This is a genomic window from Martelella sp. K41-7 (assembly GCF_055808365.1).
Genome location: NZ_CM147867.1, coordinates 3,827,501 through 3,885,171, shown reverse-complemented (window position 1 = coordinate 3,885,171; position 57,671 = coordinate 3,827,501). Strand labels below are relative to the sequence as shown.

The 57,671-nt window shown below is 59.1% G+C and carries 47 protein-coding genes, 2 tRNA genes, 2 rRNA genes and 4 pseudogenes (1 of these 55 cut by a window edge); 28 read left to right on the top strand and 27 right to left on the bottom strand.

Annotation, left to right across the window (positions count from 1 at the left end):
* Window positions 1-165 precede the first annotated feature (165 nt).
* Window positions 166-702: a translation initiation factor IF-3 gene (gene infC, locus AC0L7L_RS18435; protein ID WP_473514010.1), complete on the bottom strand. Its 537-nt coding sequence runs from the start codon at window positions 700-702 to the stop codon at window positions 166-168.
* Between the two features lie 188 nt (window positions 703-890).
* Here infC and AC0L7L_RS18430 point away from each other — a divergent pair, with 188 nt between their 5' ends.
* The 4 genes from AC0L7L_RS18430 (at window position 891) to mbfA (ending at window position 4,362) form a co-directional block, all read left to right on the top strand.
* On the top strand, window positions 891-1,691 hold the full coding sequence (locus AC0L7L_RS18430) for an alpha/beta hydrolase (protein WP_473510568.1): 801 nt from the start codon (window positions 891-893) through the stop codon (window positions 1,689-1,691).
* Between the two features lie 146 nt (window positions 1,692-1,837).
* Complete coding sequence (locus AC0L7L_RS18425; RefSeq protein ID WP_473514008.1) at window positions 1,838-2,419, top strand: transglutaminase-like cysteine peptidase; 582 nt, start codon at window positions 1,838-1,840, stop codon at window positions 2,417-2,419.
* 57 nt (window positions 2,420-2,476) lie between these two features.
* A complete protein-coding gene (locus AC0L7L_RS18420) occupies window positions 2,477-3,184 on the top strand; it encodes an NAD-dependent deacylase (protein ID WP_272213531.1) in 708 nt (235 codons plus the stop codon).
* A 194-nt stretch (window positions 3,185-3,378) separates the two neighbouring features.
* Window positions 3,379-4,362, top strand: coding sequence for an iron exporter MbfA (gene mbfA, locus AC0L7L_RS18415; protein WP_272213530.1), 984 nt, complete (start codon window positions 3,379-3,381; stop codon window positions 4,360-4,362).
* On the opposite strand, the gene rocF is transcribed toward mbfA, so the two are convergent.
* The gene (rocF, locus tag AC0L7L_RS18410) at window positions 4,363-5,286 is read right to left on the bottom strand and encodes an arginase (protein ID WP_272213529.1); all 924 of its coding nucleotides are present in this window, start codon (window positions 5,284-5,286) and stop codon (window positions 4,363-4,365) included. It abuts the gene before it with no gap.
* 344 nt (window positions 5,287-5,630) lie between these two features.
* On the opposite strand from rocF, the gene AC0L7L_RS18405 reads away from it, so the two are divergent.
* The 7 genes and pseudogenes from AC0L7L_RS18405 to AC0L7L_RS18375 all read left to right on the top strand — a co-directional run bounded on the left by AC0L7L_RS18405 (window position 5,631) and on the right by AC0L7L_RS18375 (window position 16,632).
* Window positions 5,631-8,528: a transporter substrate-binding domain-containing protein gene (locus tag AC0L7L_RS18405; RefSeq protein ID WP_473510565.1), complete on the top strand. Its 2,898-nt coding sequence runs from the start codon at window positions 5,631-5,633 to the stop codon at window positions 8,526-8,528.
* A 233-nt stretch (window positions 8,529-8,761) separates the two neighbouring features.
* Window positions 8,762-10,302, top strand: a pseudogene (locus tag AC0L7L_RS18400) (sugar ABC transporter ATP-binding protein).
* Window positions 10,299-11,300, top strand: coding sequence for an ABC transporter permease (locus AC0L7L_RS18395; RefSeq protein ID WP_473510563.1), 1,002 nt, complete (start codon window positions 10,299-10,301; stop codon window positions 11,298-11,300). The pseudogene AC0L7L_RS18400 and the gene AC0L7L_RS18395 overlap by 4 nt, the downstream one beginning before the upstream one ends.
* 94 nt (window positions 11,301-11,394) lie before the next feature.
* Window positions 11,395-12,324, top strand: coding sequence for a substrate-binding domain-containing protein (locus AC0L7L_RS18390; protein ID WP_473514006.1), 930 nt, complete (start codon window positions 11,395-11,397; stop codon window positions 12,322-12,324).
* A gap of 276 nt (window positions 12,325-12,600) precedes the next feature.
* Window positions 12,601-13,653: a sugar phosphate isomerase/epimerase family protein gene (locus AC0L7L_RS18385; RefSeq protein ID WP_272213522.1), complete on the top strand. Its 1,053-nt coding sequence runs from the start codon at window positions 12,601-12,603 to the stop codon at window positions 13,651-13,653.
* Window positions 13,654-13,699: 46 nt separating this feature from the next.
* Window positions 13,700-14,884, top strand: coding sequence for a Gfo/Idh/MocA family protein (locus tag AC0L7L_RS18380; protein WP_473510560.1), 1,185 nt, complete (start codon window positions 13,700-13,702; stop codon window positions 14,882-14,884).
* A 377-nt stretch (window positions 14,885-15,261) separates the two neighbouring features.
* Window positions 15,262-16,632, top strand: a complete 1,371-nt coding sequence (locus AC0L7L_RS18375; protein ID WP_272213521.1) for a GH1 family beta-glucosidase — start codon at window positions 15,262-15,264, stop codon at window positions 16,630-16,632.
* Between the two features lie 77 nt (window positions 16,633-16,709).
* Here the strand turns inward: AC0L7L_RS18375 and AC0L7L_RS18370 are convergent, their stop codons facing one another.
* Complete coding sequence (locus tag AC0L7L_RS18370; RefSeq protein ID WP_272213520.1) at window positions 16,710-17,114, bottom strand: RidA family protein; 405 nt, start codon at window positions 17,112-17,114, stop codon at window positions 16,710-16,712.
* Window positions 17,115-17,275: 161 nt separating this feature from the next.
* Here AC0L7L_RS18370 and AC0L7L_RS18365 point away from each other — a divergent pair, with 161 nt between their 5' ends.
* Window positions 17,276-17,878, top strand: a complete 603-nt coding sequence (locus AC0L7L_RS18365; RefSeq protein ID WP_473510558.1) for a TetR/AcrR family transcriptional regulator — start codon at window positions 17,276-17,278, stop codon at window positions 17,876-17,878.
* Between the two features lie 128 nt (window positions 17,879-18,006).
* Here AC0L7L_RS18365 and AC0L7L_RS18360 read toward each other — a convergent pair whose 3' ends face one another.
* Window positions 18,007-20,451: a glycoside hydrolase family 94 protein gene (locus tag AC0L7L_RS18360; protein WP_473510556.1), complete on the bottom strand. Its 2,445-nt coding sequence runs from the start codon at window positions 20,449-20,451 to the stop codon at window positions 18,007-18,009.
* Window positions 20,452-20,880: 429 nt separating this feature from the next.
* Here AC0L7L_RS18360 and AC0L7L_RS18355 point away from each other — a divergent pair, with 429 nt between their 5' ends.
* The 4 genes from AC0L7L_RS18355 to AC0L7L_RS18340 all read left to right on the top strand — a co-directional run bounded on the left by AC0L7L_RS18355 (window position 20,881) and on the right by AC0L7L_RS18340 (window position 24,910).
* Window positions 20,881-21,936, top strand: coding sequence for a DUF1254 domain-containing protein (locus AC0L7L_RS18355; RefSeq protein ID WP_473510554.1), 1,056 nt, complete (start codon window positions 20,881-20,883; stop codon window positions 21,934-21,936).
* 160 nt (window positions 21,937-22,096) lie between these two features.
* On the top strand, window positions 22,097-23,113 hold the full coding sequence (locus tag AC0L7L_RS18350) for a TRAP transporter substrate-binding protein (protein ID WP_473510552.1): 1,017 nt from the start codon (window positions 22,097-22,099) through the stop codon (window positions 23,111-23,113).
* 67 nt (window positions 23,114-23,180) lie between these two features.
* Entirely contained in the window at window positions 23,181-23,624 is a 444-nt protein-coding gene (locus tag AC0L7L_RS18345) for a TRAP transporter small permease (RefSeq protein ID WP_272213513.1), read from the top strand.
* Complete coding sequence (locus AC0L7L_RS18340; RefSeq protein WP_473510550.1) at window positions 23,621-24,910, top strand: TRAP transporter large permease; 1,290 nt, start codon at window positions 23,621-23,623, stop codon at window positions 24,908-24,910. Before AC0L7L_RS18345 ends, AC0L7L_RS18340 begins: the two co-directional genes overlap by 4 nt.
* Before the next feature lie 149 nt (window positions 24,911-25,059).
* Here the strand turns inward: AC0L7L_RS18340 and AC0L7L_RS18335 are convergent, their stop codons facing one another.
* From AC0L7L_RS18335 to AC0L7L_RS18320, 4 genes are all read right to left on the bottom strand, one after another.
* Window positions 25,060-25,980, bottom strand: a complete 921-nt coding sequence (locus tag AC0L7L_RS18335; protein WP_473510548.1) for a hypothetical protein — start codon at window positions 25,978-25,980, stop codon at window positions 25,060-25,062.
* Between the two features lie 45 nt (window positions 25,981-26,025).
* A tRNA-Thr gene (locus AC0L7L_RS18330) sits at window positions 26,026-26,101 on the bottom strand.
* A gap of 117 nt (window positions 26,102-26,218) precedes the next feature.
* Window positions 26,219-26,821: a GTP cyclohydrolase I FolE gene (gene folE / locus AC0L7L_RS18325; protein ID WP_473510546.1), complete on the bottom strand. Its 603-nt coding sequence runs from the start codon at window positions 26,819-26,821 to the stop codon at window positions 26,219-26,221.
* A gap of 89 nt (window positions 26,822-26,910) precedes the next feature.
* Complete coding sequence (locus tag AC0L7L_RS18320) at window positions 26,911-27,798, bottom strand: DMT family transporter (protein WP_272213510.1); 888 nt, start codon at window positions 27,796-27,798, stop codon at window positions 26,911-26,913.
* A 170-nt stretch (window positions 27,799-27,968) separates the two neighbouring features.
* Here AC0L7L_RS18320 and AC0L7L_RS18315 point away from each other — a divergent pair, with 170 nt between their 5' ends.
* Window positions 27,969-28,364 carry a VOC family protein gene (locus AC0L7L_RS18315; RefSeq protein WP_473510543.1) on the top strand — a complete coding sequence of 132 codons (396 nt, stop codon included), beginning with the start codon at window positions 27,969-27,971 and terminating at the stop codon, window positions 28,362-28,364.
* On the opposite strand, the gene AC0L7L_RS18310 is transcribed toward AC0L7L_RS18315, so the two are convergent.
* Together AC0L7L_RS18310 and AC0L7L_RS18305 are read right to left on the bottom strand one after the other, a co-directional pair.
* A complete protein-coding gene (locus tag AC0L7L_RS18310; RefSeq protein WP_473510541.1) occupies window positions 28,358-28,891 on the bottom strand; it encodes an AAA family ATPase in 534 nt (177 codons plus the stop codon). The two genes, AC0L7L_RS18315 and AC0L7L_RS18310, sit on opposite strands and share 7 nt — an antisense overlap.
* Window position 28,892: 1 nt before the next feature.
* On the bottom strand, window positions 28,893-29,255 hold the full coding sequence (locus AC0L7L_RS18305; RefSeq protein WP_272213508.1) for an MliC family protein: 363 nt from the start codon (window positions 29,253-29,255) through the stop codon (window positions 28,893-28,895).
* Window positions 29,256-29,644: 389 nt separating this feature from the next.
* Between AC0L7L_RS18305 and AC0L7L_RS18300 the strand changes: the two genes are divergently transcribed.
* Together AC0L7L_RS18300 and AC0L7L_RS18295 are read left to right on the top strand one after the other, a co-directional pair.
* Window positions 29,645-30,598, top strand: coding sequence for a bifunctional enoyl-CoA hydratase/phosphate acetyltransferase (locus AC0L7L_RS18300; protein ID WP_473510539.1), 954 nt, complete (start codon window positions 29,645-29,647; stop codon window positions 30,596-30,598).
* Between the two features lie 138 nt (window positions 30,599-30,736).
* Complete coding sequence (locus tag AC0L7L_RS18295) at window positions 30,737-32,029, top strand: Hsp70 family protein (RefSeq protein ID WP_473510537.1); 1,293 nt, start codon at window positions 30,737-30,739, stop codon at window positions 32,027-32,029.
* 47 nt (window positions 32,030-32,076) lie between these two features.
* On the opposite strand, the gene AC0L7L_RS18290 is transcribed toward AC0L7L_RS18295, so the two are convergent.
* From AC0L7L_RS18290 to AC0L7L_RS18265, 6 genes are all read right to left on the bottom strand, one after another.
* Complete coding sequence (locus AC0L7L_RS18290) at window positions 32,077-32,922, bottom strand: ABC transporter ATP-binding protein (protein WP_473510535.1); 846 nt, start codon at window positions 32,920-32,922, stop codon at window positions 32,077-32,079.
* Entirely contained in the window at window positions 32,919-33,776 is an 858-nt protein-coding gene (locus AC0L7L_RS18285; RefSeq protein ID WP_272213501.1) for an ABC transporter ATP-binding protein, read from the bottom strand. The genes AC0L7L_RS18290 and AC0L7L_RS18285 overlap by 4 nt, the downstream gene beginning before the upstream one ends.
* Before the next feature lie 4 nt (window positions 33,777-33,780).
* Window positions 33,781-34,689 carry an ABC transporter permease subunit gene (locus AC0L7L_RS18280; protein ID WP_272213500.1) on the bottom strand — a complete coding sequence of 303 codons (909 nt, stop codon included), beginning with the start codon at window positions 34,687-34,689 and terminating at the stop codon, window positions 33,781-33,783.
* 10 nt (window positions 34,690-34,699) lie between these two features.
* On the bottom strand, window positions 34,700-35,707 hold the full coding sequence (locus AC0L7L_RS18275; protein WP_473510532.1) for an ABC transporter permease subunit: 1,008 nt from the start codon (window positions 35,705-35,707) through the stop codon (window positions 34,700-34,702).
* Between the two features lie 58 nt (window positions 35,708-35,765).
* Window positions 35,766-37,355 carry an ABC transporter substrate-binding protein gene (locus AC0L7L_RS18270; protein WP_473514004.1) on the bottom strand — a complete coding sequence of 530 codons (1,590 nt, stop codon included), beginning with the start codon at window positions 37,353-37,355 and terminating at the stop codon, window positions 35,766-35,768.
* A gap of 231 nt (window positions 37,356-37,586) precedes the next feature.
* The gene (locus AC0L7L_RS18265; RefSeq protein WP_473510530.1) at window positions 37,587-37,913 is read right to left on the bottom strand and encodes a hypothetical protein; all 327 of its coding nucleotides are present in this window, start codon (window positions 37,911-37,913) and stop codon (window positions 37,587-37,589) included.
* A gap of 104 nt (window positions 37,914-38,017) precedes the next feature.
* On the opposite strand from AC0L7L_RS18265, the gene AC0L7L_RS18260 reads away from it, so the two are divergent.
* Window positions 38,018-38,926 (top strand): NUDIX hydrolase, encoded by a 909-nt coding sequence (locus AC0L7L_RS18260; RefSeq protein WP_473510528.1) that lies wholly within the window; start codon window positions 38,018-38,020, stop codon window positions 38,924-38,926.
* 64 nt (window positions 38,927-38,990) lie between these two features.
* Here AC0L7L_RS18260 and fdhA read toward each other — a convergent pair whose 3' ends face one another.
* From fdhA to AC0L7L_RS18230, 6 genes are all read right to left on the bottom strand, one after another.
* The gene (gene fdhA / locus AC0L7L_RS18255) at window positions 38,991-40,187 is read right to left on the bottom strand and encodes a formaldehyde dehydrogenase, glutathione-independent (RefSeq protein ID WP_473510526.1); all 1,197 of its coding nucleotides are present in this window, start codon (window positions 40,185-40,187) and stop codon (window positions 38,991-38,993) included.
* A gap of 153 nt (window positions 40,188-40,340) precedes the next feature.
* Window positions 40,341-41,198 carry a D-amino-acid transaminase gene (locus tag AC0L7L_RS18250; protein ID WP_473510524.1) on the bottom strand — a complete coding sequence of 286 codons (858 nt, stop codon included), beginning with the start codon at window positions 41,196-41,198 and terminating at the stop codon, window positions 40,341-40,343.
* Between the two features lie 118 nt (window positions 41,199-41,316).
* Entirely contained in the window at window positions 41,317-42,027 is a 711-nt protein-coding gene (locus tag AC0L7L_RS18245) for a sulfate transporter family protein (protein ID WP_272213494.1), read from the bottom strand.
* 45 nt (window positions 42,028-42,072) lie between these two features.
* Window positions 42,073-42,234, bottom strand: a complete 162-nt coding sequence (locus AC0L7L_RS18240; RefSeq protein WP_473510522.1) for a hypothetical protein — start codon at window positions 42,232-42,234, stop codon at window positions 42,073-42,075.
* Window positions 42,235-42,314: 80 nt separating this feature from the next.
* A complete protein-coding gene (locus tag AC0L7L_RS18235) occupies window positions 42,315-42,845 on the bottom strand; it encodes a DUF1176 domain-containing protein (protein ID WP_272213492.1) in 531 nt (176 codons plus the stop codon).
* Between the two features lie 124 nt (window positions 42,846-42,969).
* Entirely contained in the window at window positions 42,970-43,866 is an 897-nt protein-coding gene (locus tag AC0L7L_RS18230) for an NAD-dependent epimerase/dehydratase family protein (RefSeq protein ID WP_272213491.1), read from the bottom strand.
* A 173-nt stretch (window positions 43,867-44,039) separates the two neighbouring features.
* Between AC0L7L_RS18230 and AC0L7L_RS18225 the strand changes: the two genes are divergently transcribed.
* From AC0L7L_RS18225 to AC0L7L_RS18195, 7 genes are all read left to right on the top strand, one after another.
* Entirely contained in the window at window positions 44,040-44,993 is a 954-nt protein-coding gene (locus tag AC0L7L_RS18225) for a sugar-binding transcriptional regulator (protein ID WP_473510519.1), read from the top strand.
* A gap of 210 nt (window positions 44,994-45,203) precedes the next feature.
* The gene (locus AC0L7L_RS18220) at window positions 45,204-46,517 is read left to right on the top strand and encodes an ABC transporter substrate-binding protein (protein ID WP_272213488.1); all 1,314 of its coding nucleotides are present in this window, start codon (window positions 45,204-45,206) and stop codon (window positions 46,515-46,517) included.
* 200 nt (window positions 46,518-46,717) lie between these two features.
* Window positions 46,718-47,590, top strand: a complete 873-nt coding sequence (locus AC0L7L_RS18215; protein ID WP_272213487.1) for a carbohydrate ABC transporter permease — start codon at window positions 46,718-46,720, stop codon at window positions 47,588-47,590.
* A gap of 2 nt (window positions 47,591-47,592) precedes the next feature.
* Window positions 47,593-48,423, top strand: coding sequence for a carbohydrate ABC transporter permease (locus AC0L7L_RS18210; RefSeq protein WP_473510516.1), 831 nt, complete (start codon window positions 47,593-47,595; stop codon window positions 48,421-48,423).
* An 11-nt stretch (window positions 48,424-48,434) separates the two neighbouring features.
* Window positions 48,435-49,433, top strand: a complete 999-nt coding sequence (locus AC0L7L_RS18205) for an ABC transporter ATP-binding protein (RefSeq protein ID WP_272213486.1) — start codon at window positions 48,435-48,437, stop codon at window positions 49,431-49,433.
* 52 nt (window positions 49,434-49,485) lie between these two features.
* Window positions 49,486-50,967, top strand: coding sequence for a mannitol dehydrogenase family protein (locus AC0L7L_RS18200; protein ID WP_473510514.1), 1,482 nt, complete (start codon window positions 49,486-49,488; stop codon window positions 50,965-50,967).
* A 139-nt stretch (window positions 50,968-51,106) separates the two neighbouring features.
* Window positions 51,107-52,699: an FGGY family pentulose kinase gene (locus tag AC0L7L_RS18195; protein WP_272213484.1), complete on the top strand. Its 1,593-nt coding sequence runs from the start codon at window positions 51,107-51,109 to the stop codon at window positions 52,697-52,699.
* Here the strand turns inward: AC0L7L_RS18195 and AC0L7L_RS18190 are convergent.
* A pseudogene (locus tag AC0L7L_RS18190) lies at window positions 52,699-52,894 on the bottom strand (IS481 family transposase); the annotation flags it as partial. The gene AC0L7L_RS18195 and the pseudogene AC0L7L_RS18190 overlap by 1 nt on opposite strands.
* 52 nt (window positions 52,895-52,946) lie before the next feature.
* Here AC0L7L_RS18190 and AC0L7L_RS18185 point away from each other — a divergent pair.
* Window positions 52,947-53,710, top strand: a pseudogene (locus tag AC0L7L_RS18185) (IS256 family transposase).
* Here AC0L7L_RS18185 and AC0L7L_RS18180 read toward each other — a convergent pair.
* The 4 genes and pseudogenes from AC0L7L_RS18180 to AC0L7L_RS18165 form a co-directional block, all read right to left on the bottom strand.
* Window positions 53,697-54,096, bottom strand: a pseudogene (locus tag AC0L7L_RS18180) (transposase); the annotation flags it as partial. The pseudogenes AC0L7L_RS18185 and AC0L7L_RS18180 sit on opposite strands and share 14 nt — an antisense overlap.
* A 208-nt stretch (window positions 54,097-54,304) precedes the next feature.
* Window positions 54,305-54,381, bottom strand: a tRNA-Met gene (locus AC0L7L_RS18175).
* 230 nt (window positions 54,382-54,611) lie between these two features.
* Window positions 54,612-54,727: ribosomal RNA gene (rrf, locus tag AC0L7L_RS18170) — 5S ribosomal RNA — on the bottom strand.
* A 375-nt stretch (window positions 54,728-55,102) separates the two neighbouring features.
* Window positions 55,103-57,671: ribosomal RNA gene (locus AC0L7L_RS18165) — 23S ribosomal RNA — on the bottom strand; it runs 230 nt beyond the window's last position.

Here is a 57,671-nt window from a genome sequence, read left to right as displayed (position 1 = left end):
CGGCCTGCTCCATGGCGGCCCGCCCAAAAGGCGACCCGTCAGAACGGCGCGCTTATACGCGCTTTGCTGATAAAGCGCAACCATCATCGGCCAAACAATAAATTCCGCCGCCTCGGCTGTTAAGCCCGGGCGGCGCTTGGCCGGTTGACGCTTTTTTGCAAGAACTTATTTCGGTGCAAGCACCATCAGCATCTGGCGGCCTTCGAGCTTCGGCTCGGCCTCCACCTTCGCGATCTCGGCGGTATCTTGCTTGACCTGGGACAAGAGCTTCATGCCCAGTTCCTGGTGCGCCATCTCACGCCCGCGGAAACGCAAAGTCACCTTGACCTTGTCACCGCCTTCAAAGAACTTGTTCATCGCCTTCATCTTCACCTCGTAATCGTGGCTGTCGATGTTGGGACGCATCTTGATTTCTTTGACTTCAACGACTTTCTGTTTCTTGCGGGCCTCGGCAGCACGCTTCTGGTTGGCATATTTCAGCTTTCCCAGATCGAGAATCTTGCAAACGGGCGGCGTTGAGTTGGGGGCGATCTCAACGAGATCAAGCCCGGCTTCTTCAGCCATTCTCATCGCTTCTTCGGTCTGAATAACGCCCAGGTTCTCCCCTTCGGCATCGATCAGCTGCACTTCGCGGATGCGAATGTCGCGATTGGCGCGGGGACCTTCCTTGGTCGGGGGAGCGGCTCTGTGGGGTCTGCGAATGGTCGTGATCTCCTCAATTGTTGAAAATCGGGTCGGTAAGTGCCAATTGCATAGACTAAGGCACGATTAGGCCACAAATGGTTGTTGAACCCGTCCGATGTCAATAACACAGCCCAAAAAGAAAATCACCTCTTGATCGCGCATTCGGCGCGCAGACGGGCTTTTCGTTCAAACCGGCGGAGATCAGAATGCATCAGGACATTGGCGTAAGCTATACGGAAATCGATCACGGCGAAGGTTCGCTGAAGATCGCCATGCGGCTTCGCTCCGGCAGCAGCGACCGGCCGGCACTGGTCTGGTTTGCCGGTTACGGGTCCGACATGCTTGGCACCAAGGCGGAGGCCCTCGACGCCTATGCAGAAGAAGAAGGGCTCGCCATGATCCGGTTCGACTATACTGGTCACGGCGAAAGCGAGGGCGCGTTTGCCGACGGGACGATTTCGCGCTGGCTCGCCGACAGCCTCGCTGCGATTGCCAAGGCGGGGCCAGAGCGCATCATCATCATCGGCTCATCGATGGGCGGCTGGCTTGCGCTTCGGGCGGTGCAGGAACTGAAGAACAAGGCCGATGCGCCGAAGGTCGAAGGCCTGCTGCTGCTTGCTCCTGCTCCCGACTTCACCAGCGAGTTGATCGAGCCGGACCTGAAGGAGGCCGAGTGCAAGGCCCTTGCCGAGCAGGGTTATTTCGAGGAAGCCTCGATCTACGGACCGGAACCGACCATCTATACTGCGGCGCTGCTCGATGACGGACGGCGCAACCGCGTCCTCAACGGCATTATTGAAACCGGGTGCCCGGTCCACATTATCCAGGGCAAACAGGACCCGGACGTACCGTACAGCCACGCCCTGAAACTGATGACACACCTGCCGGCAGACGATGTTGTGCTGACACTGGTGCAGGACGGCGACCACCGGCTGTCGCGACCGGAAGATATCGAGCGCATGGTCAGGGCCGTCGGCAACCTCGTGGGCGGCGCCGCCACCGGTTAACCATTCCTTAAGATCCTGCCCCCGGGGCACGCTTGTCTGATTGACTCCGTCCGCCAATTCTCCTTAACTCTTTGTTAAGAATTCACCAGGTGGATGGGTAAAGCGTGCCGCGTTTCAATCAATTGGCTTATTTGGTCTTCTGCGCCATGGCGAGCGTTTCCGGAGCAGGCCTTTTCGGAGCAACGGCGGCGGCTGCCGGCATGCCCGCCATGCCGATCGGCGGCGTAACATCACAGCCCATCGGCCATTTCGAATTCTGCCAGGAGCATCGCCGCGATTGCACCGCCCATTCCGGCAATACCGATCCGGCCCGGCTGACTTCGTTCGGCTGGCAGGCTGTTCAGCGTGTCAATCTTGCCGTCAATGCCGAAATCGAGCCGGTGACCGATCATGATCTTTACGGGCGCGAGGAAGTCTGGGCTTATCCGGACAGCGGCGCGGGCGACTGCGAGGATTTCGTTCTGGAAAAGCGGCGGCGCCTGATGGATGCCGGCTTCCCCGCTGCCAATCTTCTGATTACCGTAGTGCGCAAACCAAATGGCGAGGGCCATGCGGTGCTGACCCTGCGCAGCACGAAAGGCGATTTCATTCTCGACAATCTGAGCGACGAAATCATGCTCTGGTCGGACACCCCATACACTTTTCTGAAACGTCAGGCTTCGTTCGACAGTGGCCGCTGGGCCAAGGTCGAAACCGGCACAGATCTGCCGGTGGCCTCGCTTCGCTAGGTTTTGTGGCGGTCATAATCCGGGAAGGCAGTGGCAGAGCATGACACAAGTGTTCTCATGAAGATTTCACCCAAGGCCTCCATTGTCGTCCTCACAGGCGCAGGTATTTCCGCCGAATCCGGGCTTGCCACCTTCCGGGATAGTGGCGGGCTCTGGGCCGATCACGATATCCGCGATGTGGCAACACCCGAAGGCTTTCACCGCAATCCCGATCTGGTCTTTGATTTCTACAACGCGCGTCGCCGCGAGGCCGCCAAGGCGAGCCCGAACGCAGCCCATAATGCACTTGCAGCGCTTGAAAATGCCTGGCAGGGCGATTTCCTGCTGATAACCCAGAATGTCGACAGCCTGCATGAAAAGGCCGGCTCGAAGAAAGTGCTGCACATGCATGGCAAGCTCAATTCGGTGCTCTGCAATGAATGCGGCAGCCATCAGGATTGGCAGGGCGACCTTGATAACGGCATGGTGTGCTCAAGCTGCGCACGTGCATCGCTCAGACCCGACATCGTCTGGTTCGGTGAAATGCCCTACGACATGGAACGGGTCGAAGACGCACTCGACCGGGCCGAATTGTTCGTGGCCATCGGCACCTCTGGTACCGTTTATCCGGCTGCCGGTTTCGTAACGGAGGCGGCCGGCAAGGGCGCGCGCACGGTCGAACTAAATCTGGAAGCAACCGGGAACCCGCTGTTTGACGATTGCCGCGAGGGCGCTGCCGCAACCACGGTCCCGGCCTTCGTTGAAGCGCTGATGTCAGAACGATAGTGCCATTTCGGTTTCACCGTTTACCGATTGCCGGTTTGGCCCCGACGATTATCTCATGAAAAACATCTGATCCCTCCGTCAGGCCAAATGTTTGCGAAAAACCGACCCGAGATGCCACGGGCTTGACCGAGGTCATTTGACCTTTCGACGATAACAGTTTAGAAAAATTCTAAACTGTTATCGGGACCACAATCATGGCATTCAATCTGTTCTCAAGGCCACGCCGCAGCTTCTCCTCGCTTTCGGAGCAGGAAATTCTGGCGCTTGCGATCTCTTCGGAAGAAGACGATGCGCGCATCTACAAATCCTACGCCGAACATCTGCGTGGCGACTACCCGGATACGGCCCGGATTTTCGATGAGATGGCGCTTGTGGAGGACAGCCACCGACGCATGCTGATCGATATGCACAAGCGCCGCTTCGGCGAAGTCATACCGCTTGTCCGGCGCGAGCATGTGCGCGGTTTCTACGATCACCGCCCGGACTGGCTGGTCAAAAACCTGCCACTTGAAAAGATCCGCTCACAGACGGTGACCATGGAGGACGAGGCGCGCCGCTTTTACCGCGCTGCGATGAAACAGGTGGGCGATGCCGACACCCGCAAGCTGCTCGGCGACCTCGCCATGGCCGAGGAAGCCCATGAGGAAACCGCCATCGCCCTTGGCGAAAAGCATGCACCGGAAGATGTGCGCGAAGAAGAAGGGCTGAAAGAGCGCCGTCAGTTTGTGCTGACCTGGGTACAGCCCGGCGTTGCCGGGTTGATGGACGGTTCGGTTTCAACGCTGGCGCCTGTCTTCGCCGCAGCCTTTGCCACGCAGGACACCAAGCAGACCTTCCTGATCGGACTGTCTGCTGCCGTCGGCGCCGGCATTTCGATGGGCTTCACCGAAGCAGCCCATGACGATGGAAAGCTCTCCGGGCGCGGTTCACCGATCAAGCGCGGCATCGCCTCGGGCACAATGACCATGCTCGGCGGCCTCGGCCATGCCCTGCCCTATTTGATACCCGCATTCTGGACGGCGACAATTGTTGCCATCATCGTGGTCTTCTTCGAACTCTGGGCGATCGCCTTCATCCAGAACAAGTATATGGAAACGCCGTTCATGCGCGCTGCCTTCCAGGTCGTTCTCGGCGGTGGCCTCGTGCTGGCCGCCGGCATGCTGATCGGTAGCGGCTGATCAGCCGTAGCTGCGCGTCGGCCTATCCATCACCTGCCGGCCGAACAGGCTCGCCGTCAGTTCGGTCATCAGGATCGCGGCCTTGCCACGCTCGTCAAGGAACGGATTGAGTTCCACTAGGTCGAGACTGGTGACAAGCCGGCTGTCATGCAACATCTCCATCACCAGATGGGCTTCGCGGAACGTTGCCCCGCCCGGAACCGTGGTGCCGACGCCGGGCGCGACCGACGGATCGAGGAAATCGACATCGAAGCTGACATGCAGCAGGCCGTTTTCAGCTTCGACACGTGCGAGGAAGGACGACAGTAGTACGCCGATACCGCTCTCATCGATGGCCCGCATATCATGAACCGTGACGCCGGATGGTCGCAGCGCCGCGCGCTCGGGCGGATCGACGCTGCGAATGCCAAGCATGCAGACATTGGCCGGATCGACCGGTGCCTCGAGCTTGGGATAAATGCCCTCAAACCCCGGCCTTCCGGTAAAATAGGCGGCAGGCGTACCATGGAGATTGCCGCTTTCGGTACTTTCCAGCGTGTGAAAATCGGCATGTGCGTCAAGCCAGAGCACAAACAGCGGGCGCCCCTTTTCCTTTGCCCTGCGAGAAGCGCCAGCAACGCTTGCCGCTGCCATCACATGATCGCCACCCATGAAAATCGGAACACCGTTTTCGCAGATTTCGAATGCCTTCTCACAGAGAGCATCGAGCCAGGATACGGTTTCCGTCAGGGCCTTGAGATTGGCATTGGGGTGCGAAACCGCCCGTAGCGGCGCCGGCGCAAGGTCGCCGAGGTCGACAACATCATGACCAAGGCCGGCAAGTGCTTCGCCAAGGCCCGCGGCCCTGAGGCCGTTTGGCCCCATATTGCAGCCTTTCCGGCCCGAGCCGGACTGGACGGGAACGCCGAGCAATGTGCAATGCATGAGAAAACTCCGTCTTGGATTATGCCTTCGGCCCATGCAAGCATGAAAGACGGACAATGGGAACCGCGGCCAATGACCCACCCTTCGGTTTGGACGAATGAGACGTTTGACTTGCTGATTTTTATGCTATGCCTTTCTTAAGCTTGAAGAGGTGGAGGAGGACACCGGCAAATGCCAATACCAGTCACAAGGTCTGCATTTCGGTTCGCCTTCGCGCCGACAATCCTGTTTGCGCCCTGAGGAATTGCATGAGACGAGCGTAATGGACGAGATTTGAAAGTGCGCGGCCGGGGCACCCGCTTCCGCTCCGCTCTGTCATTGACCGGATTTCATCCTGCCTGCCCATGCTGGCAGTTGTCCTCAGCACGCTCTTTTCCGCCGCAATGCCTGCGAAAGCGGCCGAGCTTGAACTCAGCGCCGAAGAGCGCAGCTGGATTGCCGAGCACGGTTCGGTGAGTGTCGGCGTGGTGGCCGACAACGACCCCTATTCGTTTTATCGCAACGGCAACATCATGGGCTGGACGGTGGATGTCATCGGCTTGATCGGCACCATGACCGGGATTGATTTCAAGCTGCGCATGGGCGCGTGGTCGGAGGTATATGACCAGTTTCGCGAAGGCGGGCTTGACGTCATCGCCGACATTTCCGAGACCGAGGAACGCAGCAATTTCATCACCTTCACAGATCCATATCATCTGCGCCGCACCGTGCTTTACGAGAATTTCGACCACCCCTTCGACAAACCACTCACCCTTGAGGGTCTGAAGCAGAAGCGCATCGGCATCATCCGTGACATCTATTACGCCGATGCCCTGCGAGAGAGCGGTGTGGCGCCTGTGGACTACGCCACCTATCGCGACCTGATGGCCGCCGTTGCCTTTGGCTGGGTTGATGGCGTTCTCGCCGCCGAGATAACCGGCCATTACTTTGTACGCGAAAGCGGCTTTACCAATGTCGCCAATGCCGGAACACTACCGCTGACGGCGATCTCGCTCGAGGATTTTCGCTTCGGCGTGCTGAGCCGGGACGGAAATGCGGACGCAAAGATGCTGTCCGGTATCCTGTCGAAGGCGGTGGTTGCGCTGCCATCAGATGCGCTCGACGCCATCACCACCCGCTGGCTGAGCTATCGCAGCGAACGCTCAATGAGCACGGGCCCCTTGCGGCTGCTGCCTGAGGAGCAGGACTTCATCAAGGTCGCGCCGACGCTGAAAATCGGGTTCTCGGTCGATTACGAACCGTTCAGCTATCTCGACAACGGACATGGCAAGGGGTTTGCCGAAGACATCACACAATATATCGCGTCGTCCACCGGACTTGCTTTCGAACGGGTCTATGACAACTGGTCGGGACTGCTCCAGCGCTTTCGCGATGGCGAAATCGATGTGATCACCAATATCTCCCACACCGATGAGAGGGCCGAATACACACTATTTTCCGACCTCTATAACCGTATTCCAAATGCCGTCTTTCTACGCTCCGGCGCAGGCCCCTACCACGGCCTTGAAAGCCTTGAGGGCAAAACCATCGGCATCAGCCGCGACATCTATTATACAGATGCCCTCCAGCAACGCTTCGATGAGGTCCGTGGCTTCGACAGTCGCGAAGCGCTGATGCAAGCGCTCTCCGACGGCTCTATCGATGTGGCGATCACCTCATTGAGCAATGGAAATTCCATCATCCGCCAGTTGGGGCTGATCAACATCCAGATCGGCGGCGAGTTTCTGATGGAGGGCGTTGAACGCGAGGATCTGCGTTTCGGGGTTTCGCCACGCTACCCTTACCTGAAAAGCATTATCGACCACGCGCTGGAATCCATCCCCATGTCGCGCTGGGAAGAAATGGAACGCCGCTGGCTCGGCCCGCCGATCGCCGGAATGGAGATCAGCCACGATCTGCTGGACCGCGATGAACGGCAATATCTCTCCGAGAAAAGCACGATCCGCGTCTGCGTCGAACCCCGCTACCCGCCCTATAGCACGATCGACGGCAACGGCGCCTTTAACGGCGCCATTGCCGAAATCCTCGGATTGATGGGGGAACGCGGCCGGTTCGACCGCCAGATCGAACATGTGTCGCTGCCGAATGCCAACAGTGAAAACGCGCTGTCGGCCGATTGCGACGTTCTGCCCTTCGTTGCGCGCGAAAACATGCGCGATACCACCTTCGATCTTGCCCCGCCCTATCTCGATATCGCGCTTGCCGTGGCGTCACCGCTGCAGGCGCCCTTCGTCAACAGCCTGCGCGACCTTGGTGGCCAGCGGGTCGGTATTGTTCCCTCGCATGTTCCCACAGACTTGCTCAAAAGCCGCTATCCGGATGTCACACTTGTCGATATCGACAGCGAGCATCAGGGTCTCGAGGCAGTGGAAGCCGGTGATCTCGACGCTGTTGTCGGGCCGCTCGACAGTCTTGCCTATCTGATTGCCGGCATGGGCAGCAATGATGTGAAGATCTCCGGACGCATCGCCGAGGGCCTTCAGGTGGTGGTCGCCACCGCACCCGACGAGCCGCATCTGGGAAGCATCTTCGGCAAGCTGGTCGTCAACCTCGACCCCGGGGCCGTCGACCTGATCCTCAGCCGGCAAAAACTGGCGCCCTTCAAGCGAGCGATCGACTACCGGCTCCTGTTCGCAATTGCCGCAGTCGGCGTCGTTGTGCTGGCCCTGTTTCTTTACTGGGTTCGCAAGCTGCGTACGCTCAACCGGGCGCTGAACAGGGCCAACAGCAAGCTCCACGAAGTCAGCATCACCGACGGAATGACGGGGCTCTACAATCGCAGCTATTTCCTCGAGCGCGGTGAGGCGGAGTTTGAGCTATCGCGGAACCGGAGCCTGCGCTTCACCGTGGCCATGATCGATGTCGACCACTTCAAACCGGTCAACGACCGGATGGGTCATGTGTTCGGCGACGCCTGCCTCAGACATCTGGCAGACATCCTGAACGCCCACTTCCAGCGCACCGGCGACCTCGTGGCGCGCTACGGTGGCGAGGAGTTCGTGGCCTATACGCTTTCCGGAGAGAAAGACCAGGTCAGGGCTTTCCTTGAACGGTTGCGTGAGAATGTGGCGGAAAGCCCGGCACTGGTGGACGGAGAGACCTTCAGCCTGACGGTGAGTATCGGTTTCCACTCGGACGTTCCCGGCCGTGCGGACACGCTCGAACAGTTCATCGACAAGGCGGATTCGCACCTTTACGACGCAAAGCGAAACGGTCGCAACCGGGTGAATGGCGACCTTTGAGCAACCGGCTGCAAGTGCGGCCAACACGCGTACGCTCTGCACGCCAGAGACCAAAAATTCGCAAGAATATGGTTTACGTACATCATGATCGCGGCTAACTTGGTTACCAACGGGTAGGCTCTTGTTGAGGCCGCTAAACGGCCGCACTGGGACAGCCGTCGGGCATGGTGGAGCATGCCCTGGAGGCAGAACGACGCCGGATCAAGCGTATTTCCGGCGGAGCGGAGGAAACTATGCTCGGTGACAACGAACGCGGCGGGAACGATATTATTCTCGAAACCGCGGGACTGACAAAATCCTTTGGGCCGATCGAGGTTCTGCACGGGATCAATCTTGCGGTCCGTGCCGGCGAGATCCATGCCGTCATCGGCGAAAACGGCGCCGGAAAATCGACGCTGATGAGGCTTCTGGCCGGAAACCTGAAACCTTCGGGCGGCGATCTCAGGATCGACGGCGAAGCCGTTTCATTCGCCAATCCGGCCGAGGCCGAGGCCAAGGGCATCGTTCTGGTGCATCAGGAAATCCTGCTGGCCCCTGATCTCACGGTTGCGCAAAATATTTTCCTCGGTCGCGAATTGCGGCGCGGCCTTGCCGTCAATGACCGGGTGATGAATGCCGAGGCCCACAAGGCTGTGCTTGAACTCGGCGCCGATATCGATCCAGAAACCACTGTTGCCCGGCTTTCGATCGCCAAGCGCCAGCTTGTGCAGATTGCCCGTGTCCTGCTGACGCCGCACAGGGTGGTGATTTTCGATGAGCCAACCGCCTCGCTGACACCGGTGGAGACCGATGCGCTTTTGAAGGTGATGCGCGCGATCCGCGACAGGGGTGTGGCGGTGTTGTTCATCTCCCACCGGCTCAACGAAGTAAAGGAAATCGCCGACACAGTGACGGTGCTGCGCGACGGCCACAAGGTTGCCTCACACGCGGCCGCCGAACTGGAGCCTTCGGACATGGCCCGCCTGATGGTCGGCCGCGATGTCTCAAAACTTTATCCCGACCGCAAGCATGACGACACCGGCGAGGCCGTGCTCGAGATCAGTGATTTCACGGTGCCAGGCTATGCAACGAATGCGTCCTTCAAGCTGAGGAAGGGGAAATCCTCGGTTTTGCGGGCCTTGTGGGCGCCGGGCGCACCGAGCTTATGGAGGGCATTCTGGGCCTCAGGCCTGGGCGCGGCACCGTGCGGCTCAAGGGCGCGCCAGTGCATTTCAAGGCGCCGATTGCGGCCTTGCGCGCCGGGATCGTTTATCTGAGCGAGGACCGCAAGGGCAAGGGCCTGCTGCTCTCCAAGGACCTGAGAACCAATTTGACACTTGCCGCCCTCGACCGTTTCACCCGAGCACTGACGGTTGACCGAAAGGCTGAGGACAGAGCGCTTGACGACGCCATCCGTGACTTTGACATCCGTACCGGCTCGAAGGAACTGGACGCAGGCGAGCTTTCCGGCGGCAACCAGCAGAAGCTGCTTCTGGCAAAGATGATGCTGCTTGATCCCGAGATCGTCATCATCGACGAACCGACGCGCGGTATCGATATCGGCAACAAGGAACAGATCTACAAATTCATCGCCGAGCTTGCCCGGACCGGCCATTCGATCATCGTGATCTCCTCGGAAATGCCCGAGCTGATCGGCCTTTGTGACCGGATCGTGGTGATGCGTTCCGGCGAGATTGCCGGCGAGGTGACGGCCGAAAGCATGAACGAGAACGAAATCGTGGTTCTGGCAACCGGGGTTACCGGCAACACGCAGCAGATGGCAGACGCAACATGAGTGAGAGTGCTAACGAACAGGCCGGTTCCGGCTTTCTGAAGTCGATCGATCTGCGGGTGATGGCGCCGTTTCTGGCGCTGGCGCTGCTTCTGGTGCTCGGCACCTTTTCCAACCCCAACTTCCTGACTGTCAACAATCTGATGAATGTAGCGACGCGCTCGGCCTTCATCGCGATCATCGCCGTCGGTGCCACCTTCGTGATCTCGGCGGGCGGGCTCGATCTTTCGGTCGGCGCCATGGTCGCCTTCGTTGCCAGCCTGATGATCATGTTCATCAATTCAGCCGCGATTGCCAATCCCTATTTGCTGGTGGCGGCGGCGATGGTGCTGGCGATCCTGATCGGCATGGCCTGCGGGCTGTTGAACGGCGTTATCACCACGGTCGGGCGGATCGAGCCGTTCATTGTCACGCTCGGCACGATGGGAATCTATCGCGGGCTGACAACCTGGCTGTCACAGGGCGGTGCCATCACCGTGCGTGATTTCGAGGTGCAACAGGCCTACCGGCCAGCCTATTTCGGCACCGTCCTCGGCATACCCGTACCGGTCATCGCCATCATCGTGACCGCGCTGATCGGCGCCTTTGTGCTTTATCGCACGCGCTATGGCCGGCATGTGATCGCGGTTGGATCGAATGAGGAAGTGGCGCGCTATTCCGGCATTTCGGTGCGCAATGTGCGTATCGTCACCTATGTGATCCAGGGGCTCTGTGTGGCGGGGGCAGTGCTGTTTTACGTGCCGCGCCTCGGCTCCACTTCGGCGACCACCGGCATGCTGTGGGAACTGCAGGCGATCACCGCCGTGGTTGTCGGCGGCACGGCGCTCAGAGGCGGTGTCGGACGTATCTGGGGCACGGTCTGCGGTGCCTTCATTCTGGAGATCGTCGGCAATATCATGCTGCTGTCGAACTTCATCAGTGAATATCTGATCGCCGCCATTCAAGGTGCGATCATCATCATTGCCATGCTGGTGCAGCGTTCACTGCTGCGCAAGCAATAGTTAAAGGCGGGTTTCCCGGACCGCCCGCGGCCTGTTGGAGTGCAGGTCGGAACGGTCCGTCATTGTGGGAGGAATGAGTATGAAAAATCTGGTTATGGGCGCAACACTGCTGGCAGCGACCTCGCTTGCCGGCATCACCCAGGCTCAGGCGTTGACGGTCGGCGTCTCTATTCCGGCGGCCGACCACGGCTGGACGGCAGGCATCGTCTACCACGCAGAGCGCGTGGCCGAAAAGCTGATGGAGGAATATGACGACCTTAACGTCATCGTCAAAACCTCACCCGATCCGGCAAGTCAGGCCAACGCCGTGCAGGATCTGGCGGTGCAGGGCATCGATGCGCTCGTGATCCTGCCAACCGACCCTGACCCGCTGGTCAACGCGATCATGCAGGTGAAGATGGAGGGCACCTTCGTTACCCTCGTCGACCGTGCGCCCTCCAACAACGACAATTCGGTGCGTGACCTCTATGTTGCCGGCAACAACCCGGCGCTCGGTTCCGTCGCCGGTGACTACATCGCCGAAACCACACCGGATGCCAAGGTGGTCGTCATCCGCGGCCTGCCGATACCGATTGACCAGCAGCGCCAGGACGGGTTTGATTCAGCACTGGAGGGCACCAATGTCGAGGTACTGGAAAAACAGTTCGGCAACTGGAACCGCGACGACGCCTTCCGGGTAACCCAGGACTTTCTGACCAAATATCCGCAAATCGACGTGATCTGGGCGCAGGATGATGACATGGTCGTCGGCGTACTGCAGGCCATCCAGCAGGCCGGTCGCAAGGATATTCAGTATGTCATCGGCGGTGCGGGATCGAAGGACATGATCAAGAAGGTCATGGATGGCGATCCGATGATCCCGGTCGACGTACTCTATCCGCCGGCGATGATCGGCACGGCGATGGAACTGACTGTTGCCGGCATGCTGGACCAGGTGCCGGTCGCGGGTAGTTATATTCTCGACGCCACACTCGTGACGCCTGAGAATGCCGAGAACTACTACTTCCCGGATTCGCCTTACTAAGCACCGGGGAAAGACCGGCGGCCATCAGCGCCGTTGGCAGAATTCGGCAACCCCGGATGAGCGGCTTTTGTCCGGGATTGCTTGAAAACGGGGAAGCTGTTCGCACATTTACCAGAGTGCGGATATGTTTGATCGGCGGACCGTTTCGGCCTTGTGGTTTCCGCAAGGCCGTTTCGCCGGTTTCAGGTCATTTCGTTCAGCCGCTTCGGGCGGGTCCCTCCGCCAGCCCGATAACGTGGCACAATCAGATATCCAGTCTTTCCGGGAGAAAGCACCATGAAAACGATTAAGGGGCCGGGTCTTTTCCTCGGCCAGTTCGCAGGCGACGAAGCACCGTTCAACAGTTGGGACGCGATTACCAAATGGGCGGCCGATTGCGGCTACAAGGGCGTGCAGGTGCCGACATGGGCCGGTCAACTCATTGACCTGAAAAAGGCCGCGGAATCCAAGGACTATTGCGATGATTTCAAGGGCCAGGCGCGTGAGAACGGCGTCGAGGTCACCGAGCTTTCGACCCATCTTCAGGGCCAGCTTGTGGCCGTCCATCCGGCCTATGACGAGGCCTTTGACGGTTTCGCAGCGCCTGAAGTGCGCGGCAATCCGAAGGCGCGCCAGGAATGGGCCGTCAACCAGGTGATGATGGCGATCTCCGCCTCGAACAATATGGGCATCAACGCACACGCGACCTTTTCCGGCGCACTGGCCTGGCCGTTTCTCTATCCCTGGCCACAGCGCCCGGCAGGCCTGGTCGAAACGGCCTTCGACGAGCTTGCCCGCCGCTGGAAGCCGATCCTCGACCATGCTGACGAAAACGGCGTCGATGTCTGCTACGAAATTCATCCCGGCGAAGACCTGCATGACGGCGTGACCTTCGAGATGTTCCTCGACCGGCTCGACCAGCATCCGCGCGCAAACATGCTCTACGATCCCTCGCATTATGTGCTGCAGTGCCTCGACTATCTCGACAATATCGACATCTACAAGGACCGCATCCGGATGTTCCACGTCAAGGATGCCGAGTTTAATCCGACCGGGCGGCAGGGCGTTTATTCCGGCTATCAGAGCTGGGTCGACCGCGCTGGCCGGTTCCGCTCGCTCGGTGACGGACAAGTGGATTTCAAGGCGATCTTTTCCAAGATGGCAGCCATCGATTTTGACGGCTGGGCCGTGGTGGAATGGGAATGCTGCCTGAAACACCCTGAAGACGGCGCCCGCGAAGGCGCGCAATTCGTCAAGGATCACATCATCCGCGTCACGGAGCGCGCCTTTGATGACTTTGCCGGCGGCGGCACGGACGACGCGGCAAACCGGCGCATGCTGGGGCTTTAAGCCATTTCAGCTTGACCCGCAGACAATACATTCAGGAGAGATTGCAATGGCAATTGAAGGCAAAGACGAAATCTATTCGGGCCGGATCCGGCTCGGCATGGTCGGCGGCGGTTCCGGCGCCTTTATCGGCGGTGTGCACCGTATGGTGTCCCGCCTCGACGATCATTACACACTCGTCGCCGGTGCCCTGTCGTCAACGCCGGAAAAGGCGCTCGCCTCCGGCAAGGAGCTGGGCCTTGACCCGGAGCGCACCTATGGCTCTTACGAGGAAATGGCCGAGAAGGAAGCTGCACGAGAAGACGGGATCGAGGCGGTCGCCATCGTCACACCCAACCACATGCATTTCGGCCCGGCCAAGGCGTTTCTGGAAAAGGGCATTCACGTCATCTGCGACAAGCCGGTGACCGCAAGTCTTGAGGAAGCCAAGGCGCTGAAGGCAATCGCCGACAAGGCCGATGCGCTGTTCATCCTGACCCATAATTACACCGGCTATCCGATGATCCGGCAGGCCCGCGCCATGATCGCCAATGGCGATCTCGGCGACATCCGCCTGATCCATGCTGAATATCCGCAGGACTGGCTCACCGAACCGGCAGAACGCGAAGGCTCCAAACAGGCCGAATGGCGCACAGACCCGAAGCGCTCCGGCGCGGGCGGCGCCATTGGCGATATCGGCACCCATGCCCTCAATCTCGCGCTGTTTACCTCCGGCGCGGAACTTGAAAGCCTTGCCGCCGATCTCGACAGTTTTGTGGACGGCCGCCAGCTTGATGACAACGCCCATATCATGCTGCGCTTCAAGCAAAAGAATGGCGTGACGCCCAAGGGCATGCTGTGGGCAAGCCAGGTGGCACCCGGCTTTGAGAACGGCCTGCAGATCAAGATCTGCGGCACCAAGGGCGGCATTCAGTGGGCACAGGAAAATCCGAACTATCTGTGGTTCACCCCCTTCGGCGAGCCGAAACGCCTGCTCTCGCGCAATGGTCCCGGCGCGCTGGAGGCTTCCACCCGGATGTCGCGCATCCCCGCCGGCCACCCGGAAGGCTATCTCGAAGGCTTCGCCAACATCTATTCCGAGGCCGCTGTCGCCATCAAGGCATTCCGCGACGGCAAGACGGCGGATGACGTCATCTACCCGACCATCGAGGACGGCGTTATCGGCCTTGCCTTCATCGAGGCCTGCGTTGCCTCTTCGAAGGCTGATGGAAAATGGGTCAGGCTCGACGTCTGATCTCTCATGACTGTCCGAGTGACCGCCCCGCCCGGACACGATCCGGGCGGGGCGTTTTTTCGCGTTCCAGTGGGAGAACTGTACCAATGTCAGGCCCGTTGCTTGATCGTCGTCAGGCGTTGAAGCAAATCCGCAACGGCGAACCGGATAGTTCTGCAACGTTTCAGTTTGGCGTCCGCTGTTATATACAACAGCGGCGAAGTCTTCTAAACCACGCTGCTGAGACCGGTGCCAACCCTGTTTCACGGGTGGCGCTTTTAAAACGATGCGGCCAGGCGGGGATCAGAGCCTCGTGTTCCGGAACGCGCAAAAGAACAGTTACACGATCCGGCAAGCTCAGCCTGCCGATACGTATCCGATAGAAAGGATCACCGACCATGATTGACCCGAAAACGCTAGCAAGCCGCTTTCCGGACGATTTCATATTCGGGGTTGCCACCGCGTCCTACCAGATCGAAGGAGCGGCACGTGAGGACGGGCGCAAGCCGTCAATCTGGGATGCGTTCAGCCACATGCCCGGCCGCGTCCATAACCGTGACAGCGGCGATGTCGCCTGCGACCACTATCACCGGCTCGACGATGATCTCGATCTGATGGAAGACCTCGGCGTCGAGACATACCGGTTCTCGATCGCCTGGCCGCGCATTATCCCTGATGGCCGGGGGCCGGTGAACGAGGCGGGACTTGATTTCTACGACCGCCTGATTGACGGCTGCAAGGCGCGCGGGCTGAAAACCAATGCCACGCTCTACCACTGGGACCTGCCGCTGACGCTCGCCGGCGATGGCGGCTGGACGGCGCGTTCCACGGCCTATGCCTATCAGCGCTATGTTCAGACCGTGATGAAGCGTTTCGGTGACCGTCTCGATCTGGTCTCCACCTTCAATGAACCCTGGTGCGTTGTCTGGCTCAGCCATCTCTACGGCATTCATGCGCCGGGCGAAAAATCCATGGACGCCGCCCTTGCAGCCCTTCACACCGTCAATCTCGCGCATGGGCTTGGCCTCGAGGCGATCCGGCAGGAAGCGCCCGACGTCAAGGCCGGGATCGTGCTCAATCTGCACGCGGTCTACCCGGTCAACGAGACGGATGCGGACCGTGAGGCGGCCGAGCGCAGCTTCCAGTTCAACAATGGCGTGTTCCTTGACCCGCTATTCAAGGGCGCCTATCCGGACGGTTTCATGGCCGCACTCGGCGACCGGATGCCGGCAATCGAGGACGGCGATCTCGACCTGATCAGCGGCAAGCTCGACTGGTGGGGTCTGAATTATTACAAGCCAGACCGCGTTGCCGACAACAGCGGCAGCGATGCCGAGTTCCCGGCGATCACCGTCGGCGCTCCGGTCCACAATGTGATTACCGACATTGGCTGGGAAACCTACGCACCGGCGATGAAGATGCTGACGGAGCAGGTCTATCAGCGTTACGACCTGCCCGTCATGTACATCACCGAAAACGGCGCCTGCTACAACATGGCACCCGTCAACGGCATTGTCGACGACACCCCGCGTACCGAATATCTCTCAAGCCACATCGCGATCGCCGCCGATCTCGTGGAAGCCGGTATTCCGCTGAAGGGCTATTACGCCTGGAGCCTGATGGACAATTTCGAGTGGGCGGAAGGCTATCAAATGCGTTTCGGCCTCATCTACGTCAACTACGAGACGCAGGAGCGCACGTTGAAGAACTCCGGCAAGTGGTACAAGGCTCTGGCCGAGGAATTCCTCGAAAAGGGCAAGAACGACTGAGCGCTCTATCGCCGACAAGCGATAAAACATTGCATCAAGCCCGCGGTTCTCGTCCGCGGGCTTTTTGTTTTCGAAGATCAGGCCGCCTTGGGAATGCGGGCGACAACCTTGATCTCGAAATCGAAACCGGCAAGCCATGTCACACCGAGCGCCGTCCAGGTCGGAAAAGGCGGCTCGGGGAAAAACTCATTCTTGACGGCTAGCACCGTTTCCAGCTGGTTTTCCGGATCGGTGTGAAAGGTCATGACATCAATAATATCGTCGAAATCGCAACCGGCCGCCTTCAGCGTGTTGGCGAGATTATCGAATGCCCGGCGTAGCTGGGCTTCAAAATCCGGTTCAGGCGTTCCGTCCTGACGGCTGCCGACCTGACCGGAAACGAACAGCATGTCGCCGGAGCGCACGGCCGGAGAATAGCCGTGAGCGTCGTAAAGCGCGTGGCGGTCTTTGTCGGCGGGATAGATAACGTCTCGTTTTGCCATGGTGAGGCTCCTTTTCCGATGGACACAGAACGGGAGCGGATGAGCCGTTTGGTCTTTTGCTCGCCGCCCGAATTCTGATATACGTTCTGTATGTCAAATATTCGCATACATTTCGTATGTCAATTAATATACGATGCGTATGCCAAAAAGAGGATATCCCCATGGCCGGAATCCGCGCCGAAAAGATGGAGGCTAACCGCGCACGGCTGGTCGCCGCCGCCCGCAGGGCCTTTGCCGAAAAGGGCTATGCCGCTGCCTCGATGGACGATCTGACGGCTGAGGCCGGACTGACGCGCGGCGCGCTCTATCATAATTTCGGTGACAAGCGCGGCCTGCTCGCCGCCGTAGTCCACCAGATCGATACCGAAATGGCGACGGAAGCGCGAAAACAGGCAGCAAAGGCCGAAAACCAGTGGGATGCGATGCTGGTCGAGGGCATTGCCTATATCGAAATGTCGCTTAAGCCTGAGGTGCAGCGCATCGTGCTACTCGACGGCCCGGCATTTCTCGGCGACCCATCGCAGTGGCCGAGCCAGAATGCCTGTCTTGAAGAAACAAAGAGCGCCGTCGAGAGACTGATTGCCGAAGGCATCGTCAAGCCCGTCAACCCGGAAGCAGCCGCCCGGCTTCTCGCAGGCGCCGCGCTGAATGCCGCCTTGTGGATCGCAGCGCATCAAACGCCTGAGTGGGCACTTCCGAAAGCCATTGAGGCATTTTCAGCACTTGCGACGGGATTGCTCGCGGAACAGCCCCCGCAGCGCTGACACCGCCGCGGCAAAAAAAGCCCGCAGACCGACCGAAGCGGGAATGCGGGCTAAAATGCGTGCGGCGAGTAGGACGACGCCGCATCACCACGCGGGGCCGCGCGCCGAGCGGGCCCCGTGTATTTCTGTCAGCCGATGACGGCATCGACCTTCACATCGCTGACGCCTTCAGCCGGCGGGGCAATCAGATTGCCCTCAATCGCCGCGCCATCAACGGTGAGCGCCACATCATTGCCGGAACCCTTGCGGGTGACGGAGATATCGTAAGTGACGCCGCGCCATGTGCGTTTGACCGAAAAGCCGGTCCAGCGCTCCGGGATCACCGGTGCCACGCGCAGGCCTTCATATTCCGGACGAATGCCGAGAATGAACTGGGTCGCGGCATAGTAGTTCCAGGCGGCCGTCCCCGTCAGCCAGGAGTTCTTGGCCTCGCCGAAGCGGGTGGCATCACGGCCGGCGATCATCTGAGAATAGACGTAGGGCTCCAGCCTGTGTGTATCGGAAATGCCCTCGCGCGCCGACGGATTGATGCGGTTGTAATAGTCAAACGCCGCATCGCCATTGCCGAGAACGGTCTCGCCGATCACCACCCACGGATTGTTGTGGCAGAAGATGCCGGCATTTTCCTTGTAGCCCGGCGGATAGGTCGAGATCTCGCCATACTCGATATAATATCTGGTATAGGCGGGCTGCAGCACGACAATGCCGTGGGGCGTCGCCAGATGTTTGGCAACCGAATCGAGCGCCTTGCGGGCCTTGCCATCTTCGACGCCAACACCGGCGAGCGTGCAGAAACCCTGACTTTCGATGTAGATCTTGCCTTCTTCGTTTTCCTTCGAGCCGATAGGTCGGCCGAAATCGTCAAAAGCGCGGATGAACCAGTCACCATCCCAGCCGTGTTCGCGGATCGTCGCATCCATGTCCGTGGAAATTTTGCCGTAAAGCTCGGCGTCCTCCGCCTTTCCGGTTTCCCGGGCGATATCGGAAAGCTCTCGCGCCGACAGCACCATCAGACCGGCGATGAACACGCTTTCAGCAACCTTGCCGTCCTTGCTGGTCGTGGTCTGGAAGCTTTCACCGGGCGTATTGGAAAAGCAGTTGAGGTTGAGGCAGTCGTTCCAGTCAGCCCGGCCGATCAGCGGCAGGCGGTGCGGACCGATGCGGTCAAGCGCATACTGCATCGAGCGCTGAAGATGCACATAAAGCGGCTGTTCCGTGCCCGGTTTGTTGTCGAACACCACCGGCTCCTCGAGGATCGAGAAATCGCCGGTTTCCTTGAGATAGGCCGCCACACCGATGATCAGCCAGTGCGGATCGTCGTTGAAGTCACCGCCGATGTCGTTATTGCCCTTCTTCGTCAGCGGCTGGTACTGGTGATAGGCACCACCGGAGGTGAGCTGGGTGGCGGCGATGTCCAGAATGCGTTCGCGGGCGCGGGCCGGGACCATATGCACGAAGCCGAGCAGGTCCTGATTGGAATCGCGGAAACCGAGACCGCGGCCAATGCCGCTTTCAAACGAGGACGCCGACCGCGACATGTTGAAGGTCGCCATGCACTGATAGGCATTCCAGATATTGACCATCCGGTCGGTATGGATATCGGGCGTTTCGGCCTGGTAGACGCCGAGCAGGTCGTCCCAATGCTGGCCAAGCGCAGCAAACGCCGCATCGGCATTTTCGGCCTGCAGATATTTCTCGATGACGGGTTTGACGGTCTTCTTGTTGAGCGTCTGCGAGCCGGGCGGGTCGAACTTTTCGTCCTTGTCATTCTCGTGATAGCCGAGCACGAAAATCACCTGGCGGGTTTCGCCAGGCTGCAACGTCATCTTCACATGATGCGAACCCATCGGCGACCAGCCGTGCGCCACCGAGTTGCGCGCCTTGCCTTCGGCAACGGCAGCGGGCTTGTCCCATCCGCGCCAGGGGCCGAGGAATTCCTCGCGGGCCGTATCGTAGCCGGCAAGCGCCTCCGAGCAGGCAAAATAGGCAAAGTGATTGCGGCGCTCACGATATTCGGTCTTGTGGTAGATGACCTCGTCTTCGACCTCGACCTGTCCGGTGGAAAGATTGCGCTGAAAATTGCTCTGGTCGTCCAGCGCATCCCACAGGCAGAACTCGACCGAGGAGAACAGCGACAGATCGGCCGCCACAAGCCGCTCATTGGTGACGGTGAGCTGCCAGATTTCCAGCGTCTCGCCAAGCGGCACGAAATAGCGGTTCGAAACGCGGATGCCGTTGCGCCTGGAGCCGATGGTGGAATAGCCCATGCCGTGGCGGCACGAATAGTCTTCCACTTCCGACTGGGTCGGCATCCAAGAGGGCGACCAGAAATCGCCATCCTCATTATCGCGTACATAAACGTAACGACCACCATTGTCATAAGGCACGTTGTTGTAACGGCCACGGGTCAGCCGGCGCAGCCGCGCATCGCGGTAATAGGAATAGCCGCCCGCAGTGGCCGACAGGATGCCGAAATAGCCCTCACAACCGATATAGTTGATCCACGGATAGGGCGTGTCCGGGCGCGTGATCACGTATTCGCGCGCATCGTCGTCGAAAAAACCGTACTTCATTTGTGAAATTCCCATCCTAATGCAAACACCGCATCCGGCCGTATCGTTTCAGATCAGACAGAGGCATCTCCTCCAGCGAATTCCACTTATCACAATAACGCGACCTTCAAAAGCCGGACAATGCCATTTATAGGCATTTATTGCATTTCAAAGCGCTTTAAACTCGCTTTCACGTCCTATTTGATAGATTTTTACGGTCATCGTCGCCGCTTCGATTTTCACAAAACTAGTTTGAAAACAGTGCGTTTAACCGGCGAAGCTACAAGAATTCTGTAACGATACAGGATTACGAAACAAAGCTTCCGGCTGCACCTGACCTCCCCACGCCGCGCCTAGGCAAAGCCACCCCGTCGCACAAAGAGCGCCATTGCGTCTTCGGTGCATCACCGATAGGATGTATCTCGCCACGAAACACAACCGGAATATCGAATGAACCGCAAAATCGCTTTTTTGTTGGCTTCGCTCCTCACCTCCAATGTTGCACTGGCGGAAACCCCCAGCATCGATTCTGCCAATTGGGCCGTCGACCCGAAAAAATATGGAATGAGTGCCGGCGAATATGACGAGTCCGAAAGCCGCTCGTTCATGACCGGGTTTCTGGAAAAATCCGGCATCAACACTTTCCACCATTTCAAAACGCTTGCGACCTCCGCGGACCGGTGGGTGGTCTCACCCAACGTCGACACGATCTATTCTGTCGCCACGGTGAACACGAGCCAGGGCTTTGTCCTGTCCCTGCCAGACGTCGGCCGCAGATTTATCGCGACCCAGATCGTCACTGAGGATGGCGTGACCCCTTACTATTTCTACGGTGGCGGCAAACGCAGCTTTAAGTCATCGGACTTCGCCACCAAATTCGTTGCCGTCGGCGTGCGGATCGGCACGGATGGAACGCCCGAAGACGTCGAAGGGATCGTCAATCAACTTCAGCCTCAATACAAAATTACAGGTGCAGCGACGGAGACCGACCTGCCTCCCGTCGAGACCGCCACCTTGCTGAAGGTCCGCGCAGCGCTTCTTCCCGCCTATTCGAAGATGTCAAACACGTTCGGGATCATGGTCAAACACGTCGCGGATATCACGAACTGGGAGCGGTTCACCTATGCTATGGCCGGAGCCTGGGGGCTTGCCGCCGACAAAAACGCGATGTACGCGATCGGCGGTCCTGCCGATGCGAGAGCCAACACCTGCTACATCGCGACCTTCCCGAAAGTCGACGTCAAGGCATTCTACTCGATCACAGTCTATGGACCGCAAAAATACCTGATGACCGATGAGGACAACGTCATCAGCTCGAATCGCAAAGTGGTGACCAATGACGACGGCAGTTTCGATGTGGCCTTTGGCGGCGAGCCATGCCGGAAGCTCGCCCCCAATTATATCGCGACGCCTCAGGACGACTGGAGCTTCCTTCTGCGCGCCTACCGGCCGAATGTGGAGGCCTTTAAGAGCTACAGGATGCCCGACGTGAAACAAGCGAACTGAACCGGAGCAGAGGAGCCGGCCATGGCGTGTTCACTCTTTCGGAAAAGGCCGCGGCAGACGCTGCAATGTCATACAAAACCCGGTTTCTGCATTGACAACGAAGGTGCCGCTGGTCCAGCTTGAACCCGCTAGAAGACCCTACCGGAGCGGGAACAAATTTATGAACATGATGCTGAAATCAGCTACCATTTTTGGCTGCGCGCTTTTTCTTGGTCAGGCGGCAAATGCAGAGACGCTGACCGTTGCCAACTGGCTACCGCCGTCACATCCGCTGGTTTCCGATGTCATCGCACCGTTCGCCGCCTCGATTTCCGAGGCCACCGAGGGCCGTGTGACAGCGAGTATCCTGCCGGCCCCGCTCGGACCACCGCCTGCCCAGTATGACCTCGCCGTCAATGGCGTTGCCGACATCACCTTCGGCGTGCAGGGCTATAATCCCGGTCGCTTCCGCACCACCAATCTTGCCGAAATCCCGTTCTGGGGCGACACGGCGGAGGAAACATCCGTTGCCTACTGGCGCACATGGGACACGCTTTTGAAGGAGGCCGGGGAATATGACGACGTGCATGTGCTCGCCGTGTTCACCCACGGCCCCGGCCAGGTGTTCATGAAAGGCGGCGATCTCTCCGAACTTTCGACCATCGATGGTGCCAAGATCCGCGTCGGCGGCGGCATTGTTCATGAACTGGTGACCGCGCTTGGCGGCGTGCCGGTCGAAGGCCCCTCCTCGCAGACCTATGAACTGCTGTCGCAGGGCGTCGCCGACGGCATCACCTTCCCCTATGAGTCCGTCAACTTCTTCGGACTGACGGACATGGTCGACCAGGCGCTGGTGATCCCCGGCGGGCTCTACAACACCTCCTTCTTCGTGGTGATGAACAAGGACACCTGGGCCGGCCTTTCACCGGAAGACCAGGCGGCGATCGACAGCATCTCCGGCGAGGCACTGGCGCGGCTTGCCGGCCAAGCATGGGATGCGGCCGATGCGGCAGGCTTTGAGGCCATGCAGGCCAATGTCACCTTCCACGATGCCACACCGCAACAGGTAGAAGAGATCGGTGCAAAGGTCGCGCCCGTGGTGGAAGCCAAGCTCGCCGAAATCGATGCCGCCGGCATTCCCTCGGCAGAAGCCGTTGCGATGATGAAGCAGAATATCGAAGCATTGCAGGCTGAATGAGCGACGCCGACTTTTCTGACCACGACCGAAGCGCCGCGAGCCCCTGGCCCGCGGCCTTCGTCTTGTATTGAGCATCACCGCCGGCGCGCTGCTGATGGCGCTGATGTGCCTAACCGTCGTCGATGTCATCGGCCGCTACCTGCTGAATGCCCCGGTCAAGGGCGCGTCCGAGCTCTCCGAGCTTCTGCTGGTTTGCGTGGTTTATCTCGGCCTTCCGGCGGTCTGTCTCGATGGCGGCCATGTTACCGTTGACCTGGTGACCAAATCGCTGCCGCGCTGGAGCGAGCGTCCGCGTCTGTTTCTGACCGGGCTTGTCTCTTCAGCCGTTCTCGGCGTCATCGCTTGGCGGCTTTATGTTTATGGCGCCCAGGTCGGCGGCTATAATCTCGTCACCAATTCGCTGCGCCTGCCGGTCGCGCCCGTGGTCTGGTTCTGCGCCGTCTTTGCCGCCATCTCAGCGCTGACCACCTTTGCTCTGGCGCTTGCCGCCCTAGTCAAGAGAGCTCCATGATCGAATGGCCCATCGGAATTGCAGTGCTGATCTTGCTGCTTTTGGTCGGCATGCCGATCGCCTTTTCGCTGACGCTGATCGGCGTTGTCGGCACGGCGTCGATCATCGGGCTGAAGCCATCCTTCGCGCTGCTGGGATCGACATTTTTCGACAATGGCCGTTCCTATACGCTGACCGTCATGCCGCTGTTTCTGCTGATGGGCAATTTCGTGGTCCAGTCCGGCATCGCCCGCGAGCTCTATGACAGTGCCCATGCCTGGCTCAGGCACCGCAAGGGCGGGCTTGCGCTGGCAACAATTACCGCCTGTGGCGGATTTTCCTCCGTGTGCGGCTCGTCGCTGGCCACAGCGGCCACGATGTCGAAGATCGCGCTGCCTTCGATGCGCCGTTTCGGCTATCCCGACAGCCTCGCCACCGCCTCGATTGCCGCCGGCGGCACGCTTGGTATCCTGATCCCGCCCTCCGTCATCCTCGTCTTCTACGGCATCATGACGCAGCAGAATATCGGCAAACTGTTCATGGCCGGCATCGTGCCGGGCCTGCTCGGCATTCTCGGCTATGCTATAGCGGTGAAGATTTCCGTGCGGTTTCTGAAGCAGGATCTGCCGGTCGAACCGAAGCTTTCGCTCAAGCAACGGCTGCTGGCGCTGAAGGGCACGGCCGGCGCGTTGCTCCTGTTCATCTTCGTGATGGGCGGCATCTATCTCGGCATCTTCACGCCGACGGAAAGTGCCGGTATGGGTGCCTTCGGGGCCTTCGTGCTGGCAGTCGCTTCGGGCCGGCTCAAGCTTTCAGATCTGGGCGACATCCTCTATTCGACCGCCAAGACCACCGCGATGATGTTCTTCATCCTGTTCGGCGCACTGACCTTCACCAATTACGTCAACCTCTCCGGGATGACGACTGATATCCAGTCGGCGCTGTCGATGTTCGGCGACGGGCCTTACGCCACCATCATTGCCATCCTGATCATCTATCTGCTGCTTGGCTGCGTGCTCGAGGGGCTTTCGATGATCACGCTCACCGTGCCGATCTTCTATCCGATCGTCGCAGCGCAGGGTTTTGACCTGATCTGGTTCGGCATTTTCGTCGTCGTCATCACGGAAGTCAGCTACATCACCCCGCCCGTGGGCATGAATGCCTTCGTGCTCAACACGGTGGTGCGCGATGTCAGCCTCAGAACCATCTTCTCCGGCCTCATCCCCTTCGTCGCCATGGATATCGCCCGCATCGCCCTGCTGATCGCCTTCCCGGCCATCGCACTGTTCATTCCATCGATGATGTAAGGCGACTCCGGTCTAGCGCGGATTTCGGGTTATGCTATAGAACCGCGTACACCCCCGGCTGAATGCAACGGCAGCGCTTATCAAACCTGCTGATATCGAGTTCCGATGTCGTCAGGCGGCAATTGGAGCGATCTTCACTTTCGTAAGTCTCATCGCGGCCAAAGCTTTATAAATGTTTCACTTTTCAGCTCCGCGACGCCGTATGCGTCGGGTCGAAACTCCACCGCGAATTCAGGTTCATCCGGCCAAGAAAGTCCACTGTTTTCAGCTTGCTTGATGATCTCGTCGGTATTTTGCTCATAACTCAGCGCAAAAGCTTCAAGGTCGGTTATCACGCGATCAGCTTGCCGGACTGCGTCCACCCCGACTCCGGAAGCGGTCATACCTCCGGCAGGCATGTAAACTTTGCCGTCGATTTCAATGGGAGTGTTTATTTGAGCGCTACGGAGTTTCTGACGTTCGGAGTCGTTAACGGTTCGCGCTAGACCGTGTACACCCTGCATTTCATGAACCAGACCTTCATTGGACCAATCCACCATCACACGAATAACATGCTCCCGAGCCCAATCTTGGTGGGTCATGACATCGATGAGAAAGGCTTTGTCTTGACGGAATACGGCGAAGATGATTGGCCCGTCGCGCTTCACGAAACCGTCTGACTCAACATATTGAGAAAAGTGCAGATGGTGCACTCCCCAAGCGCTCAACATCAAATCTAAGTCCTGTCGGCGATGAGGCTTCAGCCCATTCCCGTTCACATATCCGTGCTTCACCGCGCGGCTAAGGTACTTAGTCAGGTCTCCTCCCGACTGAATGTCAGCGATCAACGCCTGAACGTCAGCTCGTCGCCGCTGCAGTACGGGATTTGCCCTAAATTCGTTCGACTGCAGTACCTGCCGAGGCATCGGGGGCAATATACGCCGGGTCCAGTTGAACCAGCGAATTAGCAGATCAGCAGGCGTCATGGCGGAAAGCTCTCGGACGATATCGCTGTCTTGACGGTCATACGGGAGATTATCCAGCACAAGCCGCCTAACACTCGCCATCAGGAGATTTTGAAGATCGCTCATGACCCCACCGCCGTTCGGCCACACTTGGCCCGTTTCGGGGAGAAGTGGTGCCGCCTACGTGACTCGAACACGTGACCCCCGCATTACGAATGCGATGCTCTACCAACTGAGCTAAGGCGGCCCGAACGCGCTGATAAGCACGTTGCGATGCATGGGGCTGTTACAGCCTCTTGGCGGGTTTTTCAAGCGCCTTTGCCGCAGGCGTGGCAAAAAATGATGTGTGTGGCAGGGTTATGGTTCAGCCGGGGCTGCGCAGAAGGGCGAGCGTTTCGGCGCGCTTTGCGGCATCTGTGTTGAAAATGCCGCGGGAGACCAGCGTGACGGTGTTGGCGCCGTGCGCCTTGATGCCGCGCATTTCCATGCACATGTGACGCGCTTCAGCCATCACCATCACGCCCTTGGGCTTCAGAACGGCGTCCATGGCATCAGCGATCTGGCCGGTCAGGCGCTCCTGAAGCTGCGGGCGGCGGGCAAGCGTATCGACCACACGCGCGAGCTTGGAAAGCCCCGTCAGCCGGCCGCCATCGGGCAGATAGGCAATATGGGCCTTGCCGAAGAACGGCAGCAGGTGGTGCTCGCACATGGTGTGGAAGGCGATATCCTTGACGATGACGATCTCGTCATGGCCGTCCTCGGTGAACACTGTTTTCAAATGCTCCGCCGGGTTCTCGGCAAGGCCGGAGAACACTTCCAGATACATCTTCGCGACCCTTGACGGCGTGTCCTGCAGGCCTTCACGGCCAGGATCCTCGCCGAGCGCGACCAGAATGTCGGATACGGCGTTCATGATTTTTTCGCGACGCGCCGCGGCATCGTCAATCTGTCTCGGGAGATCGTTCAAATTTCACCTGTTGTTCGCCGCATATCGGTTTGTTGTATCACGTTTGCGGCCCAGTCCGGCCGCATCTAGACCCCCGGCAAATGTCAATTTCAAGGCTTGACCTCAATGATCGTCCGATGGCTGCGCGCCGACAGCACACAGGCCGCAACAATCAGCACGCCGCCAATCAGCGTCGGCCAAGCGGGGATTTCGTCGAAAAACACAAAGCCGTAGAAACCCGCCCAGACCAGCGATGAATAGTCGACAACGGCATAAAGCGAGGCCGGTATGCGGCCAAGACCCGCCACCAGAAAGATGAAACCGAGCGCACCACACAGACCAATCAGGCCGATCTGCCAGGAAAGCGAAGGATCGGGCGCCTGCCAGAGCAGCATGGCCATGGGTGCTGAAAACAGTGCCGCGAACCCCGTCTGCATCAGGCTCAGCGTGATCGGATGGTCGTTGGCCGACGACTTCTTCATCGCAATCGCCGTAAACGCATAGGCCAGCGGCGCTGCAAGCCCCGCGGCAATGACGGCCAGAGAGACCGGAGGACCGGCAATTCCGGTACCTCGCGTGGCAACGATGAGACCAGAGCCCGATACCGCCAGAAGAAGCGCGACATAGGTCGCCCACCCGGGCCGTTCTCCAAAGACGAGCGCACCAAGCAGCGCCATATAGATCGGCGCGGTCATCGCCAGCGCCAGTGCCATCACCAGCGGCATGCCGGCAATGCCGTAGAAAAACAGGCTTGCCGTCGCCGCCGCCAGAAAGCCTCTCAGCACATGGTCTTTCATGAAGCCGGGTTTCGGCCGGCGGCGCACGAAAACGGCGACAAAAACAGCCAGAAACAGGGCCGAAACCGTGTAGCGCAGGAAGACGACCTGAAAGCTCGACATCTCAGCACCCAGGCTTTTGGCCAGCGCATCAACGCCGGAAAGCGTGGCAACCGCCGCCACCGCCAAGCTGACACCCGATGTCCGGGTCATTGATGCCATGATCGTCCCTCGTTCGGCCCTGCCCGACTACCCGGACATCGCGCCTCCATGGCGTGGCGATAGCGCCGCCACGACAGCCGGTCAAGCCACACCAACAGCCGAACGGTTCGACCTTTTGCAGAACGGCCAAATGGCTTAAGGGTGTATCAACACACAGGGTGCCCGCCGCTATGGCCAAGATGATCCATTCGATGATCCGGGTGCTGGATGATGCCCGTTCGATCGATTTCTATAAACTTCTGTTCGGTCTTGAGGTCGTGGACCGCTATCCGTTTGACGGGTTCACGCTGATCTATCTGGCCAATGCGGAGACGGGTTTCGAGCTGGAGCTGACGGTCAATGCCGGAGAGAGCGAAGCTTATGACCTCGGCAATGGCTATGGTCACCTCGCCGTCAGTGTCGATGATATTGCCGCCGAACATCAGCGGCTGACGGCACTTGGCATTCCCGTCGGCAAGCTGGTGACCATGGAGCGCGAAGGCGCCCCCTTCGCCCGCTTCTTCTTCGTCACCGATCCTGATGGCTACAGAATAGAAGTGCTGCAGCGCGGCGGCCGTTTTCAGTAAAGGCCGGTCCGCTCCAGCACGAAACGCACGCGGGTTTCGACATCGGCCTTCGGCAGCACGACCGGCCGGTAGCCGAGCTTCGGGTAGAAGGCCATCAGCCGCTCATATTCGGCAATGCCCTGTTCCAGCCCATGGCGGCGCCCGGCATCATTGCAGTAGATCTCCGGCCACGGAGGGGTCATGAAAACGGTCTGGTTGTAGCGGACCTGCCGGGTGACAACGGAAGCCTCAGTCTCGACGTTCGCATGATCAGCAGCGGCCAGGGCATCAATCAGCCCGCGGTCAAAGAAGACTGGCCCCACCGATCTGCGCATAGCCGCATGGTCGGCGACCGCCATCGCCGCCGCCCGGCGGGCAAAGGCCGCTATGTCGACCCATGGCAGCGCTTTTCCCTCACCAGCATTCTCTTCGGCCACGATCCGGCGGCCGGGTTCTTCGACGACGGCAAAACCGCGGTCGCCAAGAGCTTCGATCAGCGTGGACTTGCCACCGCCCGAACAACCGGAAAGCACGAAAAACCGGTCCACGTCAGGACGCAGTCTCGCAGGCGATGCCGGGGTCATTCTCGCCGTTCATCACGTTATAGAGTGTCGCCGAATCGCCCTTGGTCCACCAGACATAGGGTCCGGCCGCATAACGTGCACCGGAAGCGGCGATGACCTCGGCCGCGATCGTCAGGTGGTCCTGCCATTCAAGCCGCGCCAGCTCAATTTCACCGCTCGAGACATAGCGCGCCTTCATGGTGAAATCACCACAATCATAGACCGCATCGATGGAGCGGGCATCCGCTCCACCCGGGACCGTAATCGAGAATGCGGTGTCCGCGCGGGCGGAACCTGCCGCAAATACGGTGAAAATGACGGATATCAAGACTGCTCTTTTCCTGGACATGAACCTTCCCTATCATTGTTACCAGATGAAACCCGCCATCCGGACTGCGGTGGTGTATGACGAACTAATATGCCAGATTGATCTTGCTCAAGGCCTACGCCCAAACTTAGCCTTAAGTCGTAGGCGTCTTGCGGCGGCATCATGGCCGAAGCGGGTTTACGTTAACCGGCTACTTCGCTGAAGTCCACCGGGCCGACCTGCGCATGACGGAAACGGGACAAGACCGAAATGGCAGAAGAACAGAAAACACGCCTCGCCCTCCCAAAGGCATCTGACTTCGCCCCGAGGCACCTTGCCCCCGGTGCACCAACACCGGAACACAGGCCCCTTTCGCGCCTGTCCTCGAAAGCCTCCCAAGCATAACCCGATCACCCAAGGAGTATCAGACGATGGCCGACAAATTCGATGTCGCGGGCTTCAACAAGAATTTCATCGAGCGCGCCGCGCAGAAGCCCGCAATCGCCACCGCCGTTGTTCATCCCTGCAGTCGTGACGCGCTTCTGGGCGCTGTCGAAGCGGCCCATGAAAACCTGATCGAGCCGATCCTTGTCGGCCCTGAAAGCAAGATCAGGTCGGTTGCCGACGAAAATGAACTCGACATTTCCGGCTACCGCATCATTGATACACCGCACAGCCACGCCTCTGCCGCACAGGCTGTTGCGCTCGCAAGCAAGGGCGAAGTCGAAGCCTTGATGAAGGGCAGCCTGCATACCGACGAATATATGGGCGCGGTCATCAGAAAGGATGCGGGGCTGAGAACCGGTCGTCGTATCTCCCATGTCTTTGCCATGGTTGACCCGGAATACCCCAAGCCGTTTTTCATCACCGATGCGGCCATGAACATCAAACCGGATCTGGCAACCAAGGTCGATATTGCCCAGAACGCGATTGACCTGATGATTGCGATCTCTGACGTTGAGATCACCCCGAAGGTTGCCGTGCTTTCGGCTGTCGAGACGGTGAACCCCTCGATCCAGTCCACCATCGACGCCGCTTGCCTTTCCAAGATGGCCGACCGTGGTCAGATCACCAATGCCATTGTTGACGGCCCGCTCGCCTTCGATAATGCGATCAGCCTTGAGGCCGCCAAGATCAAGGGTATCACGTCCGCCGTTTCCGGCGATGCCGACATTCTGCTGACGCCGGACCTGGAATCCGGCAATATGCTGGCCAAGCAGCTGGTTCTGCTCGGCGGCGCCACCTCCTCGGGCATCATCCTCGGCGCCCGCATTCCGATCATCCTGACGAGCCGTGCCGATGGGGCGCAGGCCCGTATCGGCTCCTGCGCGATTGCGGCTCTGATGGCGGATGCCCGCCGCAATGGCCGGTTCCCCGCGTTCTGAAAAGCGACGAGCCGTTTCAAAAGCCGTCGCGGCATCTGCCGCGGCGGCTTTTTCACGTCCGCCATCTTGCCAATGCGCCCTGGAGGCGTATAACCGCCGCCCTTCGCTCCATATTCGCGCACAACAAAGGACGGCGTCATGACCGCGCTCGGTTTAGACTTCGGCACGACCAACACCGTGATCGCTTTGCCCGCGGAGAGCGACGGCGAAACCCGCTCGCTGACGTTTGAAAGCCAGGCAGGCGTGACGGATACGATGCGCACCTGCCTGTCCTTCATGAAGGACCGGAAGGCCACCGTCGGCGCGCCGCTGGCGACAGAAGCGGGCGCTGCGGCCATCCGCACGCTGATCGACCATCCCGGCGAATGCCGCTTCCTGCAGTCGATCAAGACCTATGCGGCGAGCCCGCTGTTCAAGGAGACGGCCGTGCTCGGCCGCCGCCACTCCTTCCCCGACCTGATGGCGGTGTTTCTCGAAAAGCTGATGACCTACGCCGGCGACAGCTGGCCGCAAAATGTCAGCCGCGTAGTTGCCGGCAGGCCGGTGCGTTTTGCCGGTGTCGGCGCTGACGAGGCACTGGCAATCGAACGCTATAATGACGCGCTGTCACGCTTCGGCTTCCCAGAAATCCGCTTCGTCATGGAGCCGGTGGCCGCCGCCTGGTATTTCGCAAGCCGCCTCAAGAGAGATGCTAATGTGCTGGTCGCCGATTTTGGCGGCGGCACCACCGACTATTCGATCATCCGGTTTTCCAAAAGTGCCGGCCGGCTTTCCGCCGAACCGCTTTCCCATTCCGGTGTCGGCGTTGCCGGCGACATGTTCGATTATCGCATCATCGACAATGTCGTCAGCCCGATGCTGGGCAAGGGCACGTGCTACAGAAGCTTCGGCAAGGTGCTCGACGTGCCATCCAACTACTACGCCAGCTTTGGCCGCTGGAGCCAGCTTTCGATCTTCAAGACCACCCGCGACTTCAAGGACCTGCAAAGCCTGGTGCGCGATGCGACCGATCCGGACGCGCTTGAACTGTTCATAGAGCTGATTGAAAACGACGAGGGTTACCCGCTTTATGAAGCGGTAACGGCCACCAAGCGGGCGCTTTCGGCGAAAGACGAGGCCGATTTTTTCTTCGCGCCACTGGGAAAAGACAGCCGCCGCAGCGTACGCCGCGCCGATTTCGAAACCTGGATTTCCGGCGAACTCGGCCAGATGGAAGCAGCACTCGATGAGGCTGTTGAAGGCGCTGGCATCACCGCTGGCGAGATAGACAAGGTGTTTCTGACCGGCGGCTCATCCTTCGTGCCGGCCGTGCGCGAAATCTTCGAAAACCGCTTCGACAAGAGCCGCATCGAGACAGGCGGCGAACTTTTGTCGATTGCCCACGGTCTGGCGCTGATCGGCACAGAGGAGCATTTTCCGCAGGCGGTCTGAGGAGAGATCATCCCGGCAGCAAGCCGGAATGACGGAAAAGAAATGTCCTACCCGCCGGCAGACATTTTTGCCTGCTTGGCTGCAAGCCGTGTGCGAATGCTGTCAACGTCCGCGCGTGGCGTCGCCTTAAACAGGGACTGGGTATATTCGTGCTGCGGATCCGTGAACACCTGATCACGCGAACCACGCTCCACCACTTCACCAAAATACATCACCATGATCTCGTCGCAGATATAACGCACGACCGAAAGGTCGTGGGAGACGAAGATATAGGTCAGGTTGAACTCGTCCTGCAGATCGGCAAGAAGGTTGAGGATCTGGGCCTGCACGGAAAGATCGAGCGCGGAGACCGGTTCGTCGAGCACAAGCAAGCTAGGATTGAGTATCAGCGCACGGGCGATCGCGATGCGCTGGCGCTGGCCACCGGAGAACATGTGCGGATAGCGCTCAAAATGCTCAGGCCCGAGACCGACCTTCTTCAAAAGGTTCTGGGCCTTGTCGCGGCGGTCGGTGGCGGTATCGTCGGTGTTGAGGAGAAGCGGCTCCATCAGCACGTCACCGATCTTCTGGCGCGGGTTCAAAGAACCATAGGGGTTCTGGAACACGATCTGCACCTTTCGGCGCTGCTCGGGGGTCGGCCGCGTCTTAGAGATGTCGATGGACTTGCCGCCGATGGTCAGTTCGCCCTCGGTCTGCGCGTCGATCATGGTGATGATGCGGGCAAGGGTGGACTTGCCGCAGCCGGACTCGCCGACCAGCGCCAGCGTTTTGCCGCGCTCGACGGAGAAGTCGACGCCCTTTAGCGCCCTGACGGCGCGGGCCTTACCGAACATACCGCCCGGCACGATGTAGTCGCGGACGATATTTTTTCCTTCTGCTACGATCTCACTCATTGGGCGCCTCCCGAAAAATCGGCCGAATAGTCGATGGTTGGCAGCCGATCACCGGTGGCGTTTTCCGGCAGTGCCGAAAGCAGCGCTCTGGTATAGGCATGCTTCGGATTTTCGAAAAGCGTCAGCACGTCGGATTCTTCCATCTTGCGACCCTGGTATTGTACCACAACCCGGTCGGCGGTCTCGGCGACGACACCCATGTCGTGGGTGATCATGATCATCGCCATGCCGGTTTCCTCCTGAAGCTTCGCCAGCAGCTCGAGGATCTGCTTCTGGATGGTCACGTCGAGCGCTGTGGTTGGCTCGTCGGCGATCAGGAGCTTCGGCGAGCAGGCCATGGCAATCGCGATCATGATGCGCTGGCACTGGCCGCCCGACATCTGGTGCGGATAGGCCCTCAACCGATCAGCCGGGTTCGGCAGGCCAACAGCTTCCAAGAGTTCGATGGCGCGTTTGTGGCGCGCTTTCTTGTCGAGATCGGTATGCTGTTTGAGCACCTCATCAATCTGGAACCCGGAGGTAAAGCAGGGATTGAGGCTGGCAATCGGCTCCTGAAAAATCATCGAAATGTCTTTGCCGATGATCCGGCGGCGTGCCTTCGGCGACAGGTTGGCGATATCGCGGCCCTCGAAGGTGATCTTGTCAGCGGTCACCGTTGCCGTTGGGGGAAGGAGCCCCATCACGGCGAGCATGGCAACCGACTTGCCTGAGCCGCTTTCGCCGACAATAGCAAGCACCTCGCCGCGATCGATGCGGTAGGAGGCGCTGTCGAGCACGGTCGACTGACCAGCGGCCGTCGGAAAAGAGACCGATAGGTTCTGGACGTCGAGAAGCGGTTCCATCTGATTATCCATGGGCTCAGCTCCGCTTCAGCTTGGGATCGAGCGCATCACGCAGACCATCGCCCACGAGATTGATCGCCAGCACGGTGATCAGGATGGCAAGGCCGGGGAAGGTGACAACCCACCAGGCTGACAGGATGAACTCGCGCGCTTCCGCCAGCATCGTGCCCCATTCCGGTGTCGGCGGCTGCGCGCCCATACCGAGGAAGCCAAGGGCGGCGGCGTTCAGGATGGCGTCGGAAAACGACAGCGTACCCTGCACAATCAACGGCGACAGACAGTTCGGCAGGATGGTCTTGAACATCAACCGACCGTTGCGGGCCCCGGCAACACGGGCGGAAATCACATATTCGCGCCGGGATTCACCCATGACCGCGGCACGGGTCAGACGCGCGAAATGCGGCTGCAGCACGAGCGCGATGGCCAGCATGGCATTGACGAGACCGGGACCGAGCACGGCGACCAGAACCAGCGCCAGAAGCAGTGGTGGGAAGGCGAGAATGACGTCCATGATCCGCATGATCGCAACATCAACCCAGCCGCGGAAAAAGCCAGCAAGCAGCCCGAGCACAATACCGAAGACCAGCGCAATGGTGACGACGACGAGGCCGATCAGCAGCGAATAGCGCGAGCCATAGATCAGCCGCGAAAGCATATCACGGCCGACGGCATCTGTGCCGAGCAGATAGGTCGCTGTGCCCTCCGCCTCCCAGACTGGAGGCGTCAGCCGCATGGCAACATTCTGGGCATTCGGGTTATGCGGCGCAATCCACGGGGCGAAGAGCGCGATCAACACGAGCGCGACGATGATGGCAAGGCCGATTACGGCGCCCTTGCTCCGGCTGAAATAGTGCCAGAACTCGGAGAGCATCTGCAGGCGAACATGCTTGCGCTGGGCCGCGGCGACTGTGACTGGGTCTGTCATGGCGGTCCTCCTATTGGTGGCGAATGCGCGGGTTGATGAGGCCATAGGCAAGGTCGACCAGGAGGTTGACCAGCATGACGAGGCCGGCGATCAGGACAAGACCGCCCTGCACAACGGGATAGTCGCGCCGCGAGATCGAATCGATCATCCACTTGCCGACGCCCGGCCAGGAAAAGATCGTCTCGGTCAGGATCGCGCCTGCCATCAGCATGCCGACCTGAAGGCCGATCGTGGTGATCACCGGGATCAGCGCATTCCTGAGCGCATGGAGCCCGATGACGCGCCCGCCGGAAAGGCCCTTGGCGCGGGCGGTGCGGACATAGTCCTCGCCCATCACTTCGAGCATGGCCGAACGGGTCTGGCGCGCGATCACTGCAAGCGGAATGGTGGCAAGCACGACCGACGGCAGGATCAGGTGCGACAACGCCGAGGTGAACGCACCCTTCTGCCCTGACAGCAGCGAATCGATGGTCATGAAGCCGGTGACGGAGGGGAAATAATAGAGCAGCGAAATCCGTCCCGAAACCGGAGTCCAGCCGAGAATGCCGGAAAACAGGATGATCAGCAAAAGGCCCCACCAGAAGATCGGCATCGAATAACCGGTGAGTGCCACGCCCATGGTGGCCTGATCGAAAATCGAGCCGCGCTTGACAGCGGCCAGAACGCCGGCGGGAAGACCGATCGCGATCGCCAGAAACATAGCGCAGATCGAAAGTTCGGCCGTCGCGGGGAACCGCGCCAGAAACTCGGTCAGAACGGGCTGTTTGGTGGAGAGCGAAATGCCGAAATCGCCGTGCAGCAGATTCCAGACATAGGAAAGATACTGGACGACGATCGGCTTGTCGTAGCCGAACTGGTGCACCAGTTGCTGGTAGCGCTCGGGACTGATGCCGTGCTCACCGGCCATCAGAAGGATCGGATCACCCGGCAGCACGCGGACAAAGCCGAAGGCGACAATGGTGATGCCGATAAAGGTCGGCACAATCAGCAGGAGCTTGCCGAGAACAAATTTAATCATGAAGACGTCCTGGAATGGAAGAGGGCCGCTTTCCCGGCCCTCTTCTCTGTCTCAAACCTTAATCGGCAATGTCAACACCGTCGAAGCGGTGGTAGCCGAGCGGGTCGATCACGAAGTTCTCGACATTCTTGGTCATCGGAACGGTCACGGTCGAGTGAGCGATCGTTGCCCACGGTGCCTGCTCCTTGAAGATGACCTGGGCCTGTTCGTAGAGCTTGGTGCGCTCTGCCTGATCGGAGGTCACCTTGGCCTTCTGGATCAGGTCCTCATAGGGCTGATAGCAGAATTCAGCGACGTTGGACGAGGTGCCAACAGCATCGCAACCGAGCAGGGTGGCGAGGAAGTTGTCCGGATCGCCGTTGTCGCCGGTCCAACCGAGCAGAACAGCGCCGTCGTGATCCTTCTCGCCGGAACGGGCAAGATATTCACCCCATTCGTAGGAGACGATCTCGACCTCTACACCGATCTTGGCGAGGTCGGACTGCATCAATTCGGCCATGCGGCGGGCGTTCGGATTGTACGGACGCTGAACCGGCATTGCCCAGATCTTCATCGAAAGATCGGTGACGCCCGCGTCTTCCAGCATCTTCTTGGCGGCTTCCGGATCGTAAGGATCGTCCTTGACCGCATCGTTATACGACCACATCGTCGGCGGGATCGGGTTCTTTGCAACCTGACCGGTGCCCTGGAACACAGCGTCAATGATCGCCTGCTTGTCGATGGCCATGTTCAGGGCCTTGCGGACCTCAACCTTATCGAACGGCGGCTGCAGCGTGTTGTAGGCAAGGTAACCGATATTGAGGCCGGCGCTCTGCTCAACCTTCAGCTTGTCGTTTTCCTTGAGGCCTGCGATGTCAGCCGGGGACGGGTATGGCATGATATGGCACTCGCCGGCCTGCAGTTTCTGCACGCGCACAGAGGCATCGGTGGTGATGGCGAAAACCAGGTCATCGATCGGCTGCTTGCCGTTCCAGTAGTCCGGGAAAGCCTTGTAGCGGATCACGGCATCCTGCTGGTAGGCAACGAAGGTGAACGGACCGGTACCGACAGGCTTCTGGTTGAACTGCTCCTTGGTGCCGGCTTCAGCGAGCTGCTCGGCATATTCCAGGGAAACAATCGAGGCGAAATCCATGGCAAGGTCAGCGATGAACGGCGCTTCCGGGCGGTTCAATGTGAACTTGACGGTCATGTCGTCGACCTTGTCGACGCTCTTGATCAGGCTCGGGAAGCTCATCGCGTCGAAATACTCCCAGGAAATCCCCGGGGCATAGGCGTACCATTCATTGTCCTTGTCGAGCTGGCGCTCGAACGAGAACACGACGTCATCGGCGTTCAGTTCACGCGTCGGCGTGAAGAAGTCAGTGGTCTGGAACTTGACGCCGGGACGGATGTGGAAAGTGTATTCCAGGCCGTCGTCGGAGATGTCGTAGCTTTCGGCGAGACCCGGTTCGGTTTCGGTGGAACCATGCTTGAACTCGAGCAGACGGTTGAAGACCGTGCGTGAGGAAGCATCGAAGCTGGTGCCGCTGGTGTAGGCGGACGGGTCGAAGCCTTCTGGCGAACCTTCTGAGCAATATACAAGCGTTTTGGCGCTGGCGGCACCGCCGAGCGCGACAAAAAGCTCGTAGCGAGAGCCAAAGCTTTCAATTTCTTCATCATTTTCCCCTTGTTGGTCGATGGACCGGCTTTCATGACGCCGGATCCTTCGTGAAATCCGCGCGGTTGCCACCAGGGCGCCGGCCGCAACGGATCAAGCCGCATCGGCGCCTTGCGGGATCGTTACAGATACCGAGGCGCCAACAAAAGTCTGTGCATGGCACCATTCCCAACCACGGTTGCCACACTGATGGCGAGACTATCGTTTTTTTTGACCGTGCAATCAAAAAGCTCGAGACCCGGCAAATTGAACAGAAGGCAAGCCGCTGAAATAGCTCCCAAATTCAAGAAATTCACATTTTTGTAAAAAACTGAAGGGTTTGACGCAATTCTGTTTCGAAAGTCGCAGGCCGGACTTCAGGATGATTGCTTTCCATAGTGGCGGCGGGAAACCGCCGCAAAGTGCGTTGAACTGACAATCGTCAGTCTTCAGGGAGCCGCACACGTGACATTGCAGCAACAGCTTCACCAGTTGATCGCCGCCTACGGCACCCGCTGGCGCACACGTCGCCGCGATTTCAGGTACGCTTTGGCCGGACGTGATCGACAAGCGGGTGTGCCCGCGTCTTCAGATCGTGCTCTCCTGAACCCCGCCTTGGCGATATCTCCATTTGGTGCTACGGCCTCTGTCACTGCCGAAACAGCGGAGCGCCCGTGACCGAGGCCCTTGCCTATCCCGAACTGATCGCCGTTTTGACCGCGCTGACGGATGACGCGCCGCGGGTGATGACCGTGCGCATGGGAAAGGCTCTGCCCTCCGGCCCGTTCGAAAGTGCCCACCGCAGCCTGCAGAGCGGGCTGCGCGCCTGGGTGGAGAGCCAGACGGGCCATCCGGTCGGCTATCTCGAACAACTCTACACCTTCGCCGACCGCGACCGTGGCTTCGAGCGGAGTGAAGACGGGCACCGCACCATCTCGATCAGCTATCTTGGTCTGGTGCGCGAACAGCCCCCGCCCGGCGGCGGTGCACCCTTGTGGAAGGACTGGTATTCCTATTTTCCATGGGAGGACCTGCGCGCCGGACAGCCGGAAATCCTTAAACAGGTAACCGATATGCTGAGCCAATGGGCAGAGAGCGAGCGACCGGGCCGTGCAGCCCGCCGCCACCGGCTGGAATTTTCCTTTGGTCTCAACGGCATGGCCTGGAACGAGGAACTGGTGCTGCAGCGCTACGAGTTGATGTTTGAGGCGGGGCTGATCGCGGAAGCCGGACTGGCGCCGGCCTTCTGGTTCGGCCGCCCGATGTCAGCAGACCATCGCCGGATACTGGCCACCGCGATTGCCCGGCTGCGCGCCAAGATCAAATACCGCCCGGTGATTTTCGAACTCATGCCCGAATGCTTTTCGCTTCTTCAACTGCAAAAGGGTGTCGAGGCGCTTGCCGGGCTCAGGCTGCACAAGCCGAATTTCAGACGGCAGATCGACCAGCAGCAGTTGATCGAGGAAACCGGCGAAACCACCGGCGAAACCGGAGGCCGCCCGGCCAAGCTGTTCCGCTACCGCCACGCGGTGCGCGAGGAACGCGCGCTTTCCGGCTCGCGCCTGCCGGTCGCGCGCATGTGAGGGCATTGTGGGGCCTGGCAATCATTGCCAGGCCCTGTTTCTCTTGACCCGCCCTTGCCGAGGGTTATGCGGCGACCATGCCATGCGGATCGATAACGAATTTCTTCGCCGCCCCGCCATCAAAATCGGCGTAGCCGCGCGGGGCATCGTCGAGCGTGATGAGTTCGACATTCACAGCCTTGGCGATATCCACCCGCCCGAACAGAATGGCCTGCATCAGCGCCCGGTTATAGCGCATCACCGGGCATTGGCCGGTGTGGAAGGAATGCGACTTGGCCCAGCCGAGACCGAAGCGCAGGCTGAGCGCGCCTTTCTGGGCGGCCTTGTCCTCAGCGCCCGGATCCTCGGTCACATAAAGCCCCGGAATGCCGATCTGTCCGCCGGCGCGTGTCAGATCCATCGCCGAGTTCAGCACGGTGGCAGGCTGTTCATGCCCGTGATCATGGCCGCAGCCATGGGCCTCGAACCCGACGCAGTCGACAAACGCATCGACCTCCGGTGAACCGGTGATTTGCTCAATCATATCCTGCATTGTCGCATCCTGCCTGAGGTCCACGACCTCGCAGCCGAAGCTCTTGGCTTGGCTCAGGCGCTCCGGGATCATGTCGCCGACAATGACGCAGGCCGCCCCCAGAAGCCTTGCAGAAGCGGCGGCGGCAAGGCCCACCGGCCCGGCGCCGGCGATATAGACAATCGACCCCGGACCAACGCCCGCTGTCACGCAACCGTGGAAGCCGGTCGGGAAGATGTCGGAGAGCAATGTCAGGTCGGTGATTTTCTCCATCGCCTGTTCGCGATCGGGAAATTTCAGCAGGTTGAAATCGGCATAGGGCACCATGACGTATTCGGCCTGGCCGCCGACCCAGCCGCCCATGTCGACATAGCCGTAGGCCGCACCCGGCCGCGACGGGTTGACGTTGAGGCAGATGCCGGTCTTGCCTTCCTTGCAATTGCGGCAGCGTCCGCAGGCAATGTTGAACGGCACGGAAACGACGTCGCCGACACAAATGAACTCCACATCGCGGCCGCATTCGATCACCTGTCCGGTGATTTCATGTCCGAGCACAAGGCCCTGAGGCGCAGTGGTGCGGCCGCGCACCATATGCTGGTCGGAGCCGCAGATATTGGTGGTCAGGATTTTCAGAATCACACCGTGATCGCACCGGCGGTCTCCCAGCGCCAGTTTCGGAAAATCGATCGTTTCGACAGTCACTTTTCCGGCGCCCTGAAATATAACGCCTCGGTTTGATGCAGTTGCCATGTCTTCCTCCCGGACTTTGTTATGAAGCTTCATCATCTGCCGGGACAAAGGCCGATCCATGTCTGAAAACGACATGATACGACATCAAAAATGCCGCCATAGACATGGCGGCATGAAAACATATTGGCGAAGAGGCTGACGACGAATGCCGCATCAGATCGCGTTGGCGCGGCGATCCTCGATGTAAAGCGCGCGCAGTTTCACGCTTGTCGGACCCGGTTTACCGTCACCGATCGGCTGGCCGTCCACGGCGATGACCGGGGTGACGAAATTGCTGGCGGAGGTATAAAAGGCTTCCTTCGCGCCCTTGACCTCATCGACGCTGAAGGCGCGCTCTTCCACCTTGAAGCCGTTGCGTGCGGCGATCTCCAGCGCCGAGACGCGGGTAATGCCGGGCAACACCACACGCGACAGCGGCCGGGTCACGATCACATCGTCCTGGGTGACGATATAGGCGGTGGCCGAGGTCTGCTCGGTGACGAAGCCATCCTTGACCAGCCAGGCATCGTCGGCACCTTTTTCGTGCGCTTCCATCTTGGCAAGGCTGGGATAGAGCAATTGGGTGGTCTTGATGTCGCAGCGTCCCCAGCGCAGATCCTCAAGCGTGACCACGGAGATGCCGTTTTTCGCCGTCGGCGTGTCGATCACATTCTTCTTCTGGGTGAACATCGAGAAGGTCGGCTCCATGTTGCTTTCGAACATGAAATCCCGGTCGCCCGGATTGCCGCGCGAGACCTGCAGGTAAATCAGGCCATTGCTCATGTCGTTGCGGGTCGCGATTTCCCGGTGCAGGGCGAGCAGGCCGTCGTCATCGACGGGCAGTTTGATGCCGATTGCATCGGTCGACCGTTTCAGCCGCGCGGCATGGCCGGAATAGTCGAGGAGCTTGCCGTCGAGGACGCAGGTAACCTCGTAGATCGCGTCTGCAAAGACATAGCCGCGGTCGAAGATCGACACCTTCGCCTCACCTTCCGGCAACCATTCTCCGTTCAGATAAACGATACGATCCATGTTCACGCTCCTGTGCTTCATTCGCCCGGTTCACCCTGAAATGGTCATAGCCTTGGCAAGTCTTCGATTCAAGACCTGTTTATTCGCCGTTTATTGCAAGAATGTCGAATTTTCTGCATCAAACGCGCAAACCATCGGCCATTCGCAGATGTTTGACGATGTGCATCATGAAGGCGGTCGCAAACAGCGGGGTCGCCAGATTGACGATCGGGATCGCGACAAAGCCTGCGACAACGAGACCGGCGAGGAAAACGGTGAACCCTCTTTCGCGCCGGAACGCCCTGGCGGCTTCCGGCGTCATGATGCGCATCGCCGCGAATTCAAAGAATTCCCGACCGAGAAGATAGCCGTTGACCACAAAGAAGGCGACCAGATTGACGCCCGGGATCAGGAGCAGAAACAGCGCGAAAATATTGCCGAGGATAATGACGCCAAGAAATTTCAGCGCTTCCTTCATGGCCGTCAGCACCGGCAGCGGCGTGCCGGGCGGATCAAGGGGATAGTGCAGGCGCTCGATATGGTCTGCCGCATCATCCAGAAAGATACCGGCGACAAAGGCGGAGACCGGCGCCATCAAAAGCGCAAGCCCCAGCGCCAGCCCGAGGGCGGCAAAGATCAGCAGCACGAACGTGATCCAACCGGTCCATTCCGGCATGGTCGGAAACAGATTGGCGAGAAACGGAAATGCAAGCCACAGGAACAACGCCCTGATCGCGAACCAGAGCGCAATCAGGCACAACAGCGACAAGCCCAACACCTTCCACAATATGCCGCGCATCTTGGGATCGATCAGGTCTGAAAACGCTTGACGCGCCGCAGTCATCAGCATCGGCAGAGCTCCCCGGCAGTCGCGCCTGTCGCAAAAAAACATATGCTATTCGATGTAGGTCAGCGCTGCTTGCCCTGCAAGCGCAAGCGCCCCGGCGCAACCGTTTTTTGCCGGTGCCATACCCACGACAAGGCCGGCGGAAACCCGCGCCTGCATCGCGATGCAGGCGCGGGTTTCAGGCCAGCTTAGAGCAGCTCCGCGTTTCACGGAAACACCGAGCCGCTCCATCTATTTGTTTTGACGCATTTTCACGGACGCCAAGTGGTTCCATCTGACTGTGAAATGCTCTAGGAGCCGTGGCCCTGCTGGCGGTCGAGCCAGTCGAGGCTTGCGTGGAGTCCGGTCAGGTCAGCGGTGGCGACCTCCTGATCATCGGGACCGAGATAGCTGACCATGATCTCGTCGCGACCAACACGCGCTGCCGCCAGCACAGGCTGAACCAGCGTCTGGTCATGGGTTACATAGCCGCCCTCGGCATCGTCCTTTCTCAGGTTCTTGACCGGAATGGTGGCAACCTCCTGACCATCGACCGAGATCGTGAACACCCCGTCACGACTGAGTGTTTCAATCCCGTTGATTGTCGGCAGCACCATGGCGACCGGCGCATTAGCCTTATCGGCCCTGACGAAAGAGGGAATAGCGAGCCCTCCATCATTGGCCGGCATCCGGCTGGTGGTCAGCCGGCAGGTCATATGACTGTCGCAGACAGCATTCCAGGTCCCGCCGGAATCAAACAATTCTGCAGCCGAGGCGGCGGTCTGAAGCGAGAGAACACCAATCACCGAAGCGGCAACACCCGCATACACAATCCTACGCATTCTCATGGACGTCTTCCTTTCTGCACGTTGAAACAAGCGCGAGGAAGACAGCAATTCCCGCCTGAATTGTGGCGCAAAACATTACCATGTCGTAGGGGAGCGCGGCAGCCCGAACCGACCGGCCTCAGCGCTCAGGCACGTATTTCCGCCAGTCGTGTTCCTCCCTGAACCCCAGAACCTCGCGGATCTTGCGGTTGGAAAGCGGGGCTTCATAGTCACCCATTTCCCGCGTGATCGGCGTGTTCGGCGCATATGTCTTCAGGAAATCAACGGTTTTCTCGTTGGCCGTGATCGTGTCATTGGTGGCGTTGAAGACCTCGAAGCCGAGCCCATCCTTTTGCAGGCAGAGATCGACGATCTGGCCCAGATCGCGGGCATCGATATAGCTCCAGGCATTGCGCTTACGCGATGGCGGATCGGCGAGGAAGCCGGGGAAATTGCTGTAGTCATCCGGCGAGATCACATTGCCGATGCGAAGCGCGTAGATATCGGCGCCGTAGCGCAGGGCAAAGGCCCGCGCGGTCTTCTCGTTGCAGACCTTGGAAAGCCCGTAGCTGTCGAGCGGATCGACATCGTAATCCTCTTCCAGCGGAAAAGCGTGGTAGTCCCGGTCGCCTTCGGCAAAACAGACACCATAGGTTGTTTCGCTGGAGGCGATGATGACCTTGCGCACGCCAAGCTTCATCGCAGCTTCAATGACATTGTAGGTCGAGATTACATTGGTCTGATAGGTCACATTGTCGGGCGTGATCATCACCCGCGGAATGGCAGCAAAATGCACCACGGCATCGGGCGCTTCGGGCAGCTTGCCGTCTTCATAGCGATCCATGCCGAAATGCGTCGAAAGCGCGTTGAACACCTGGCCGCTATCGGTGAGATCGGTGACAAGCGTGTTGACCTGCGGGTGGCCGAGTGCAACCAGATCGAGATTGAGAATGTCGTGGCCCTTGTTCAGTAAGTAGGGGATCACTTCGCGTCCAGCCTTGCCGCTGCCGCCGGTGAAAACGATGCGCTTTGTCATTTTTCCTCGCTTTTTGGATGCTCCTCGCGTGCGGCGGATCGTGCTACGATCAGGCTCGGACGTCAAATCGATTTTGAGCGAAAATCACGCTGCGGCTTGGCAGAGAGCTTTTGAAGTGACTATTCTGGCCCGCATTATTGACGATGGCTCAATCAGGCGGAGTAGCGGAAAACATGGCGAAAAAATCCGGCAGCGTATCGCGCCTCGACGACGCCGCAAGGGCTGGCTGGCTCTATTATGTCGCAGGCCGGACGCAGGACGAGATTGCCGCCGCCATGGGCGTTTCCCGCCAGAGCGCCCAGCGGCTGGTCTCGCTGGCCATGTCCGAGCGGCTGATCAAGGTGCGCCTCGACCACCCGATTGCCAATTGTATGGCGCTTTCGGCCGCGCTTCAGGAGCGCTATCGCCTGAAACAGGTTCAGGTCGTGCCCAGTGCCCCTGAATCCGACACGGCACCGACGGGAATTGCCGAAGAAGGGGCCGCTGAAATCGAGCGCTGGCTGAAGCGCAGCGAGCCGACCGTGCTGGCCATGGGGACGGGGCGCACGCTGCGCTCGGCGGTGGAGCAATTACCGCCGATGGCCTGCCCGCAACATCGTATCGTTTCGCTCACCGGCAATATCAGCCCCGACGGTTCGGCGGCCTATTACAACGTCATCTTCCTGATGGCCGACGCAATCCAGGCACGGCATTTCCCAATGCCGCTGCCGGTGCTGGTGTCCACACCGGAAGAACGTGCGCTGTTCCACGCCCAGCCACTGGTGAAACCGACGCTGGAGCTCGGCGGCAAGGCCGATGTCACCTTTGTCGGCATCGGCGAACTCGGCCCAAAAGCACCGCTGCTGCTGGACGGCTTCCTGACCGCAGACGAGATGACCGAACTGGTTGCCGCCGGTGCGGCGGGTGAAATTTGCGGCTGGCTGTTCGATGACGACGGCAAGCTGCTCGATCACCCGATCAACCAGCGCGTGGCCAGCATTCCCCTGCCCCATGCCGATGACACCATCATCTTCGGCATGGCGCGCGGCAAACCCAAGCACCGCGCCATCCGCGCCGCGCTGAACGGTGGCCTGATTAATGCACTGATCACCGATGAGGACGCCGCGCGGTTTCTACTGAAAGAATAGCGTTCTTTCAAAACCTGATGTTGCTGTTCGTCCTGACCGCGGTGATTGACCATCGCTTGCGGATCTCGCGCGTCAAATTTTCGCTTTGTAAAACAATAGATTGTAATATTCGCCCAGGATTTGAGCATTCGCCCACTTGACACTTCGCAATGAATGCTGGGTAATTGCCCACAGCATAAGCTATTGCTCAATTCTGAGGGAGGAACGAGTATGAGACTGCACACGATACTTCTGGGCGCGTGTTCCGTTGTCGCGTTTACCGGCGCCGCTTCGGCCGAAACGCTGACGATCGCCACCGTCAACAACGGTGACATGATCCGCATGCAGAAGCTCACCGACGACTTCACCGCGCAGCATCCGGACATCGACCTCGAATGGGTCACGCTCGAAGAGAACGTGCTGCGCCAGCGGGTCACCACCGACATCGCCACAAACAGCGGCCAGTACGACGTTCTGACCATCGGCAATTACGAAGTGCCGATCTGGGCCAAGCAGAACTGGTTGCTGGCGATCGACGACCTGCCGGCCGATTACGATGCGGCCGACCTCCTGCCGGCCATTGCCGGCGGTCTCTCGGTTGACGACACGCTCTACGCAGCACCGTTCTACGGTGAAAGCGCCATGGTGATGTATCGCACGGACCTGGCCGAAAAGGCCGGTGTGAGCATTCCGTCCAAGCCCAAATGGGTCGACATCAAGAAGGCCGCCGCTGCCATGACCGACAAGGACAATGGCATTTACGGCATCTGCCTGCGCGGCAAGGCTGGCTGGGGCGAGAACATGGCCTTCCTCGGCGCCATGTCCAATTCCTACGGCGCGCGCTGGTTCGACATGGACTGGAAGCCGCAGTTCGACACCCCGGAGTGGAAGGCCACGCTGACGGACTATCTCGAGCTGATGAACAATTACGGTCCGCCCGGCGCTTCGTCCAACGGCTTTAACGAGAACCTCGCGCTGTTCCAGCAGGGCAAGTGCGGCATGTGGATCGATGCCACCGTCGCCGCCTCTTTCGTGACCGACCCGGATGAATCCAAGGTCGCTGACAATGTCGGCTTTGCACTGTTCCCGGAAAAGGGCGATATCGGCAACCGCGGCAACTGGCTGTGGTCGTGGAACCTCGCCATTCCGGCATCGACACAGAAGGCGGATGCGGCCAAGGCCTTCGTCGCCTGGGCAACCTCCAAGCAATACACCGATCTCGTGGCCAAGCAGGATGGCTGGCGCGCGGCACCTCCCGGCACCCGCACCTCGCTCTACAAAAACGCGGACTACGAGAAGGCCGCGCCCTTCGCCGAAATGACGCTGGAATCGATCAACGCGGTCGACACCAAGAAGCCTTCGGTTCAGGAGATCCCCTATACCGGCGCGCAGTTCGTTTCGATCCCGGAATTTCAGGGTATCGGTACGGCGGTTGGCCAGCAGTTCTCCTCTGCCCTTGCCGGCAATGTCTCAGCGGATCAGGCGTTGTCGAACGCGCAGCAGCTGACCTCGCGTGAGATGATGAAGGCCGGATATCCGAAGTAAGCCTTCCTCCAGAGGGCGGCCGGGTGCCGTTGCCCGGCTGCCCGCCCCTGACCTTTCTTTCAGAACGAACCTGGAACCGCCGCGCATCCTGCCGACGGCGGTTTGACTGATTTCCGCGACCTGGAGAGATCGGGTGCGGGACCATTAAGACGTGACGCGACCGAAGATGCGGTCGGCCTCACCGAGCGGGGAAAACCGAAATGGCGACGACCCATACCCATAGTGCGGCGCGACTGATGATGGCGCCTTCGGTCATTCTGCTGTTGTTGTGGATGATCGTTCCGCTGTCGATGACCGTCTATTTCTCGTTTCTGCGGTATAATCTTTTGATGCCGGGAACCGAGAGTTTTGCCGGCTTTATGAATTACCGCTTCTTTTTGACGGATCCGGCCTTCTTTCAGGCCATCGGCAATACGCTGATTCTGGTTGGCGGTGTGCTGTTTGCCACGGTCGCCGGCGGCATTGCACTGGCCTTGCTGTTGAACCAGCCGATGTTCGGCCAGGGCATAGTCCGCATTCTGGTGATCGCGCCGTTTTTCGTGATGCCAACGGTGTCCGCGCTGGTGTGGAAAAACATGCTGATGAACCCGGTCAACGGCTTGTTTGCCTCTCTTGCCCGGTTCTTAGGGTTTCAGCCGATCGACTTCCTGTCCTCAATCCCGCTGACCTCAATCAGCCTGATTGTCGCCTGGCAATGGCTGCCGTTCGCAACGCTTATCTTGTTGACCGCGCTGCAATCGCTTTCCGAGGAACAGAACGAAGCCGCCGAAATGGACGGTGCCAATGCTTGGAACCGGCTGATCTATATCATCCTGCCGCATATGGCCCGCGCCATTACCGTGGTGGTTCTGATCGAAACGATTTTCCTGCTGTCGGTCTTTGCCGAAATTCTGGTGACCACCAATGGCGGTCCGGGCACGGAAAGCACCAATCTGACCTACCTCGTCTATATGCAGGCACTGCTGCAATTCGACGTGGGCGGCGCATCCGCCGGCGGCATCATCGCTGTCATTCTCGCCAACATCGTTGCGATCTTCCTGGTTCGCATGATCGGCAAAAATCTGGAGGACTGACGATGGCACGCCAGGTGACAACACAGAAAAAGATCGCCTTCACGCTGCTTGCGTGGGCCATCGGACTTCTCATCTTCTTCCCGATCCTTTGGACGGTTCTGACAAGCTTCAAGACTGAGGGCGAGGCCGTCTCCTCGCCGCCGTCCTTCCTGTTCTTCCAGTGGACGCTGGAAAACTATGTGGAAGTTCAGGCCCGCTCCAACTATTTCCACCACTTCTGGAATTCGGTGGCAATTTCGCTGGGCTCCACGGTCATCGGGCTTTTGATCGCGGTGCCCGCCGCATGGGCCATGGCGTTTTCGCCGACCAAGCGCACCAAGGACATCCTGTTGTGGATGCTCTCCACCAAGATGCTTCCCGCCGTCGGCGTTCTGGTGCCGATCTACATTATCTTTCGCGATCTCGGCCTGCTCGATACCCGCATCGGTCTGATCATCATCATGATGCTGATCAACCTGCCGATCATGGTGTGGATGCTCTATACCTACTTCAAGGAAATTCCCGGAGAGATCCTCGAGGCCGCCCGCATGGACGGAGCCACGCTTGGCAAAGAGCTTGTCTACGTGCTCACCCCGATGGCAATACCGGGCATTGCCTCGACCCTTCTTCTCAACATCATCCTTGCCTGGAACGAGGCGTTCTGGACGCTGAACCTGACGGCATCGAAAGCAGCGCCGCTCACAGCTTTCATCGCTTCGTATTCGAGCCCGGAAGGCCTGTTTTACGCAAAGCTTTCCGCCGCCTCGACCATGGCGATTGCGCCGATCGTAATCCTCGGCTGGTTTTCGCAGAAGCAGCTCGTGCGCGGGCTCACCTTCGGCGCGGTTAAATAAGGACAAGACCAATGGGCAGCATCAGACTCGAAAACGTCTCCAAGCATTTTGGCGAACATGCGGTCATCCCGTCGATTGACCTCGAAATCAATGACGGCGAATTCGTCGTCTTCGTCGGTCCCTCCGGCTGTGGAAAATCCACGCTTCTGCGTCTGATTGCAGGGCTTGAGGATGTCACCGGCGGGCGGATCCTGATCGATGGCGACGACGCCACCGCCAAGCCTCCGGCCAAGCGCGGCCTTGCCATGGTGTTCCAGTCCTATGCGCTTTATCCGCATATGAGTGTCCGCTCCAATATCGGCTTTCCGCTGAAAATGGCCAATCTCGACAAGGCCGAGATCGACCGCAAGGTCAATGATGCCGCCGCGATCCTGAACCTGACTGACTATCTGGAGCGCAAACCGCGTGCGCTTTCCGGTGGTCAGCGCCAGCGCGTCGCCATCGGCCGGGCCATTGTGCGCTCGCCGGAATGCTTCCTGTTCGACGAACCGCTTTCGAACCTCGATGCAGCGCTTCGGGTCAACATGCGGTTGGAAATTTCCGAACTGCATCAGCAGCTTGGCGCAACCTCGATCTATGTGACCCACGACCAGGTGGAAGCAATGACCATGGCCGACAAGATCGTGGTTCTGCGCGCCGGCAATATCGAACAGGTCGGTTCCCCGCTCGAACTTTACCGCAGCCCCGCCAATCTGTTTGTTGCCGGCTTTATCGGCTCACCGAAAATGAACTTCATCGACGGCAAGGCGGCGGAGGAATTCGGCGCCCATACCATCGGCATCCGCCCCGAACATGTCGCGCTTTCCACCGAAAGCGGAAAATGGATGGGCAAAGTGGCGGTTTCCGAGCACCTGGGCTCAGACACATTCCTGCATGTCGATGTGCCGGAGCTTGGCCATATCACCACCCGCACAGACGGTGAGTTCCCGGTTCGCCATGGCGATACGGTGTTCATTTCGCCGGACCCCGAGCGGCTATACCGTTTCAACGCCGACGGCCTTGCCGCCTGACCGAGAGCGCCTTCGACACAACAGCGAATTGCGAATACTGGACCTTGAGACCATGACCAAGCCCCTCAATCTCGAAAACCTCGATCAGCATGCCGACAGGGCGTCCATACCCACCTATGATCGCGGTGATCTTTCTGCCGGGATCGTTCATTTCGGTGTCGGCAATTTCCACCGGGCACATCAGGCGGTCTATCTCCACCAGCTCTTCAACACCGGTCGCGATCTCGACTGGGCGATCATTGGGGCCGGCGTCATGCCGTCGGATACGAAGATGCGCGAGGTTCTTGCCGATCAGGATTTCCTGACCACGGTGGTGGATCAGGAGGCAGACGCAAGCGAGGCCACCATCACCGGCGCGATGATCGACATGATCGCCCCGCCGGATCATGCAGCGATGATCGAGAAGCTGGCCGATCCGGCGATCCGCATCGTTTCTCTCACGGTGACGGAAGGCGGATATTTCATAGATCCGGCGACCGGAAAATTCGATCCGTCCCATCCCACCATCACTGCAGACGGCCAGAACCCGGATGCACCGAAGACCGCCTTCGGCCTGATCATCGCCGGGCTGAAGAAACGTCAGGCAGAAGGTGTAGCCCCGTTCACGGTGATGTGCTGCGACAACATTCCCCATAACGGCGCCGTGACCAAAGCCACGGTCTCCGGCCTTGCCGAACTTTCCGACCCGGCTTTTGCGGCCTGGATCAGGGGGAATGTCGCCTTCCCCAACGGCATGGTCGACCGGATCACACCTGCGACCGGCAAGCGCGAGCGCGATATTACTCGTGAGGAATACGGCATCGAGGACAACTGGCCGGTCTTTTGCGAAGGCTTCAAACAATGGGTGCTGGAGGATGATTTCCCGCTTGGACGCCCCGCGCTGGAAGAGGTCGGGGTCGCCTTTGTCGACGACGTCAGCCCTTATGAACTGATGAAACTGAGGATCCTGAACGGCGGCCATGCGGCAATTGCCTATCCCGGCGAGCTGCTCGATCTTCATTTCGTGCATGAGGCGATGGAAAACCAACTGATCGCCGCCTTTCTCGAAAAGCTTGAAAAGGACGAGATCATCCCGATCGTGCCGCCGGTGCCCGATACCGATCTCACCGGCTATTACGAGCTGATCGCCCGGCGCTTCGCCAACCCCAAGATCGGCGATACGATCGAGCGGCTGGCGCTTGACGGCTCCAACCGGCAACCGAAATTCATCCTGCCATCGACAGCAAGCCGGCTTGAGAAAGGTCTCGATGTTGTCGGGCTGGCGCTGGTCTCAGCGCTCTGGTGCCGCTATTTCGAGGGCACCTCTGACAGCGGCCGCGCGATCCGCTTCAACGACGAAAATGCCGACCGCCTCCACAAGGCGGCACTGGAAAGCCGGAGAGACCCGATGGTGTTTCTCGAGGAACGCGATATCTTCGCATCCGTCGCTGACAGTCAGATCTTCCGCGCGCGCTTTGCATCCGCACTGGAAAGCCTCAGAAGCGCGGGCACCGCCAAGACCCTGACCCGTTATATTGCCGGCGAGCTTGCATAAGCTTCACCACCGGCGGCAGTCATATGCGGATGACCGAACGCCGCCAAACCGCATCCGCCCTACCCCACAGGATGTTTGACGAACCGGACAATCTCGTCCAATTTGTACGTCAATACTGACAGGGTGGGGAGCGTGCAGGATGCGCGATCATGTGATTGCGGTCGATGTCGGCACGGCAAGCGTCAGAGCGGGCATTTTCGACAAGTCCGGAATGATGCTCGCTCGCAAGGCTGAGCCGCTGCGCCTGCGTCGTCCGGGTGCACGGCGCGGCGAATATATTTCCGACAACATCTGGCAGACAACGGCAAATGTAGTGCGCGCTGTGCGCCTTGCAAGCGGTCTTGGGCCAGAGCGGGTCGCCGGCCTTGCCTTCGGCGCCACCTGCTCGCTGGTTCTGATTGACCCGGCGGGAAAACCGCTGCCGTTGTTCGAGGATGAGACCGGGCTTTACGACACCATCGCCTGGTTCGATCACCGCGCCGAGACCGAGGCCGGCGCTTTGAGTGCCACGGGCGACCCGGCGGTGCGCCATTCCGGCGGGTCAATCTCGCCGGAAATGCAGGTGCCCAAACTGTTGTGGCTGAAGCGCAATCACCCGGAACTCTACAAAAAGGCCGGCGCGTTCTTTGACCTCGCCGATTTCATGACCTTTCGGGCGACGGGAAGCCGGCAGCGTTCGCTGACGACGCTGGCCACCAAATGGTTCTACATGGCGCAGAATGCCGATCCGTGGCCACGCGCGCTTCTGGAAGAATTCGACCTTGGCGACCTTCCGGAAAAGGCAGGCGCCGGCCTCACACCCTGCCCACCAGGCATGGCCATCGGCAACCTCACAGAAGAAGCCGCGGACGCGCTGGGGCTTGACTGCGGCGTGGCGGTGGCCGCCGGTATGGTCGATGCCTATGCCGGTGCGCTCGGCGTGCTTCCACAGCCCGGGACCAAGGCACCAGGCGAACTCGCGCTGATCGGCGGAACCTCGAGTTGCCTTATCGGTTACGGGCCGGATCCGGTCTACGCCAAAAGCCTGTGGGGCCCCTATTGTGGCGCGATCTACGCGAACGCGTGGCTGTTCGAGGCCGGCCAGTCCGCAACCGGCGGTTTGCTCAATCACCTTCTGGAAATCCATGCCGAAGGCGGCCCGGCAACGGAGTTCCGCCACGAACAGGTCATCGCCCGGATTCAGGAAATGATTGCGGAAGCCGGCCCTGGCCTTGCCGACGGGCTCGATATCCTGCCGGATTTCCATGGCAGCCGTTCGCCCTTTGCCGACCCGACCATGACCGGCATGATCGCTGGCCTCACCCTCGACAAATCCTTCGACGGGCTTTGCCATCTCTACTGGCGCGCATGCATTGCGATCGTGCTTTCGCTCCGGCAGATTGTCGAACATCTGGCCGTTAACGGCATTCCGGCAACCAGGCTGCATCTGGCCGGCGGTCACCGGCGAAACCCTCTTCTTTCAAAACTTTACGCCGATGTCACCGGCCTTGCCGTGCATATCTCCCCGACCGAGGATGTGGTGCTTCTGGGGTCAGCCGTTAACGCCGCCGCAGCGTCGGGTCTTTATCCGAATCCTGAGCAGGCCGCCAACGCGATGCAGGCACCGGCACATGTCCGCGATCCCGATCCGGCGCTTGGCGGTTACTATGACCGCCAATATGCCCGTCTCAAAATCCTGCAGGCCTGTCGCAATGAACTCGCCCAAACGACCGCTCCTTTGCGAAGACCGTAAGTGTTAGGTCCCGGCATTTGATGGATCGGACTTAGCCTGAACCTTTCAGGCTCCTCTCTCCACTTTTTTGCCGATGAAATCATATGGGGTGAGGCCCTTTAGAATCTTGAGGCAGCAGCCGAAATTGTAAGCTGCGACAAAGTCGGCGAGGTTCGTTCGCAACTGGGCATGATCATAGTAGTGGAAGCGCTTGACGTTCAGCGGGAAATCGATCCACTGAATCTATTTCTATTTTCGCTTCACCTTCATGGATGCGATCCGGGCCAATATCCGCAACGACGGAGCGGTTTCGAACAAGGCGGTCATCGTGGCACTGGCCGTTTTGCCGGACGGCACGCGCGACCTTCTGGGCCTGTGGTTCCAGGCCAATGAGGGCGCAAAATTCTGGGCAGGCGTGCTTGGCGAACTGCACAACCGGGCGTTCAGGACATCATGATTGCCGCCGTCGACGGTCTCAAGGGCTTTCCGCAGGTCATCGAGGCGGCCTTCCCAAGGACGCAGGTTCAAACCTGTATCGTCACATCTCCTCCGCCATTCCATGAACTTCGCCAGCGACAAGGACCACAAGGCCGTCGTCAGGGCGCTCAAGACGGTCTACACGGGCGAAACGTCGAGGCGGCGGAACAGGCGCTGGCAACCTTTGAGGGCAGCGATCTCGCCAGGTGCTATCCGGCGATCGCGCCGAGTTGGCGGCGGGCCTGGAACGCGGTCATCCCGTTTCTCGATTACCCGCCCGAAGTGCGTCGGCTGATCTACACCACGAATTCCATCGAGGCGCTGAATTCGAAAATCCGCCGCGCCGTCAGAGCCCGTGGCCACTTCCCAAGTGACGAGGCGGCGGCCAAGTTGGTCTATCTGGCCCTCAATGCCACCTTCACCGGGTGGAAACGTTCAGTGCGCGAATGCCACGCCGTCAAAAGCCAGCTCGCCATCAGGTTCGAACAACGTTTTCCTATGTCCTGGAATAACGTCAGGGCACAAAATTTTAGACTGTCTCGCTGCCACGGCTGATGCCGAGCCCCCGTGCCTGGCGTGCGACCGACAGTTTGTGCTTGCGTTCGATCATTTTTTCCGCCCAGCAATCCCCGCTTTGCCGAACGCTCCGGCTAAAAAATCATTTTCCAGCGCCAGCTCCCCGATTTTAGCATGCAGCGCTTTGACATCGACGGTTGGCGCCGCCGGATCCGCCTTGGCCTCATCGCCGAAAACGCCTGTCGCACCCTCAAGGAGCTGATCTTTCCATTGCTTGGTCTGGTTGGCGTGCACATCGAACTGCTGAGATAATTCCCCACCAGCATCTGCTCACCTCGGATGGCGGCAAGCACCACTTTCGCCTGGAAAGCCGAGCTATGGTTCCGGCGCGGTCGTCTCGTCATGGTATCTCCTGTTCCCGGCATCTAAGCCGAAGCCAGGCAGAAATTCCAATTATCCCCGCTGTTCAGACAAACCGAGCCACTTCGGTTGTTCGATAGGAACAAACTAACCCCAAATCGCGGACGTCTCAGGGGAGCAGGTCACACCTTGCGACGAGTGTTTCGGGTAAAAACGGCCAAAAGGCGTCGCTGTTACCCGGCGAGGCCTTTGATATAATTTATAAAACGGATTTGGTTGCGGGGGCAGGATTTGAACCTGCGGCCTTCAGGTTATGAGCCTGACGAGCTACCGGGCTGCTCCACCCCGCGTTATCTCTGAGCTACCGGTTTTATGGTGGAAGACTTTGCGGTCTTTCCCTACCGGGATTATTTTTTGTCGGTGCTCGAAGGCTTGTGCCTTCTGCGGTTCGACGGGGCTGCTCTGCCCTTTCGTTATTTCATGTTTTCAGCGGCCACAAAAAAAGCCGCCCTTTACGGCGGCTTGATATCGGCAGTCGCCGTTTGCTGTTTTGAGAAGATCAATATGGTGCATTTTGCAGACCTGGCAGCGACTTACTCTCCCGTGCCTTAAGACAAAGTACCATCAGCGCAGGGGCATTTCACGGCCGTGTTCGGAATGGGAACGGGTGTTAAGGGCCCCGCCATAACCACCAGGTCAGCGAAGTGCAGCATATTGTGTCGAGAAGCTGGGCTTTTTATATGTGCCCTCACGCTGTCGCGATCTTTGATCGCTTCGCTCCGGACGGGGCGGCGCATCAGCGCCGGCGGCCGGTCGGCCTTGCGAAGCCTTTTGGGCTTCGTGTCCCATCCGCCGCGAAGCAGAGGTTGGGGTACAAGGTCGTGAGGTCTGTTATTGTGTTGCGCTTCAGGACAGCAGCGTAGCAGTGACTATCGAGGGACTTCCCCGTAGCACGCTAGTGCGTCGCTCAGCGCGCCCGCGCAGGGTCAGCGCATCGTCAGATGCGCGGTGCGACCCGCGAGCGATAAAGATCGTGTTCATCGACGTTGTCGATGAACATGAACAATGAGAACGATCAAGTCGATCGAGCGATTAGTACCGGTAAGCTTCATGCGTTGCCGCACTTCCACACCCGGCCTATCAACGTTGTCGTCTACAACGGCTCTGATAGGGAACACTCGTTTTCAGGTTGGTTTCCCGCTTAGATGCCTTCAGCGGTTATCCATTCCGTATATAGCTACCCTGCTATGCGGCTGGCGCCACAACAGGTCCACCAGAGATACGTCCATCCCGGTCCTCTCGTACTAGGGACAGATCCTGTCAATATTCCTACACCCACGGCAGATAGGGACCGAACTGTCTCACGACGTTCTGAACCCAGCTCACGTACCGCTTTAATTGGCGAACAGCCAAACCCTTGGGACCTGCTCCAGCCCCAGGATGCGATGAGCCGACATCGAGGTGCCAAACAACCCCGTCGATATGGACTCTTGGGGGTCATCAGCCTGTTATCCCCGGCGTACCTTTTATCCGTTGAGCGATGGCCCTTCCACGCGGGACCACCGGATCACTATGACCGACTTTCGTCTCTGCTCGACTTGTCAGTCTCGCAGTCAGGCGGGCTTATGCCATTGCACTCGACGACCGATTTCCGACCGGTCTGAGCCCACCATCGCGCGCCTCCGTTACTCTTTAGGAGGCGACCGCCCCAGTCAAACTACCCACCATACACTGTCCCGGGTCCGGATAACGGACCGCGGTTAGACATCCACGAAGATAAGGGTGGTATTTCAAGGATGGCTCCACAAGAACTGGCGTCCCTGCTTCAAAGCCTACCACCTATCCTACACATGTCTTGGTAAATGCCAGTGTAAAGCTATAGTAAAGGTGCACGGGGTCTTTCCGTCTGACCGCAGGAACCCCGCATCTTCACGGGGAATTCAATTTCACTGAGTCTGCGTTGGAGACAGCGGGGAAGTCGTTACGCCATTCGTGCAGGTCGGAACTTACCCGACAAGGAATTTCGCTACCTTAGGACCGTTATAGTTACGGCCGCCGTTTACTGGGGCTTCAATTCAATGCTTGCACATCTCCTTTTAACCTTCCAGCACCGGGCAGGCGTCAGACCCTATACGTCGTCTTAAAGACTTCGCAGAGCCCTGTGTTTTTGATAAACAGTCGCTACCCCCTGGTCTGTGCCACCTCTTAATACTTGCGTACCAAGAGGTCACGCTTCTTCCGAAGTTACGCGTGCAATTTGCCGAGTTCCTTCAACGCAGTTCTCTCAAGCGCCTTGGTATACTCTACCTGACCACCTGTGTCGGTTTCGGGTACGGTCTCATGGTGGAGCTATTTCCTGGAACCGCTCCACTGCAAGATCAATCCAATAAGACCTTACAATTTGTGCAATCCGTCACTACCACCTGGCCCACGAATATTAACGTGGTTCCCATCGACTACGCGTTTCCGCCTCGTCTTAGGGGCCGGCTAACCCTGCTCAGATTAACTTTAAGCAGGAACCCTTGGTCTTTCGGCGAGGGAGTCTCTCACTCCCTTTATCGTTACTCATGTCAACATTCGCACTTCCGATACCTCCAGGAGCCCTCACGGGTCTCCCTTCATCAGCCTACGGAACGCTCTGCTACCACGTACACTTGCGTGTACATCCTCAGCTTCGGTGCATGGCTTGAGCCCCGGTACATTTTCGGCGCAAAGACCCTTATTTAGACCAGTGAGCTGTTACGCTTTCTTTAAATGATGGCTGCTTCTAAGCCAACATCCTGGTTGTTTTGGGATCCTCACATCCTTTCCCACTTAGCCATGACTTGGGGACCTTAGCTGGAGGTCAGGGTTGTTGCCCTTTCCACGACGGACGTTAGCACCCGCCGTGTGTCTGCTGAACAGTACTCTTCGGTATTCGCAGTTTGGTTAGGATCAGTAAGACGGTGAGTCCCCATAGCCCATCCAGTGCTCTACCCCCGAAGGTATAAATTCAACGCACTACCTAAATAGTTTTCGCAGAGAACCAGCTATCTCCGAGTTTGATTGGCCTTTCACCCCTAGCCACAAGTCATCCCGATCTATTGCAACAGATATGGGTTCGGTCCTCCAGTTGGTGTTACCCAACCTTCAACCTGCTCATGGCTAGATCACTCGGTTTCGGGTCTAATGCAACTAACTAAAACGCCCTATTAAGACTCGCTTTCGCTGCGCCTACACCTATCGGCTTAAGCTTGCTAGTTACACTAAGTCGTTGACCCATTATACAAAAGGTACGCCGTCACCCTTGCGGGCTTCGACTGCTTGTAGGCATCCGGTTTCAGGATCTGTTTCACTCCCCTTGTCGGGGTGCTTTTCACCTTTCCCTCACGGTACTTGTTCGCTATCGGTCATGCACGAGTACTTAGGCTTGGAGCGTGGTCGCCCCATGTTCAAACAGGATTTCACGTGTCCCGCCCTACTCAAGGACAATGATTGTTATACGCATACGGGGCTATCACCCATAATGCCAGGCTTCCCAACCTGTTCTGCTTTATTCATCATTGCCACTGGCCTCATCCGCGTTCGCTCGCCACTACTTGCGGAGTCTCAATTGATGTCCTTTCCTACGGGTACTTAGATGTTTCAGTTCCCCGCGTTC

What these genes read in the sequence shown, in the direction of transcription:
- AC0L7L_RS18430 (WP_473510568.1), top strand. Translation starts at nt 891, where the DNA reads ATGCATCAGGACATTGGCGTAAGCTATACGGAAATCGATCACGGCGAA.
- AC0L7L_RS18425 (WP_473514008.1), top strand. Translation starts at nt 1,838, where the DNA reads ATGGCGAGCGTTTCCGGAGCAGGCCTTTTCGGAGCAACGGCGGCGGCT.
- AC0L7L_RS18420 (WP_272213531.1), top strand. Translation starts at nt 2,477, where the DNA reads ATGAAGATTTCACCCAAGGCCTCCATTGTCGTCCTCACAGGCGCAGGT.
- mbfA (WP_272213530.1), top strand. Translation starts at nt 3,379, where the DNA reads ATGGCATTCAATCTGTTCTCAAGGCCACGCCGCAGCTTCTCCTCGCTT.
- rocF (WP_272213529.1), bottom strand. Translation starts at nt 5,286, where the DNA reads ATGCATTGCACATTGCTCGGCGTTCCCGTCCAGTCCGGCTCGGGCCGG.
- AC0L7L_RS18405 (WP_473510565.1), top strand. Translation starts at nt 5,631, where the DNA reads ATGCTGGCAGTTGTCCTCAGCACGCTCTTTTCCGCCGCAATGCCTGCG.
- AC0L7L_RS18395 (WP_473510563.1), top strand. Translation starts at nt 10,299, where the DNA reads ATGAGTGAGAGTGCTAACGAACAGGCCGGTTCCGGCTTTCTGAAGTCG.
- AC0L7L_RS18390 (WP_473514006.1), top strand. Translation starts at nt 11,395, where the DNA reads ATGGGCGCAACACTGCTGGCAGCGACCTCGCTTGCCGGCATCACCCAG.
- AC0L7L_RS18385 (WP_272213522.1), top strand. Translation starts at nt 12,601, where the DNA reads ATGAAAACGATTAAGGGGCCGGGTCTTTTCCTCGGCCAGTTCGCAGGC.
- AC0L7L_RS18380 (WP_473510560.1), top strand. Translation starts at nt 13,700, where the DNA reads ATGGCAATTGAAGGCAAAGACGAAATCTATTCGGGCCGGATCCGGCTC.
- AC0L7L_RS18375 (WP_272213521.1), top strand. Translation starts at nt 15,262, where the DNA reads ATGATTGACCCGAAAACGCTAGCAAGCCGCTTTCCGGACGATTTCATA.
- AC0L7L_RS18370 (WP_272213520.1), bottom strand. Translation starts at nt 17,114, where the DNA reads ATGGCAAAACGAGACGTTATCTATCCCGCCGACAAAGACCGCCACGCG.
- AC0L7L_RS18365 (WP_473510558.1), top strand. Translation starts at nt 17,276, where the DNA reads ATGGCCGGAATCCGCGCCGAAAAGATGGAGGCTAACCGCGCACGGCTG.
- AC0L7L_RS18360 (WP_473510556.1), bottom strand. Translation starts at nt 20,451, where the DNA reads ATGAAGTACGGTTTTTTCGACGACGATGCGCGCGAATACGTGATCACG.
- AC0L7L_RS18355 (WP_473510554.1), top strand. Translation starts at nt 20,881, where the DNA reads ATGAACCGCAAAATCGCTTTTTTGTTGGCTTCGCTCCTCACCTCCAAT.
- AC0L7L_RS18350 (WP_473510552.1), top strand. Translation starts at nt 22,097, where the DNA reads ATGAACATGATGCTGAAATCAGCTACCATTTTTGGCTGCGCGCTTTTT.
- AC0L7L_RS18340 (WP_473510550.1), top strand. Translation starts at nt 23,621, where the DNA reads ATGATCGAATGGCCCATCGGAATTGCAGTGCTGATCTTGCTGCTTTTG.
- AC0L7L_RS18335 (WP_473510548.1), bottom strand. Translation starts at nt 25,980, where the DNA reads ATGAGCGATCTTCAAAATCTCCTGATGGCGAGTGTTAGGCGGCTTGTG.
- AC0L7L_RS18320 (WP_272213510.1), bottom strand. Translation starts at nt 27,798, where the DNA reads ATGGCATCAATGACCCGGACATCGGGTGTCAGCTTGGCGGTGGCGGCG.
- AC0L7L_RS18315 (WP_473510543.1), top strand. Translation starts at nt 27,969, where the DNA reads ATGGCCAAGATGATCCATTCGATGATCCGGGTGCTGGATGATGCCCGT.
- AC0L7L_RS18305 (WP_272213508.1), bottom strand. Translation starts at nt 29,255, where the DNA reads ATGTCCAGGAAAAGAGCAGTCTTGATATCCGTCATTTTCACCGTATTT.
- AC0L7L_RS18300 (WP_473510539.1), top strand. Translation starts at nt 29,645, where the DNA reads ATGGCCGACAAATTCGATGTCGCGGGCTTCAACAAGAATTTCATCGAG.
- AC0L7L_RS18295 (WP_473510537.1), top strand. Translation starts at nt 30,737, where the DNA reads ATGACCGCGCTCGGTTTAGACTTCGGCACGACCAACACCGTGATCGCT.
- AC0L7L_RS18290 (WP_473510535.1), bottom strand. Translation starts at nt 32,922, where the DNA reads ATGAGTGAGATCGTAGCAGAAGGAAAAAATATCGTCCGCGACTACATC.
- AC0L7L_RS18285 (WP_272213501.1), bottom strand. Translation starts at nt 33,776, where the DNA reads ATGGATAATCAGATGGAACCGCTTCTCGACGTCCAGAACCTATCGGTC.
- AC0L7L_RS18280 (WP_272213500.1), bottom strand. Translation starts at nt 34,689, where the DNA reads ATGACAGACCCAGTCACAGTCGCCGCGGCCCAGCGCAAGCATGTTCGC.
- AC0L7L_RS18275 (WP_473510532.1), bottom strand. Translation starts at nt 35,707, where the DNA reads ATGATTAAATTTGTTCTCGGCAAGCTCCTGCTGATTGTGCCGACCTTT.
- fdhA (WP_473510526.1), bottom strand. Translation starts at nt 40,187, where the DNA reads ATGGCAACTGCATCAAACCGAGGCGTTATATTTCAGGGCGCCGGAAAA.
- AC0L7L_RS18250 (WP_473510524.1), bottom strand. Translation starts at nt 41,198, where the DNA reads ATGGATCGTATCGTTTATCTGAACGGAGAATGGTTGCCGGAAGGTGAG.
- AC0L7L_RS18245 (WP_272213494.1), bottom strand. Translation starts at nt 42,027, where the DNA reads ATGCTGATGACTGCGGCGCGTCAAGCGTTTTCAGACCTGATCGATCCC.
- AC0L7L_RS18235 (WP_272213492.1), bottom strand. Translation starts at nt 42,845, where the DNA reads ATGCGTAGGATTGTGTATGCGGGTGTTGCCGCTTCGGTGATTGGTGTT.
- AC0L7L_RS18230 (WP_272213491.1), bottom strand. Translation starts at nt 43,866, where the DNA reads ATGACAAAGCGCATCGTTTTCACCGGCGGCAGCGGCAAGGCTGGACGC.
- AC0L7L_RS18225 (WP_473510519.1), top strand. Translation starts at nt 44,040, where the DNA reads ATGGCGAAAAAATCCGGCAGCGTATCGCGCCTCGACGACGCCGCAAGG.
- AC0L7L_RS18220 (WP_272213488.1), top strand. Translation starts at nt 45,204, where the DNA reads ATGAGACTGCACACGATACTTCTGGGCGCGTGTTCCGTTGTCGCGTTT.
- AC0L7L_RS18215 (WP_272213487.1), top strand. Translation starts at nt 46,718, where the DNA reads ATGGCGACGACCCATACCCATAGTGCGGCGCGACTGATGATGGCGCCT.
- AC0L7L_RS18210 (WP_473510516.1), top strand. Translation starts at nt 47,593, where the DNA reads ATGGCACGCCAGGTGACAACACAGAAAAAGATCGCCTTCACGCTGCTT.
- AC0L7L_RS18205 (WP_272213486.1), top strand. Translation starts at nt 48,435, where the DNA reads ATGGGCAGCATCAGACTCGAAAACGTCTCCAAGCATTTTGGCGAACAT.
- AC0L7L_RS18200 (WP_473510514.1), top strand. Translation starts at nt 49,486, where the DNA reads ATGACCAAGCCCCTCAATCTCGAAAACCTCGATCAGCATGCCGACAGG.
- AC0L7L_RS18195 (WP_272213484.1), top strand. Translation starts at nt 51,107, where the DNA reads ATGCGCGATCATGTGATTGCGGTCGATGTCGGCACGGCAAGCGTCAGA.